This is a genomic window from Moraxella nasicaprae, assembly GCF_025643275.1.
GTDB classification, from domain to species: Bacteria; Pseudomonadota; Gammaproteobacteria; order Pseudomonadales; family Moraxellaceae; genus Moraxella; species Moraxella nasicaprae.
Map to the genome: position 1 here is coordinate 173,015 of NZ_CP089977.1, position 57,671 is coordinate 230,685.

A 57,671-nucleotide genomic window follows, 5' to 3' on the forward strand; every position below is an offset into this window, starting at 1 on the left:
CAAACCTACCGTGCCTGTCGTGCTTGGCACGCCATTACGCACATTGATATTTTGGGTATTAACATTGATTTGCACATCGCCAGCGGCTGACACAGTAGCGGTGGTGTGCGTACCGTTATTGAAATTTAGGCTGTCGTCTTTGTTGATCTCTTTGACTTGCGTGTTGTTATTTTTTAGATTAAAACCGCTATTATTGATACTTTGGTTGATATTTTGGACATGATTATTGATGATGGTCTGCACGCCTTTGGTGATGTCGTACAGCTGAGCACCATTGATAGCATCTGTCGAAGTAGCAGTGATTTGACCGGGTGCGACATTTTGGATTTGGCGTTTGACTGTTTCATTACCGACCGAAACGACATTACTGACATCAAAGTTGCTCTTTGTGGTTGAGTCATAGGTTTGTCCATTAATATTATACTGCTGACCTGCCGCCGTTACCTCCACACCTTGACTGGTAACGGAACCTGCACCCAACGCCACCGAACCTGCCAGTTCTGCCCTTGCACCAGAACCGACCGCCAGCGTATTTGAACCTGCCGAACGAGCCGCCAGACCGAATGCAGTTGAGCCAGAACCAGTTGCAAAAGATAGCGTCCCAACCGCAGTCGAACCTTCCACGCTGGCGGTTGAGCCTAGACCGACAGCTGTCGCTCCCTTACCATTAGATATCGCAAAAGTACCAATACCAACCGCCCCTTGACCATAGACCGTCAATGATCGATAACCAGCACTATTAAAATTGCCAGACTCAGTAGCGGCGTCTTGAAAGTTAATGCCTGCAATCATACCCAGTCCACGAGCACTGCCTGCATCATCACCACCGATGGCAACAGCACCTCGTCCTTGCACATTGATGTTATTACCAATCGCCACCAGTTGATGCTGGTTGGCATCACCAGATTCAGCAACAATACCACCTGTCTTAATCTCAGAGCCAATCAATACTCGCTGCGAGCTTGTCCCATTATCCGAAATCTCAATCGCCCCAGGGTTGGTGCTAGGTCGGCTTAGCGTGCCATTATTGAGAACCGTTGCCCCATAGACCGTATGACTCATGGATAATGACGCAAGAATGCTTAGCGATAGCACGGTTCTTTGTATAGAAGTACGCCCTGTTCTTTCTGATTTAATTTTGGTGCGTCCTTTTGCCAGTTCCGATACTGCTGTCCAAGTTTGCGTGGCGTGGTTGTAGATAACACGGTAGATTTTGTTCATCTTAGACTGACCTTTGGTGGTTGGATTGCTGGTTTAACTTTGTTACAAAAATATTGTTATTGTAGTATATCATCATTTGCAATACAAGCATATCAAATATGTTTAATATATAAGCAAAAGTTTCCAATCTTATACAAATCTAGAAATTCAAGAAAATCATGGCAAAGCTCACCCCTCTACACCGTCTATTCTAATCTAACATGGGTAGTGATTTTGATGTAAACTTGTGATGATGTCTTTTTTCTTGCTGATTTTTTGGCTTTGTTTTCTTTAAAAATAACCCAACCTGATGGGCAATCTGTAAGATTGATACCCTTGCTGTATCGTCTATGATGCCATTTGTGTTAGGGGTGTACAAGACGGAGGTGATGCCATCGAAGAGTCTTGGTTTTTGTTCAATCTTTTGGGCTTTGCCCTCAAACGCTTTGGCAATAGCATTAGCAAGCTAAACCTTAAATAAAAAATAAAAAATACTGCCTAGATATACTATAACCATTAGAAAAAACCAATAAAATCTTGATAGCTTGCTATCATTTGATTTTAGCTTATTTCCAAATGACCAAAAATCCCTACCATTAACATAGTCATAAACATCCACAAAAACCATCAAAGAAATAAATAAAAACATAAAAAATTCATAAATATCAAAATAATATTTTCTATCTAACTCAATTGATACAGCCATGCTTATCAAAAAAGGTGCGATAACAAGCATTTTATTTTTGACACTCATGTTTCTCTTTTCCTCTAAGATTGTGAGATGAACAGCTATTTGTGAACTTATTTTTAATTTTTTTTGAAAGTAATTTAAAAATATAACATTGCACCATATACATGAAAAGCCAAACAAATCATGATTGCACCATACCAAAGTAGAGAAAATTTTATATAAATTTGCTATTGATTATATCATTTCTTAGCAATAAAAAATTGCTGGTATAAACCAAAGCATAATAAATGACACTCCATAAAAAGCATCTTGTATATTTCTAAATCTGGTTGCATAAGCAAAGAAAGAGACTTTATCATCAAATAAACAAAAAATAAAAAAAATACTAGAAAATATACCGATATATGAAAGTAGATTAAGTTATATTTAATTGCCTGACTTTATCTATTTTTTCAAAAAATAATTTTAAATATACAAAAAAAATCCAACGATGCCAAAACTTATCATATAGTAAAAATTAATAATTAGCAAAAGTAGAGCAATTGCATTTATCATTTTTGACATTTTTTGTACTTTTATTCTCGGCGATTTCTTGTAAATATATTAAAATTCCAACCAACCATTTTCATCACACCCCTCCCAATCTTCCTTTGGCATAGACATCTTGTCATCTGATACCATTTCTTGATTGACTGCTTCATCTTTGGCATCTGACATCATATTGCCACCACAAACCAATCAGAAACAATAAACCCCAATTTGACAGTATTCAAATTGGGGTTTTTTGTTGATTATACTCGCTCTACCGCCATCGCAAGTCCCATTCCACCACCAACGCAAAGCGTGGCAATGCCTTTTTGTTTACCACTTGCGATAAGCTCATGGATTAGCGTTACCAAAATGCGGCAGCCAGAGGCACCAATGGGGTGTCCTAAGGCAATCGCACCGCCATTGACATTGACCTTGTTGTCATCAAGTCCAAGCTCTTTGGCAACACCCAATGCCTGTGCAGCAAAGGCTTCATTCGCCTCAATCAAATCCACCTCATCTAGCGACCAGCCTGCCTTATCCAGCACCTTCTCTACCGCCCCCACAGGTCCAAGCCCCATCACAGCAGGGTCAATGCCAAAGACGCTATACGCCACCACCTTGACAAGTGGGGTCAGTCCAAGCTCTTTGGCAGTCTCACCACTCATTAGCATCACCGCCGCCGCTCCGTCATTTAGCCCCGAGGCATTGCCAGCGGTTACCGTGCCATCTTTTTTAAAGGCAGGTTTAAGTTTGGCAAGTGCCTCGCTTGTGGTATTTGGCTTAATATATTCATCTTTGTCCACCAAAACAGGCTCGCCCTTTCGCTGCGGCACGGCAACTGGTGTGATTTGGCTGGTAAATTTACCGCCATTTTGGGCATTGGTTGCCTTGATTTGTGAATTTAGGGCAAATTCATCTTGACTGGTGCGGTCAATCCCCAATTTTTCAGCGACATTTTCGGCAGTAATACCCATATGATAGCCATTATAAACATCGGTCAAGCCGTCTGCCACCATTGAATCGGTCAAAGCGGTATTGCCCATTTTTTGACCATCTCGGATATGGATAAAATGAGGGCTTTGCGACATTGATTCTTGACCGCCTGCAATGACAATCTTGGCGTCCCCTGCTTTGATGGCTTGCACGCCCATTTGCACCGCTTTTAATCCAGAACCACACACGACATTGACGGTGGTGGCAGGGGTTTTGTGGGGTAATCCTGCAAAGATGGCGGCTTGACGAGCGGGGTTTTGCCCCACGCCTGTGGTTAGCACATTACCCATAATCACTTCACTGATCGCATCGGCAGCAATGCCTGTATCGCTCAATAATCGCTCAATCACTGCCGCCCCAAGTTTGGGGGCGGATACGCTTGCCAATGACCCCAAAAACGAGCCAATAGGCGTGCGAGTGGCAGATACAATCACAATATCATTCATCATCAATCTTCCTTAGTTAAGTCTATCCAATCATATTATCAATTACTAAACACCGCTCAGGCTTGCTAAACGGTGTTTTTATCATCATTACTGCCCAAGCGTTTGCCACAAAAACTCATAGGCAAGTGCCGACATATAGGCTCTTTGTTCGTTGTTGGCAGCCCCACCGTGTCCGCCTTCAATATTTTCATAATAGTAGGCGACTTTGCCAGCTTCGCTTAGTTTTGCCATCATCTTTCTGGCGTGGGCAGGGTGCACCCTGTCATCTCTGGTGGAGGTGGTCAAAAGCACGGGCGGATAGGCTTTTTTATCATCAAACAAATGATAAGGCGAAAAGCTCTTAATATACGCCCACTCGTCCGCCTTATCAGGGTCGCCATATTCTGCCACCCACGATGCCCCAGCCAAAAGCTTGTGATAACGGCTCATATCAAGCAGTGGCACTTGAATGACCACCGCCCCAAACAAATCAGGGTACTGGGTCAGCATATTGCCCGTCAAAAGCCCACCATTAGAACCACCTTGCACGCCCAAGCGTTTTGGGCTGGTGATGTTTTTGGCAATCAAATCTTTGGCGACAGCAGAAAAATCTTCATAAGCCTTATGGCGTTTATCCTTTAAGGCGGCTTGATGCCAAGCTGGACCGTACTCGCCGCCACCACGAATATTGGCAAGCACATAAACGCCGTGTTTACCGTTTTTGGTCGTCTTAGACAGCCACGCATTGCCCACACCGCCTGAATAACTGGGCGTTAAAGATACTTCAAAACCACCATAGCCATACAGCAGTGTTGGATTGTCGCCATCTTTTTTCATATCCTTATGGTGTACCAAAAAGTAAGGCACTTTGGTGCCATCAAGGCTTGTGGCAAAGTGCTGTTCCACCACAAAATCCTCTTCTTTAAAGAAACTGGGTGTGGATTTTAATTTGGTTAAGGTGCTGTTTTTAACATCAAACAAATGTAAACTCACAGGTGTGGTAAAACCACTCACCGTCAGCCAAAGCTCATCGGAAGTCTTATCGTCCACCGCCGACACATCAAGTTTGCCATTTTGGGGTAAGCCCTTGACAGCCACAGACGAAAAATCCTTGATGGATAAGACTTTGAGTACACTTTTGACATCGTCCAAAACATTAAGCACCACATAGTTTTTTGTCCAAGACACATTCTCCAAAGAAGTGCTATCGGTTGGCTCAAACAGCACGGTGATGTTTTGTTTGCCATTTTGCCAATCGTTTAGGTTTGCTACCAAATAAGAGCCTGCCTTATAAGTTTTGCCCCCTATTGTCCAATCTTCTTTTGGCGATAGGGTCAAAAATTCTTTGTAAACGCCCTTATCCATCAAAAGTGGCAAGTCTTTGACTTCGTCCAAGGTGTTTGTTTTTGGATTGTGGATAAATAGTTTGGTATTATAAAAATCAATGGCATCAACGACATAGCCAAGCCCTGTTGTCTCATCAAAACCTGCACTGACCGCAGTATGGCTTTTGTTGGCGGTGTAGATGGTCTTAGCAGACTCAATGGGCGTGCCTCGCTTCCAAAGTTTGACGGTATTGGCATAGCCTGAGTTGGTTTGTTCGTGTTCGCTGGCATTGGTCAAATACAGCAAATTCTCATCAATCCAGCTGGTACCACCTTTGGCTTCTGGACGATAAAAGCCTTCTTTGACAAAGGATTTTGTGGTTAAGTCAAATTCACGGCTGACATCAGCGTCCGCACCGCCACGAGACAAGGAAATGATACATTTGTTATAATCGCTTTCTAGGCAGTCGGCACCGTGCCAAACCCAGTTTTCGCCTTCTTTAGCGTTTAATTCATCAAGGTCAAGCAAAACCTCCCATTTTGGATTGGGCTTTTTAAATTCTGCCAAAGTCGTTCTACGCCAAATGCCGTGTTTGTGCTTATCATCTGTCCAAAAGTTGTAATAAAACTCGCCTCGTTTGCCAACATAAGGGATTTTTTCGTTGGAGTTTAGGATTTTTAAAATGCTTTGTTCAATATCCCTAAATCTTGGTGTTGTGGCAAGGGCTTGGTCGGCTTTATCATTGTGAGCTTTAACCCACGCCAGCTGTTTTTCGCCTGTTACTTCTTCAAGCCAAAGATGAGGGTCTGTTTGGTTGGCAATGGTGGCAGTCTGAGTTTTTGGTGTTGTCATTATGTTTTCCTGTGCCGTTTTTTGGTTGGGTTTTGTTGTATTTAGCGGCTGCGTGCTGTGGCAAGCAGTCAATACCGAAAGCGTCAAAACACTCAATGCAATCTTTTTCATCGTCATTCCAAGAAAAAACCAAAAGAAGTAACCGCCTAAAAATATTTAAGCGGTAAAATATCATTTATTGAATAATGCTCACGCCAGTCTTGCCCTGCACTTCCTCAAAACTTACCCCATCGGCAAGTTCTACAAGTTTTAGCCCATCTTTGGTAACATCTAGCACACACAAGTCTGTGATAATCCGATGTACCACTTTTTTGCCTGTTAAAGGCAAATCGCATTCTGGCTTGATTTTAAAGCTACCATCTTTGGCGGTGTGTTCCATCAGCACAATGACCCTTTGCACGCCTGCCACCAAATCCATCGCACCGCCCATTCCTTTGACCATTTTGTTTGGAATCATCCAGTTGGCAAGGTCGCCAAATTCAGACACTTCCATCGCCCCCAAAATCGCCAAATTCACCTTACCACCACGAATCATCGCAAACGACTGCGATGAGCTAAAAAAGCTTGCTCCCTTTTGGGCGGTTACGGTCTGCTTGCCTGCGTTAATCAAGTCTGGGTCAATGGTCTCTTCTGTGGGAAACTCGCCAATGCCAAGTAGCCCATTTTCGGATTGGAGCATGACGCTCACCCCATCAGGAATATAATTGGCAACCAAAGTCGGCAAGCCAATGCCCAAATTGACATAATAACCATCTTGTAGTTCTTTGGCGGCTCTTTGTGCCATTTGTTCTCTTGTCCACGCCATTTTATGCCCCCTTAATCGTTCTTTGTTCAATGCGTTTTTGTGGGTTTTTATTGACCACAATACGGTGTACATAAATCCCTGACAAATGAATGTTATCAGGGTCAAGCTCGCCAATCTCCACAAGCTCTTCTACTTCCACCACGCAAATTTTGCCAGCCGTTGCCACATCTGGGTTAAAGTTTCTGGCGGTTTTGTTAAAAATCAAATTGCCTGCCTTATCCGCCTTGTACGCCTTAACCAGCGAGACATCAGCCGTCAAAGACCGCTCCATCAAATATTCTACGCCGTCAAATTCACGCACTTCTTTGCCTTCGGCAACCTTTGTGCCAACGCCTGTTTTGGTAAAAAAGGCAGGAATACCAGCACCGCCAGCACGAAGTTTTTCCGCCAGCGTGCCTTGTGGGGTCAGCTCCACTTCCAGCTCGCCTGATAAAAACTGGCGTTCAAATTCTTTGTTTTCGCCCACATAAGAGGCAATCATTTTTTTGACTTGGCGAGTTTGTAATAGCAGTCCAAGCCCAAAATCGTCCACGCCTGCATTGTTACTAATACAAGTCAAACCCTTCACGCCACTATCACGCAAGGCATCAATCAAGGCTTCTGGAATACCGCACAAGCCAAAACCGCCCACCGCAATGGTTTGATTGTCCGCCACAATGTCCGCTAGGGCAACTGTCGCATTTTCATAAACTTTTGACATTAACAATTCCTTTTTTGTGAGAAAATACAGTCCTTTATACTAATCCGATACGCCCGACTTTGCAAGCAGGATTTTTGTACAATTTATCGGAAAATTGGATAACTTGTTTCCAAAAACCATCAAACTAACGCCCTCAAACACCGCCATCAAATGATAAAAGCCGAACCGCTTATCTTAGAAACGGTTCGGCTTTACCAATCAATCAACACCTATGCCAGCTGAAAACTCGCCCAAATCGGTGCATGGTCAGATGGTTTTTCCATCGCACGAATCTGATAGCTAATGCCTGCTGACTGGCATAAATCCGCCAACTTTGGGCTGCATAAAATGTGGTCGATACGAAGACCTCGTTTTGGTTCATCTTCAAAACCACGAGAACGGTAGTCAAACCAGCTAAATTCATCATCACGCTGCCCGTGCAGATGACGATAAGTATCAACCAGCCCTGTTGCCAACAATGCTTGATACCACTCTCGCTCTTCTGGCAAGAATGAACACACACCTTTGGATAGCCAGCGTTTGGCATTGACCTCGCCAATCCCCACATCGCAATCCTCTGGCGAAATATTCATGTCGCCCATCACAATCAGCGTGCGATTTTCCTGATGAAGTGTCGTAATATAACGATTTAGGTCAGCATAAAATGCCTGCTTCATCGGAAATTTAGTCTCATGACTTCTGTTTTCGCCCTGCGGAAAATAGCCATTGATGACATCAATCTCCTGCCCATCAATCACATATCGAGCATGAATTAAGCGTCTTTGGGCATCTTCATCGCCAAAAGGAAAGCCCTTTTGCACAAAAATTGGTGCCATCTTAGAAACCAACGCCACCCCGTAATGGGATTTTTGCCCAAAAAACTCCACATGATAGCCCAAATCTTGCACCATCTGCACAGGAAAAGCCTCGTCATGCACTTTGGTTTCTTGCAGACCAATGACATCAGCATCTAATATTTGTTTGACCGCTTCTAGCTGATGCGGTCTGGCACGCAGCCCATTGATATTAAAACTAACAAAAGTCGCCATAAATATTCATTCCAAAATAAACCAACTATAACAAGATTACCAGCGATAATCAAGATACGCCAAAAGCGTCTTTGTGGCATTTTGTGCATAAAATGATTGAAAAATCAGGTTGTGCCAATTAGAATGAGTATCATCTGACCATCTTTTGGAAAAAATCATGGCAATCTTTGAAAAAATTTACAAAGTCTATATCAATCACACCGACGCTGGCGGTATTGTTTATCACGCCAATCATCTGACTTTTTTTGAAAATTGCCGAAGAGATTGGCTAACCACGCTAGGATTTGATGGTTATTTTTTTAACCTTGATGACACATCGCAAGCCAAACACGGTTTATCGGGTGCGGTTCATTTTGTCGTCAGTGAAGCCAATCTAAAATATCGAACACCCTTATTGGTTGATGACGAACTGTCTGTTCGCATTGATGAGGTCATCATCAAGCCCGCCAGTTTAATTTTACACCAAAGCATTCATCGCCCCAATCAGGACAAAGCAGCCACCACAGGCATCATCACACTAGCCTGCGTGCGTAATGACGGCAAACAAATCACGCCGTGCCGTTTGCCCAGCTCCTTTATCGCCAAAATGCTAGCTTAGGATTGTGATTGATGGTACTGGTGTCATTCGATGGTTTAAGCATGGTCAGTCATGGCAAAACCCTCATTAAGCACGCCACCGCTCAGATTATGGCTGGCGATAAGATTCTTTTGACAGGGCAGTCAGGTGCGGGCAAATCGCTATTATTACAATTGCTTGGCGGACAGATTGGTCAGCATACTGGCACGCTATATCATCAAGGGAAAACACCAGAACAACTAACGCCTAGTGTGTGGCGACACCGTCTGGCTTATTTGACCCAAAATCCTCAGATGGTTGATGGTACTGTTTTGGATAATTTACAACTGCCATTTAGATTTTCTTATCACAGTCAACGCCAATTTGACCAAAAATTTCATACAGATATTTTATCAAAATTAAATAAATCGGCAGATTTTTTGACCGCTCCCATTGCACAGCTTTCAGGGGGCGAGCGACAGCTGGTGCATTTGCTACGCACTTTACAGCTTAACCCGTGTGTCTTATTGCTAGATGAACCCACCGCTGCCTTAGATGTCAATACTGCCGCCCACATCACCGCTCTGCTTAATACATGGGTTGATGCCAGTACCATTGATTGCCCTCGTGCTTATGTGTGGATTGACCATCATCAAACTCATGATGCCTACAACAAAAAATGGCAAATGCTCAATCAGATGCTACACACGGAGATGTTGTGATGATGCTTGATGGTTTGGATATTATTTTTGCCAGCTTGCTGGTTGGCGTTGCCCTGCTGATTTCTTGGAAATTACACCTCAATCTGGGCAAATCCATCGTCATCGCCAGCATTCGTACCATTGTCCAGCTGAGTTTTGTTGGCTTGATTTTGGCGTGGGTATTTGCCCAAGAATCATCAATACAAGTGCTGAGTATTTTGAGTGTGATGACACTCATTGCCTCGCACGCTGTCAGTAAACGCATCAAAAAGCCCTATCGTGGGCTATTTTTGGACACCGTGCTATCTTTGGCGATGGCGACCATGCTGGTGGTCTTTGCCGCCATGTTATTGATTTTAAATATCAAGCCTTGGTATTCGCCACAATACATCATTCCCATTGCAGGTCTGATTTTGGGAAATTCTTTGACCGCAGTTTCCTTGACCAGCAGCCAGATGATTGATGATTTATACCAACAATCAACCAGCATTCGCATGATGCTCGCTCTATCTGCCACGCCCTTTGAGGCTTGCCACCACATCATTGTCAAAGCCATCAATCACGGCATGATGCCCACCATCAATTCGATGATGGTGGTCGGCTTGGTTAGCTTACCCGGTATGATGACAGGGCAGATTTTGGCAGGAGCAGACCCCTCTCAGGCGGTACGCTATCAAATCATTACGATGTTTTTTATTTGCACAGGCAGTGCCTTATCCTGCACCATCATCAGCTTGCTTATTCTAAAAAGATTTTTTAATAAAAACAATCAGCTCATCTTATAAATGAGCTGACACCACCAAACACCATCAACAAAATCAGACTTTAAAAAACTCATCTTATCAATAGCAATCTAGCCAGTATTCAAATAAATCGCTTACCCAATGAATAAAAAAAGACCTGTCCAAACAAGTCTTTTTGTATCAAAAAAAGTTTAGATAAACTTCGTGATTAGTCTTAATGGTAAATATTTCATGCCAAGACCAATGGGCAACCAAGGCCATGCTGGAACATAAGCCTCATCAACTTTTGCCTCAATCGCCTTGATGATGACTTCCGCCCCCTCTTCTTCCTCAACCTCAAACGGCAAATATTTTGCCCCGATATTAAGGTCGGTACGCACATAACCTGGATAGATGGTGGATACCGTGATGGGTAGTTTTTCTTTAATCATGTCAGCTCGAATGCCCTCAGCCAGACTTGCCAATCCTGCCTTAGCAGCCGCATAAGTCGTCAAATGTCGTGGCAAACCACGCACCGCTGACATGCTAGAAATCACCACCAGATGACCGCTATTTTGCGAACGAAAAATCTGCATTGCCGCCTCGCATTGAGCCATTGCAGCAATAAAATTCGTCTCAGCGGTTGCACGATTGATGTTAAAGCGACCATGCCCAATCACTCTACTATCGCCCACGCCTGCATTCACGATGATTTTATCAATCGTGCCAATTTCTTTGGTAAATTCGCCAAACACATCAAAAATCTGGTCATAATCGGTCACATCTAGGCGTTTTGCATGCACCTTAATGCCATACTGGCTTTCAAGCTCCTCTTTTAGGGCGTCCAATCGCTCTAAGCGTCTGGCACAGATTGCCAAATCATAACCCAAAAAAGCAAATTTGCGTGCCATCATCGCACCCAAGCCACTACTTGCTCCTGTGATGAGGACGGTTTTATTTGCACCAATGCCTCGAATGTCATTTAAGTCTTTGATTTTACTAAATTGATTGGCAATGACACGACCCAATTTATCGGCTCGACCAAACAACTCTTCCAGCTTTTTCATATTTATCAATCTTCTAAAAAATTCGCTATTCTACATCAAATCATCAAAAGTTACAAACCACTCCTTATGGGCGAGTGAATTTGCTGGCTGCCTGACCCAATGCCTGTATCGTATGCTCAACCACACCCTGCACACTCAGCCCAGAGTCGGACAAACCCAACTTTTCCATCAAAGTCGGTTTACTGCGTGTATGCAGTGCATAGACATGATGATGATTTAATAAAGACAAAATATAACTGTCCGAAGTGCCAACTTCATCAATCAGTCCCATCTGCATGGCATCTGCACCAAGCCAAATCTCGCCTGTGGCAATCGCCTCGATATTTAAGTTTGGGCGGTGTGTTTTGACAAATTGCTTGAACAATTCATGAATGCGATTGATGTCTTCTTGATGTTTTTGACGGTCTTCATCGGTATTTTCGCCAAACATGGTTACCGTGCGTTTGTATTCACCTGCGGTAAACTGCTCAAAACCAATGTCATATTTTTTCATCAGTTCATGGAAATTCGGCAGCTGGCTGATGACACCCACCGAACCAATCACACCAAAATCACTGGCGATGATTTTATCAGCAACACACGCCATCATATAGCCGCCACTGGCGGCAATCTTATCCACACACACCGTCAAAGACAGTCCTGCTTGCTTAATACGCATCAATTGAGCGGCCGCCAAGCCATAGGCATTCACTTGACCGCCGCCACTTTCTAGACGAAGTACAATCTCATCGCCTGCCTTAGCACTACTGATGATGGTGCTGATTTCCTCTCGCAGATGCTCAACTGCTGATGCTTTGATGTCGCCATCAAAATCAAGCACATATACATTCTTTTTCTCAGAATGCAGCGCCTCTTTATCGTCAGATTTCTTATCTTCTTTGGATTTTTTGATGGCTTGGCAAATCTTAGCAAAAGGTGTACAGCCTGATTTTTCCTCTTTTTGAGCATCAGCAAGCTGCTTTTTGGCGGTTTCTTGAGCCTTGTTTAGATGAATGATTTGTAATTCAACAGGTTTTTTTGATGAATAAAACAACATATTAACTTCCTTTATATCACATGATTGACTTGGTTTAATGGCTTATAATGGGTGCATCAATGCTGATTTTAAAGACAAAGAACACCAATATTACACAAAACACACAAAAAAACAGAACAAAACCCGTTCAGACTTTGTTCTGTTTTTTGGCTTGGCAAGGCGGCTTAATCCTTATGGTAATTTTTTAGCCCCACCCCACGCAATCTGCCTTGACCATCAATATCACGCACAATCAATGACCAATGCTCATTAAGACGAATCTCATCGCCTTTGACAGGCTCAGTGGCAAATTCATTTAGCATAAATTCTTCCACCGTCATATTTTGCGATTTGGTCAAAGTATCAATCAGCTCATCATCAATCCCCGTCAAGCTGGTTGCTGAGGGTGCTAGCGTGAATATCTCCCATGCTGCCGAAGTCTGCAAACGGCTCAAACGATTGCCATTGGTATTGAGCGTTTTGGTTGCCAAATTATAAAAAGGCAAATCAGCAATTTTGGCGTGTGGCGACAGTAGCCAATCGCCATAAAACTGGCTATTCTTTTGGTATTGAGCGGTTGAATTATTAAAAATTTTGGCAATACTTGCCGCATGGTCACCGCTCATCGCATACCACACCAAATCGCCCGTTTTAAGCGTTGTGTCATCATTGATGGTCAGCAGTTTTTGGTGACGCACCAATGCAAATACCGAGATGGCATTAGGGCTTACCTTGCTAGAAATGCTCTGAGGGTGGCGATTGATGGCAAACGCACCTGGCTTGACTTCAAATTCATACAGCGTGATGTTGGCTTGGTCACCCACCCAAATCTCATGCTCCGCCTTAGGCTCATTATCAGTTGGTACCCATACACGAAATAATCTGGACATAAAAGGAATGGTTGTGCCTTGTGCCAATAAGGATAAAATCACCACACCAAAAGTGATGTTAAACGCCAAATCCGCACCTGGCACTTTCATCATCACAGGAATAATCGCCAGCGTAATCGGTACTGCACCACGCAAGCCAACCCAAGAAATGAAACCAATCTCACGCAAGCTAAAATGAAATGGCAATAAAGAGGACGCCACCGCCCAAGGTCTTGCCACAAACAACAAAAACAAGAAAATCAGCAAAGAATAATGCCACACTTCAAGAATGTTTGATGGCATGACCAAAAGTCCCAAAATCACAAACAACGCCGCTTGTGACAACCAAGCAAAGCTGTCCATCACACGCAGTACATGCTCTGTGGCTCGCACTTTGGTATTACCAATCACCACGCCTGCCAAATACACCGCCAAAAATCCTGAACCGCCCAGCAAGTTGGTCGCCCCAAAAACAATCATGCCTGCCGACATGATTAAAATGGCATACATACCATCTGCCAGATAAACTTTTGGCAAAAGACGAGATAACGCCCAACCAGAAAGCAATCCTACAATCAAACCTGTACCAATCTGCTGCACCAACATCACAAGCAGACTACTGATGCTTTGACTGTCTGGGTCAAGATTGAGGGCAATCATCGCTGTAACCAGCAAAATCGCCAACGGGTCGTTCGCTCCTGACTCAATTTCTAGGGTTGCTTGCACACGGTCATTGAGCTTGACACCACCATTTCGCAATAGAGAAAAAACCGCCGCCGCATCAGTTGAGCCAACAATCGCTGCCATCAATAAACCCAATCGCCAGTCCACATCTAGCAGCCAAGTGGCAAAGATGCCCAATGCGGTTACTGTTGCCAACACACCCCAGCTTGCCAGTGTGATGGCAGGTTTTAGACCCACACGAAACGAATTGAGCGAAGTGCGAAGTCCGCCATCAAGCAAAATGCACGCCAATGCCGCCTGACCGATAAAGTTGGCAAGCTGATAATCAGCAAAAGGAATGCCAAGCACACCCTCTTCGCCTGCTAGCATGCCCACGCCCAAGAAAAACAACAATAATGGCACACCAAGCCTTGCTGATAGCGTGCTGGTCATGATGCTAATAAAAATCAGCAATGATGCAACCACATATAAGGTATTTAAATAATCCATAACCGCACACCCTCATCAACCAGCAAAATAGGCACAACTAAGCCATCAAAGCACATCAAAACAGGATTTAACCCCATAAAAAATAAAGAAAATTTCTACAAAATATCAACCCACCAATCCTATCACAACTCACCCCATTGTGCCATAAAAAATACAAAAAATTTTAATCAGTAAAGTATCAGCAAATCTTGTGTTTACATCTTGCTCACTCATCGCCAAGCACCATCTGACACAAACAAGCTATCACAATCCTCCTAAGCGGTATCCATGGTATTAGTCACCAGTAAATACCCCTTTCATGCCTGGTGAATTTTGATGATGTTTGCTAAAAATGATTTTTAATCCATCATTGCTCAATTTTAAATCAAGATAAAAATACAAAAACCTAATAAAAAAATCACTCGCACCCCTTGAACCCAAAACAATTACAAGGCATAATGTATGGTTTAAAGACTTAATTTGGCGACAATCTCGCCCAAAGATATTGATTGTTTTCGTTTAGATTTATAAATAAGGCAAATTCTATGATGCGTACTGCATACTGCGGTTTAGTAACCGAAGAACTGATTGACCAAACCATCACCATTGCAGGTTGGGTGCATCGTCGCCGTGACCACGGTGGTGTGATTTTCTTGGACATGAGAGACCGTGAAGGCTTACTACAAGTAGTCATCGACCCTGATACACCAGAAGCCTTTGCTACTGCTGATGCTGCTCGCTCTGAATACTTGCTAAAAATCACAGGTCGTGTGCGTCGTCGCTATGCAGGCACCGAAAACGCCAACATGACCAGCGGTCAAGTGGAGCTTTTGGGCAAAGAGATTGAACTGCTTGCTAAGGCTGACACACCACCATTCCCATTGAATGACGAAAATATCTCTGTTTCAGAAGAGTTACGCCTAAAATATCGCTTCTTGGACATGCGTCGTCCAGAGATGCAAGAACGCATGAAGTTCCGTGCCAAAGCCACTTCTACCATTCGTCGTTATCTAGATGATCATGGCTTTCTTGATGTTGAAACCCCGATTTTGACTCGTGCCACCCCAGAGGGAGCAAGGGACTATCTAGTACCATCTCGCACTCGTCCAGGTAACTTTTTTGCCCTACCTCAATCGCCACAGTTATTTAAGCAACTACTGATGGTGGCAGGCTTTGACCGCTATTACCAAATCGCTAAATGCTTCCGTGATGAAGATTTGCGTGCTGACCGTCAGCCAGAATTTACCCAAGTCGATATCGAAACCTCTTTCCTATCTGACGAAGAGATTATGGACATTGCCGAAGGCTTGACCAAAGATTTGTTCAAAACGATGCTTAATGTTGAATTTGACAAATTCCCACGCATGACCTATGCCACTGCAATGCGTGATTATGCTTCTGATAAGCCAGATTTGCGTATCCCATTAAAATTGGTTGATGTGGCTGACATCATGCAATCGGTTGAATTTAAAGTATTCTCAGGTCCAGCTGCCGACCCCAAAGGTCGTGTTGCCGCTCTACGCATTCCAAACGGTGCTGAAATGAGCCGTAAGCAAATTGACGATTACACCAAATTTGTCGGCATCTACGGTGCAAAAGGTCTTGCCTACATCAAAGTCAATGATGATACCAAAATCAACAATGGCGTGGACCAAGAATCAGGTCTACAATCACCAATCATCAAAAACATGACCGATGAAGTGTTGGTGGAACTCATCAAACGCACCGAAGCCAAGACAGGCGACATCATTTTCTTTGGTGCTGATAAAGCCAAAGTTGTCAATGACGCCATGGGTGCGTTGCGTGTCAAAATTGGTACTGACCTAAATCTATTCACTTGTGAATGGGCACCGCTATGGGTGGTTGATTTCCCAATGTTTGAAGAAACTGACGATGGTAAATGGACATCGGTTCACCACCCATTCACTCGTCCAAAAGGCTCGGTAGAAGAACTAAAACAAAGTCCAGAAACCGCCCTATCTATCGCCTATGATATGGTGCTTAATGGCACAGAAATCGGCGGTGGTTCATTACGTATCAACACTGTTGAAATGCAAGAAGCAGTTTTTGATGCACTTGGCATCTCAAAAGAAGAAGCTGAGCTAAAATTCAAGTTCTTGCTAGATGCACTGCGTTTTGGTGCACCGCCGCACGGTGGCTTGGCATTTGGTCTAGACCGTCTGATTATGCTAATGGTAGGAGCAAGCTCAATCCGTGATGTGATTGCCTTCCCGAAAACCAAAACAGCAGAATGTCCATTGACCGAAGCTCCTGCTGGTGTTGATGCTAAGCAACTTCGTGAACTTGGCATTCGAGTTCGTGAAAAAGAAAAAGCCGAATAATTCACATTGACCGTATGGCTTTACATTTAATTAAATATGTGCCGTTGTCAGTCCTGCGTGGATTGGCAACGGTTTGTGCTTGCATCGCAAATACATTTCATCTGGGTATCTATCGGAGCATTTGGGCAAACTTAACCCTCATCAATCCTGAGATGTCTGATGAACAAAAAACCAAACTTTCCAAAAAAATTCTAAAAAATCAGCTACTTAGCATAGTTGATACCCTAAAAAGCTGGGCAATGCCCCCAGCATGGTCTGTCAAAAAAATCAGCAAAGTTCATCAGCTCTCCATCTTGGAGGCAGGCTTTGCACATCCCAATGGCATGCTCTTGGTTGTGCCGCATTTAGGCACTTGGGAGATGATGAATCCTTGGATTAATAGCTGGGGTTCGCCAACCATCATGTACAAGCCCATCAAACAACCAATACTCAACAACTTCGTGCTTGCCAGTCGAGAACGCACCAAGTCCACACTTGTCCCCACTGATGCCACAGGGGTAAAAGCAGTATTTAAAGCCTTAAAAAATGGCGAGTTTAGCGTGATTCTGCCTGACCATGTGCCAGATTTATCAGGTGGTGTGGTTGTGCCTTTTTTTGGCATTGAGACTTTAAGCAGCACCTTGACCAGTAAACTTGCTCAAAAAACCCATTGTGCCTTAGTGGGCTTATCATGCATTCGCACGCAGACGGGCGATTATGAGGTCTTCTGTTATGAATTAGACGACCCACAGTTATACGATAAAGACATTCATGTTGCCACTGCTGCACTCAATCGTGCCGTCCAATCCATCATTGAACCGCATTTTGAGCATTATATGTGGGGATATCGCCGATTCAGAGAGACCCCTTTGATAGACAACCCCTATCCACTTTCCATCGATGAGCTTACCTTGCTGGCAAAACAATTACACGCCCGCACACAATCTAAGGATAATGAAGGATAATACATGAATACAGAAACCAACTACATCATCTGCATGAAATGGGGGAAAAAATACGGTGCTGAATATGTCAATCGTCTGTACAATATGGTACAAAGAAACATCACCCTGCCCTTTACGATGGTATGCTTAACCGATGATAGCACAGGTATTCGTCCAGAAGTAGTCTGCTACCCAATTCCCCAACTTAATCTACCTGACAACTTGCCAGAACGGGGCTGGAAAAAGCTCACCACCTTCAAACCCGACCTTTATGGGCTGAAAGGCACGGCATTATTTTTGGATATTGACATCGTCATCGTGGGTAATATTGATTGCTTTTTTACCCATCAGGCATCACACGATGATAGTGTCATGATTATCCGTGACTGGAAAAAGCCTTGGCGAATGGTTGGTAATAGCTCCGTCTATCGCTTCAAAGTTGGTCAAAACACCTATCCTGATTTATTAAGATATTTTGAACAAAATTTTGAAAAAATTCGTCAGGAAGTTCGCCATGAACAAGCCTTTTTATCCAATTATCTACGAAAACACCATCATTTAGAATATTGGGATTCTAGCTGGTGTGTCAGCTTTAAATATCATTGTTTGCACAAAATTCCTTTTGCTTATTTTCTACCCCCCAAAAAACCCTCCGATGCCAAAATTGTCATTTTTCACGGAGAAATCAATCCACCAGATGCCATCAAAGGTGGTGGTGGAAAGTGGTATCGCTATGTACTACCAAGCGACTGGATTAAAAAGGCTTGGCAATAAACCAACAAATCAATTAACCTCGGACGAACATCAAAAAAGCGGATTATCAAATCCGCTTTTTTGGCACATCAGTCTATCAGCAAGTCACACATTAACGATTTTGCAACTGCTCTAACTGACGAAGCAATTCTTCTACTTGGGCTTGATTGGCTGGCGGATTGTTTTGACGAGTGCCTTGTAGTTGCTCCAAATTCGGTCTTTCGACTGGCACAACCAGTACCGTCAATGCCTGACCTTGACGCTCAATCTCCACATTTAACTGACTGCCTGGTGCTTTATTTGCCACCAAATTAACCAACGCATTGGCACTGCTAAGCGGTGTGCCATCAATGGACAGCAATACATCGCCACGCTGAATACCGGCTTGTGCAGCTGGTGAATTAGGCATGACATTGGCGACCAGTAAGCCCTTTTCATCATTTGGAATGGCAGAATCTTGATGAATGGCAAGCTCCACGCCAATCCAACCACGACTAACTTTGCCATCTTTAATCAAAGCATTCATGACCTGCTCAACCATCGTATTTGGAATGGCAAAACCAATACCCATTGAACCACCAGAACGAGAATAAATGGCAGTATTAACACCGATTAACGCTCCATTGGCATCAACCAATGCACCGCCAGAGTTGCCTGGATTGATGGCGGCATCTGTCTGGATAAAATCCTCAAAACGACTCACGCCAATGCCCATACGACCTGTTGCAGAAACAATACCCTGCGTGACCGTTTGCCCCACACCAAAAGGATTGCCGATTGCTAACGCCACATCACCCACCTTGATGGGCTTGCTGCGAAACTCCATGGGGATTAACCCATTCATTTGTACTTTGATGACCGCCAAGTCACTGTCTTCATCACTGCCAATGATGCTTGCCTTAGCTTTGCGTCCATCATTTAAAATTACCGTGATTTCATCTGCTTTGGCAATCACATGGGCATTGGTTACGATATAACCATCTTTTGAGACGATGACCCCAGAACCAAGATTATGACCGCCCTCTTTGGGTAGTTGTTCAAAAAATTGACTAAAAAATGGGTCATTGGCATACGGGTGCTGAGCAATTTGCTGCGTGGTGTAGATATTGACCACCGATTGAGCTGCTTTATTGACCGCCTGATGGTAGGAGCTGATTGGTTCGGGCGTGTCTGGATTGGTGTTGTTATCCTGATTGGCAATTTTTGGTTGCCATGCTTGCTCGCTTGATGTGTCTGCCTGTGGTGCGTTTGAAGTTTGTAATTGCTTGACCTGTGGATAGACGAACCACATGATTGCCACCAAAGCAATACAAATCAGCCATGGCAACAAAATCCACGCTGACAGACCCATTTGTTGATTTGGATTGGTGTGTTTCATGTTATTTTCCCCAAAAAATAAACTTATCTCATTGTAGCACGACTTTTTTACACCTTGATGAATTTTACCGCCCAGATTGTGTCAAATTATTATCAAAATTTACGCTGATTTTGCTCGCCAAAAAGCACATCAGTCCAATATATTATCCAATTTTTCAAGAGTCAATCAATAAAAACAAATTGTCAATCATGCCTTCTTTGCGGTAAAATGTTAAAAACATTGGAAGATTATCATGACTAATATCACTGCTCATCAATTAGTTCAATTCTGTGACGATTATTTATCCACGCACGAATTTCAAGATTATTGCCCCAACGGCTTACAAGTGGACGCAGACAGACCTATTGGTCGTATTATCACAGGCGTGACCGCCAATCAAAAACTGATTGAGGCTGCCATCGCCAAACAGGCTGACGCCATCTTGGTGCATCATGGCTATTTTTGGAAAGGTGAAGCTGAGCCGCTGACTGGCATGAAAGGCAAACGCATTCGCCTATTGATGCAACACGGCATTTCGCTCATTGCCTACCATTTGCCCTTAGATGCCCACCCTGTGCTAGGCAACAATGCCATGTTGGCAAAAGAGCTTGATTTGACCATCACAGGGGCATTATATCCACACCAAAAGCACCCTATTGGCAACATTGCTAATTGTCCACCCATTCGCTCATCAGATTTGGCAACCAAAATCGGTCAGGTGCTAGGTCGTACACCCTTACACATCGCCAATAATCCAGACCGCCTTGTGACCAAAATTGGTCTTTGCACAGGCGGAGCTCAGGATATGATTGAGCAAGCTGCCAAGATGGGCTGCGATGCTTTTATTTCAGGAGAAATCTCCGAACGCACCACGCACGCTGCCCACGAATTAAATATTGACTATTTTGCCTCAGGTCATCACGCCACCGAACGCAGTGGTGTTCGTGAGCTGGGCAATTTGATTGCTAAGCAATTTGGCATCTTAGTAGAATTTGTTGATATTGACAATCCTGCCTGATGAGCATCAACCCTAACGACAAAATACACCCAGACAAGCCATGAATGGCACTGATTCTGCCTAAAAAATCAACACATTTGTAATGATTTGTAATCATCCATTTGGTCTTATTTTGTAGGAAAAACAAGGAGTTGGCATTAGTGATGGGTTTTTTCTTTACTTTTTTCCAACGGAATTTTGTCAATATTTGGGGCATAATGAGCAATCTTGTAAATTTCATGCCGCTGTCATACTTTGATTTTTGCTCAAAGATGGTGCGACAGGAGAAATAATGCAAATTAAGCAAAATCGACCCAATACCCGCAAAAAATCGCTGTATCGCCCTACACCTGTACGAGCAAAATTTCGCAAAAAACCCTACGCCAAACTGCTGTGGGCAGGTTTTTTGACCCATGTGGCTCGTCCTTTGCTGCAAGGTGGGCGATTTGTTGTGCGTCATCTGATACAGTTACATCGGACGCACCCAAAACATGCTCAACGATTTTGGCAGGTGCTGGTTTTGGCATTGCTCATCATTATTCCTGCTCGTATCTTGCTGACAGACAAACCACAAGTGCCACCGCCAACCAATCTTAGCACAATTATTGAAAACAAAATCCTAACTGTCGCCTCCACCAATCAAGATGATGGCATCATCTACGACCACGATGGCTTGATGCATGGTTTTGGCTACGATGTCGCTCGTCTGTATGCCAGCCATCTAGGAGCTCAGCTTGCGTTTGTTAATTATGCCAATGCGGATGAAGCCTTGCGTGCAGTACAGTCTGGCGTGGCTGATGTCGCTTTATTGCACGAGTTGGATAAATTTAGCCAAGATGATGAAGCGGTTGATGTACATTTTTTGGCGTGTGATGATGCTCAAAAAGCTCGGGTAAAAAAAGCAGGTTTGAACGAAAAATTGGCATTCATCACAGCAGACAGCAAGTCAGATATTGCTGACAATGTCAAAGAATTTTTATGCACCGAGGATACCAAACAAGACATTTCCTACTTGGTGCAGTTTCACGACCAAAATTTACTAAAAAACGCCTACAACGCTCAGCATTTTGCCAGCTCCATCAAGCGATTGCCCCTGTATGAATATGGTTTTAAAATCGCAGCCGAAGAGTTTGAACAAGACTGGGAAGTATTGGCAATGGTTGCCTATCAAGAATCTCATCTAAATACCAAGACTCGTTCGCCGACTGGCGTACAAGGTATGATGATGCTGACCCAAGACACCGCCAAAGCAATGGGCATCAAAGACCGTAACGATGTCGTGCAAAGTATTCGTGGCGGGGCAAAATACCTTAATCAGCTCCAACAGCAGTTTGCCCACATTCCAAAGGCTGATCGACTGTGGTTCGTGCTGGCTTCATACAACATGGGGCCAAATGCCGTCAAGCAGATTCAGGCTATCCTAAAAACACAAGGCAAAGACCCCAATCTATGGGTGAATGTCTATACCTATCTGAATCAAAATGCTGAACAAAATAGCCGATATGCCCAATGTGTGCATTATGTTACCAATATCCGCAATTATCTTGAAGCCATCAAAAAACCCGAGCAGTCTTCATCAAAATAGTCGTTTGCACCACAGAATATGACCACACAATCACGACTGACTTTGAATTAAACACCATAAAAAACGCACCAAATCACTGGTGCGTTTTTTGATTTTTTTGTCGATGAAATCATCGATTTGGCACAGTCAAAACCTGTCCGATGCGTAGATTGGCAGATGGTTCAAGATGGTTCATCTTAGCCAATTCTTCGACAGAAATGCCATAACGGCGAGCCAAAGAAATCAAACCATCGCCAGCTTTGACGGTGTAGCTTGTGGTCAGTTTTGGTAGCTTAATCCCCTGTCCCACACGCAAAGAAGCATTGGCTGGCAAACCATTTAAACTTGCCAATTCCGTCAGTGAAACACCAGCACGATTTGCCAGTGCTGTCAAACTATCGCCCGCCTTAACGGTATAATTTTCAGTAGCGATGTTGCGAGTATTACCTTTGGTAGGTTTGGCAGCCTCCACCCTCTCCACTTTCGCTGTCGAAACGGCTGGTTTTGCCTGAGCTGATTGTCCTGCTTGTGATGGTAGTTTTAGAGTTTGTCCAATTTGTACGCCATCGGTGGTAGAAAGATTATTTTCACTTGCCAATGCAGGTAGACTGACATTATATTTGCGAGCGATGACAGTTAGGTTTTCGCCTGCTTGTACCGTATGAGTATTTGGATTGGTGGTGGTTTTGGTTGGTGCTGGGGTATTAGCTGGTTTGGCTGGTTGAGCAGTTGGTTTTACTTTACCAGCAACAAGCCATAGACGCTGACCAATCAAAATATGGGCATCGCTGGCTAAGTTGTTATAACTTGCCAATTGTCCAACAGTCAGACCATTGGCAGCAGCAACAGAAGTTAGGCTATCGCCAGCTTTGACGGTGTAGCTTTCGGGTTTTGGTACATTTTTTGCCACTTCCACTTTCTCCACTTTTGCTGTCGAAACGGCTGGTTTTGCCTGAGCTGATTGTCCTGCTTGTGATGGTAGTTTTAGAGTTTGTCCAATTTGTACGCCATCGGTGGTAGAAAGATTATTTTCACTTGCCAATGCAGGTAGACTGACATTATATTTGCGAGCGATGACAGTTAGGTTTTCGCCTGCTTGTACCGTATGAGTATTTGGATTGGTGGTGGTTTTGGTTGGTGCTGGGGTATTAGCTGGTTTGGCTGGTTGAGCAGTTGGTTTTACTTTACCAGCAACAAGCCATAGACGCTGACCAATCAAAATATGGGCATCGCTGGCTAAGTTGTTATAACTTGCCAATTGTCCAACAGTCAGACCATTGGCAGCAGCAACAGAAGTTAGGCTATCGCCAGCTTTGACGGTGTAGCTTTCAGGTTTTGGTGCAGGCTTGGTTGTTTTTGGCGTACTTGCCTTGACAGGTGTAGCTTGCTCCGCTGGCTTGGTATGATTTTGAGCAGGTGGTAGCTGTGGCTTAACAGGTGCTTGTGGTGCAGAATTAGCAAAACTAATGCTCTTATTCTCGCCACGAGCGTCCAATACCGACTGACCGGTTTGTACTGCTTCTAGCTGAATATTGCCATCTTGTGGATTGACCGCCTGTACTCGTTCAGCACTTTGTGCTTGGATTTGAGCAGCGATAAAATCTCGCTCCTCTGTCGATAAAGCAGGCTCCTGAATGATGGTGTTATTTGGCGTTACCTGTGCAATGGTGGTTGGCAAGGTATTTGACCGAATCAATTCTTGCTGAGAATTTTGGTTGCTGCCTGCACCTGATTTTGGCAAGACATAATCCACACTTTGTGCTGGTGCTGTCGCCACATAATCACCACCATAGCCATAGCCTGCCAGTGCAGACAAGTTGGCGTCAAGCGAATTTGGGACGCTGTCTGGAATGACAATTCGGTTTGGTCCTGCGGCATCGACCGTGTGATTTAATAAAGCTGGGTTTAATAGGCGTAACTCATCAAATGACACGCCCGTGACTGATGATACTTCGCTTAGGCTCACACCATAATTGACAGGCACAGTTCTAAAATGACTGTGATTGGCAATGGCTGGCAAGTACACCCCGTAAGTCTCTGGCGAACTGACAATCTGAGATACCGCCAAAAATCTAGGCACATAGTTCATCGTCTCGGTTGGCAATCTTAGCGACCAATAGTCGGTTGGCAATCCTTCGGCTTGGTTTGCTTTGATTGCCTTAGAAATGCGTCCAGGACCTGCATTATAAGCCGCCAATGCCAATTCCCATGAGCCAAATTGATTATACAAACTGGTCAAAAAGTCATAAGCGGCACGAGTGGATTCAATCACATCTCGGCGACCATCGTAGCTATCACTTTGGTTTAGGCCATAGATACGCCCTGTGCTAGGGATAAACTGCCAAAGTCCAGCGGCTGCTGCATTACTGGTGGCTGATGGGTCGTAGGAACTCTCAATGATGGGTAGCAGTGCCAATTCTGATGGAATGCCTCGTCTTTCTGCCTCAGCAACCGTGTGATGCAAATAGCGAGAGGCTCTGGCAGTCAAACGATCCAAATAACTTTGGCGAGTATAAAACCAAGATTTTTGGGCTTCGATTCTGGCGTTGGTTGTCTCAGGAATACGATAGCCACGACGGATACGCTCCCATAAGTTGCCATAGCGTTGTACAGCAAGCTCGTCGCCCTCCACCATCGTCACATCAGAGGCTTCAAGCAAATCCTCCAACAAAGACAAAGTAGCTGGATCTAATTGACTATCTGCTGTGGTGGTTGATGTGGTAGGTGGGCTTGCTGGCTTGCTTGTCACAACCGTCTTGGCAGGTGCGGATTTTGCTGGGGTTGTACCAGTGCTGCTACACGCCACCAAAATACAAGACGAAATCGCCACAGTCAGTGGTTTTAGAAGAGGGAAATTGGCGGTAGTCTTTGGGCTAATCATTTTAGCTACTGTCCTATCAAAACATCAATCACACAAATATGACAACAAAAGCGGTGTCATAAATGGTGCATAATGCCTGATTTTCAGGATTTTATCAACCAAGAAACCAGTAAAACCTGCCAATTTACATAAAGAGTTACAAATTATGCCTGATTGATACCAATACAAAGCATCGCATCAACATGCTAAACCACAAAATCCTTGCCCAAATACACCTTTCTAACCAGTTCATTATTAAGGATTTCGTCACTATCGCCCCAAGCAATAATAGTGCCCTCTGAAACAATGTATGCCTTTTCGCAAATTGACAAAGTTTCTCGCACATTATGGTCGGTAATCAGCACGCCAATTCCACGATGTTTTAATGCGGTAATCACTTCCATAATATCACCCACCGAAATGGGGTCCACGCCAGCAAATGGCTCATCTAATAAGATAAACTTAGGATTAGATGCCAAGCAGCGTGCAATCTCACAGCGACGACGCTCACCGCCTGACACGCTCATGCCCAAAGAGTGTCGTACATGCTCCAAGCTAAACTCTGCCATCAGCTTTTCAAGCTCGGCAAGCTGGGCTTGCTTATCCAAATCTTTGCGAGTTTGCAACACCGCCAAAATATTTTGTTCGATGGTTAATTTACGAAAAATTGATGCTTCCTGAGGCAGATAACCAATCCCACAAGCCGCTCGTTCATGCATGGCTTTTTTGGAAATGTCTTGATTGCCCAGCATGACCTGACCACGATCCATCGGCACAAGCCCAATCACCATATAAAAACTGGTGGTCTTACCTGCACCATTTGGACCCAAAATACCCACGACTTGACCCTGTTCAATCTCAAAAGACACATCTTTGACCACCCAACGCTGTCCATAGCGTTTGCCCAGATGTCGCATACTTAGCGTTGTCATCACGACTCCAAATTAGCGTACGCCACGCTGATTGATTTCGGTATTTGGTGGGAATACCAGCTCAACACGCTGACCGCCACCTGCATTAGCTTCCACATCGCCTAATTTTAGGCTATAACGAATGGTATTACCTGCAAAACTTGAACCCGCTTGCGTCAGCTTGGCATTGCCTGTTAAGGTAACAATGCCTGTCACTGCGTTATAATCGATGCGATTTGCCTGACCCTTTGCCAAACCCTTTTCTTGGCTGACTACTTGTTGCAAAGTGGCAGGACGACCTGTTGCCACGACCGAGTTAATGCTGCGGTTGCTTGGGTTGAGATTGACAGTTAGGTTATCGGCAGCGATTTTTAGCGTGCCTTGCTCAATAGTAACATTGCCAGAATAAGTAGTAACACCTGTTTTTTCAACATAGGTGGCACGGTCAGCCAATAAGCGAATTGGCTGATTAGCATCAGACGGTAATGCTGAGGCAATCAATGGCATGCCAGCCAAGCAAATTAGGCAAAATAATTTATTAAAATTTTTCATTTCAATATCCAGTATTACTTATCAAAATAAAGATTTATCTTCTCGTTTTGGGGCATTAAACAGCACTTCGATGCGTTCAAAAGTATATTCGCCAGTCGCCAAATTTGCCGAAAAACCAGCCGCCTTAAATCTATCTTTGCCTTGCACCACTGTTAAGGGCTCTTGACTGCTGACGGTGCGTTGTTTGGTGTTGGCAGTTAATTGACGACCCTGAATGGTCAAGGCTGCTTTTTGGGAAGTGGCTTCACGCTGCATCGTAAAACCATTGGATAGATATAGCTCGCCAGTTTCTTGATTCATTTGAGCTTTGTCGGCAGTCAAGATAAAACTTTCGCCCTGAGGTGGTTGCCAACGCACCGTTGCTCCACGCATTTCATCTTCGCCAGCATCATTTTTGACCAAAGAATCAGCCGTGACCGTGTATTCAGTTTGACCAGTTTCAGGATTGGTTTGCACCGCTTGAATCTGAGTAACCTCATAACTGGCTGTGGGTTTTTCGGGCAAGGCAGGCTTGATTGGCTCTTCTTGTTTGGAATAAAACCAAGCCGCCAATGCCAGTGCTGTTACGGCAAGAACCGCCAAAATACGAACATTCATCTTAGTCACTCAGCCAAAGGTTGCAACCAAGTCGTCAAATTTACCCTGAGCCTGCAAAATCAGCTCGCAAATTTCACGCACCGCACCACGACCGCCTGTCTTAGTGGTCACAAAATCCGCCACCGCTTGCGTCTGCACACAGCCATTTGGCACACTCACGCCAAGTCCAGCCTCACGCACCGCTTTTAGGTCGGGCAAGTCATCTCCCATATAGGCACACTCTGACAACGATAGACCAAGTTTGTCTGCCAAAGTTTGCAAGGCAACAAACTTATCATCACGCCCTTGAATCAGATGAGCAACACCCAATTCTTTGGCACGGCGTTCCACCATGGGCGAGGTGCGACCTGTAATGATAGCAAGTGTCACGCCTGCTTGTCGCAATAGCTGTAAACCCAATCCATCTTGCACAAAAAATGCCTTAGTCTCAACACCGTTCGCATCATAGATGATTTGCCCATCGGATAAAATACCGTCCACATCCATGGCAAATAGCTTAATCTTGGCTGCTTTTTGATAAATCGCTTCGCTATGTTGTATGCTCATACTCGTTTCTGTCATTGGTTGATTGGCGGTCAAATCGCTTTTATCATCGGTTTGGCGTCATATCATAGCACATTTACCATCAAAATAAGATGAAAAATCCACCATGATAACCAAATTTTACATTTTAGGTAAGATTGACCAAAATGATTCATACAACAAACACGCCAAATAATAAAAAAACCTGTCCAATCGGCAGGTTTTTTATGAATCAGGCTGATATCAGACTTCGTAATCATCATCGCCAAATTTGACATCGGTTTTTTGTTCAAATTTGTTATCAAAACCCGAACGATTAAATCCACGAGTGTCATTAGATTCAAACGATTTGCCATCAAAGCCACGCTCTTCGTAGCCTGCACGGTCAAAGCCTTGACGCTCAAAACCTGTATTGATGGCTGATGGATAGCCAGTTGGGCGGTCAAAACCTTGACGCTCAAAACCGCCAGAATGTTGTGGCGTGCGAGTAAATCCACCCGCTGGACGAGTATTTGGAAAACCGCCTGCACGGTCAAATCCTGCATTGCGGTCAAAGCCACCGCCTTGATAAGTACCACTGCTCATCACACCAACATTTGGCGACTGATAACCTGACTGACCTGCACTTGGAGAATCGGTTCTTGGGTTACGAGTTGGGACTACGGTTGAAATGGCGTGCTTATACACCATTTGGCTAACAGTATTTTTTAGCAAAACGACATATTGGTCAAAAGACTCAATTTGACCTTGTAGCTTAATGCCATTGACCAAAAAAATAGAAACAGGGATACGGTCTTTACGCAAAGCGTTCAAAAATGGATCTTGTAGGGATTGTCCTTTTGACATGAGATTCTCCAAATATCATTCGATATGCAACACCAACAAGTCTGGCTAGACTTGTAATAATTGCTTTTCTACTTCTTTTATGCTATCAAATAAATCTATCGTCAGATTATTTATTGTTGGCTTGTTTATATCGGCAAGCTGTCTTAGCCAAGTATATTGGCGTTTTGCCAGTTGCCTTGTTGCATATAATGCCCTATTTTTCATGTCTTGGCAAGCCAAATCAACCGATTGAGGGCTGATTTTGGTGATTTTTTTTGCAAAAATCTCAGTATGATTATCGTGATTTGTTAAAATATGATGTTTGTCAAATGATGATTGATTTTGTAAATTATCTTGGATAAAGTGTTGCACGCTTTCATGATGAATCGCCAACAAATAATCCAACACTTGACGATAACCAACGCAACGCATCGATGGCAAATCTGGGGTCAATGTTGGGTATTTTTTTAGCAGTTCAATGACTTCTTCAACAAAACCACCCTTCCACATCATTTGCAATCGTTGGGCGATGCGTTCATGCAACCACACTCTGTCAGGCAATACACACAATCCATACCATTGCCATTTTGCATCATGGCTGATGGCAGTTTTGGGTGTCTGCTGCCAACTGCTCAAAGAACGACCTGTTTGTAGATGCACCTCCACCGCACGAGTAATACGCTGAGTGTCATTCACGCCAAATTTTTGGCAAAAAATCGGGTCATGCTGCTGCAAATACTCGTACAACGCAGCATTGCCTGCATCATCACGCCACGCACGCACCTGTTCACGCACCTGTTCATTGGTTTGCGGTACAGCAGAAATCCCATCAAGTAACGCCATGTAGTACATCATCGTACCACCAACCAGCAAAGGAATTTTGCCATTTTGATGAGTTTTTTCAATCAACTGCTTGGTATCGTGGACAAAATTGGCGACACTGTATGTCTGTGTGGGCAGAATAATATCCACCAAATGATGCGGATAAGAAATCAGCTCATCACTGGTGGGTTTGGCAGTACCAATATTCATGTCTTGATAAATCAAGGCAGAATCCACCGAAATCAGCTCAAAACGACCTGTATCATACAACCGAAATGCCAAATCTGTCTTGCCACTGGCGGTTGGCGACATTAGACAAACAACAGCATTATCTGGCAGGTTTTTATAAAATAGCGACATTAGGGCTACCCTTTTGTCAGGCGAATCTGACGACTGTCGTCATCAAGTCTATCGATGTGTATCAGCCAATCAGGCTTTGGCAAAATACCATCAGCACGGCTTGCCCACTCAATGATGACCAGTGCATTTGGCTCATCAAAATACTCAAAAAAACCAATAAAATCAAGCTCTTCTGGGTCATTTAGACGATAAAGGTCAGCATGATACACAGACTTGCCATCAATACAATATGGCTCAACCAGCGTATAAGTGGGGCTTTTTACCGCACCTGTATGCCCAAGTGCCAACAATAAATAGCGTGTAAAAGTTGTCTTACCCGCCCCCAAGTCGCCAGACAGCCAAATGCTACCCGTTGGATTTTGATGAGCAAAATGCTGAGCAAATCGCTTGGTGTCTTCTTCGTTGCGTAATATCTGCTGCATCATTTGACCTGCAAATCCACCACAGGATTATAAAATTTCTCGCCATTTTTTAGTTTGTCAAACAACAATGGGTCGCCCCATTCTGCCTTAACCTGCTCACTAAATTCAAAGTCATTCAAATCAAGCAAGCCCATTTTGGGGTTATCAATATCATGTGCAAAACATTGTGCGTAACCTGTGGCAGTCTCATGTACGATGACCGAATACACACTGATGTCTTGTTCGCCATTTTGCATCACAGTTTGTTTTAGGATATGACTTACCCAAAAAAATATCACACGGCTAAACTGCTCTGCTGATGGCGACACGGGTAAACTGACCCATCTGGCACTAAAATCTTTGCAAGCCTGAATGTAGTCTGGATTGTCTTTATCCCAAAAGGTGATGGCATGGTCAAAACTATCAATGATGTCCTTGATATGCCCTTTTAGCAATCCAAAATCATAGACCATCTGCCCATGATCAAGGGCATCAGCAGCCAAAATTAGCTCAACCTGATAACTATGCCCATGAATTGAGCGTTTGCATCGGTCAGAACTGCAATTTCGCACGACATGAGCATTTTCAAATTTAAATAACTTACGGATATGCATAGCATTGCCTTGATTGTTTTATTATTTAAAAGGCATTATAGCAAAAATTGTGAATTTTTAAAATGCACCATCATACACTGATTGACAAATCATCAGTTTTGGCAGGATTTTTGAACAATGACATCAATCCAAGTGTTTGGCACCACAGGTCTGTACTTAACCAACATACCAGTATTAACTGCCAACATACGACCACTGCTATCATATTGAGTCATGCTCTTGATACCAACTGTTCTAGAATCGCAGTCAATATGCCAATTATCCAATCGATACCCACCCTGCCCCATGTCGCTTGCGGCTAAGTTTTCAACCACTTCATTTTTTACCCAAACAGATTTTACATAGCGTCCACTATCATAAACCCCCTTGGTTTGTTCATCAAGTATGCTCATGGAATAGCCGCTTAGACCGTCATAGCCAAGCTTGATTTCAGCAACCACCTGCTGACTTAGCCCAGCAAATAACAAACCTAGTAGTAATTTTTTCATAGGACAATCCTTAATTTTCACAATAAACTGTGGGTGTATTCTACATGATATACTGCCCATTTGTCATCGCTTGATAGCACGCCTTTACGCTTAGTTTTGTATGTGTTTTTCAACAAATGTTTAGTTATTGTAACAATATAGCAACTCTTGTTTGACTAACTCATAAAAAACACGCCCAATATTGAGCGTGCTTTTTTATGAATTTTGATGGTTTATAGGCTAAATTCAAGCAGTCTATCGCCCTCTTTGTCTTGAATGCGAGTAGGCAGACCCATTTGATTAAGCAGGTTAATAAATGGTCTGGCATCAAGCTCTTCGACATTGACCATTGTGCCAGCATTCCATTCGCCTGTGGCAATCAAAATCGCTGCGGCAACTGGTGGCACGCCTGCGGTATAAGAAATGCCCTGCGACCCAACTTCTTCATAAGCCTCTTTGTGGTCAGCAATGTTATAGATAAAAATCTCTTCATCATTGCCATCTTTTTTGCCTTTGACTTTATTGCCAATGCAAGTCTTGCCTGTATAATTAGGAGCAAGGCTTGATGGGTCTGGCAATACCGCTTTAACCACTTTGAGGGGCACTACTTCCAAACCCTCGGCGGTCTTGATGGGCTGTTCTGATAATAAGCCTAAGTTTTTTAGCACCCCAAACACATTCATGTAATGCTCGCCAAAACCCATCCAAAAACGAATGTTTGGCACATTTAGATTTTTATGAAGTGAATGCAGTTCGTCATGACCTGATAAATAGCTATTTTGTACACCAACCACTGGCAAATCATCGGTGCGTTTGACCTCAAACATCTGATTGGTCTGCCAAGCGTTGTTTTGCCAAGAATACACCACGCCTGTAAATTCCCTAAAATTAATTTCTGGGTCAAAATTTGTGGCAAAATACTTGCCGTGACTACCTGCATTGATGTCAATGATGTCAATATCAGTGACGGTATCTTGGTCAAAATACGCCACACCCAAACGAGCATACGCATTCACCACACCAGGGTCAAAACCCACACCCAAAATGGCGGTCACACCAGCTTTGGCAAAGGCCTCTTTTTTCTTCCATTCATAGTTGGCATACCAAGGTGGTGCTTCACAAATCTTGGCAGGATCCTCATAGATGGCGGTATCTAGATAGTGCGTTTTGGTTTCAAGACAGGCGTCCATCACGCTCATATTCACAAATGGCGAACCAACATTGATGACAATATGAGCATCAATCTGACGAATCAATGCCACCACCGCCTGAGTGTCTAGGGCATCTAGGGCGTGAGTATGTAGTACCGCCTCGTGTTTAAAACTACCCTTGTCAGCAACACTTTGGGCAATGGCATCGCATTTGGCTTTGGTGCGTGATGCCAAGTGAATCTGACCAAAGACATCGTTTGCCATCGCACATTTATGTGCCACGACTTGTGCCACACCACCTGCACCAATAATCAATACATTTTTTGCTTGTTTTGTCATACAAATCCTCCTTTGTGCTTGTTTGCCAAGCATCATTACTCAGTCAAACAGCAAACCACCAAAAAAACACCTGCGTAAGCTAAAAGGAAGACTTGCAGCAGCAAAGCCTACGCACCCAAAATCTTGACCGCACTGGTCATCATCGGTCAAGCACAAACCAACCATGATAGAATTTATTGTGATTTTTTTCAACCAAAATTTATCAAAAACAATGATTTATCCATTAAGATAAACTGTTTTTGTAGTCTTCATAGCCAAATTGTTTTTGTACCACAATCTCGCCATTTTCACGAATAATCACAATGGCAGGCATATCCACCCCATTAAACCAGTTTTTCTTGACCATCGTATAAGGTGCAGCATTGGCAAAAGCCACTTTATCGCCAATATTTAGAGGTTTGTCCAGTAAATAATCGCCAAAGATGTCGCCTGCCAAGCACGATTTGCCATAGATTCGCACCGCCACATCATCGGCAGTTTCTCCATCAAAATCCCCACCAGCAAGCTCATAAGCCGTCTCATTGACAAAAGATAATGGTGCAGATTGACGATAAATCAGCAAATCAAGCATGTGTGCCTCAATGGACGCATCGACCACCGCCAAAGGCTTGCCGTTATGCAAAGTATCCAAAACACTGGTAACCAAGACTGCCGTATGATGCACGCTCACTTCGCCTGGTTCAAGATATACCTGTACATCATACTCGTTGGCAAATTGTTTTAGCCTATCAGCAAATGCCTTGACAGGATAATTGGGGTCAATAAAATGGATACCCCCACCAAAACTAATCCAATCCAGCTGATGGAACAGCTTACCAAAACGCTCTTCAATGTCATCAAGACTTTGGCAAAATGCATCAAAATCTGTATTTTCGCAATTATTATGAATCATCACACCAGTGATTTTATCCGCCACTGCCATGATGGCATCAACATCATGCTCGCCCAGTCGGCTAAATGGTCTGGCTGGGTCGGCAATGATGAATGATGAATTGCTGGTTTGTGGATTTAGGCGTAATCCTACTGGGATATTCTTGGCAATCGCTTTATCGGCAAACTGTGCCAACTGATTAAAAGAATTAAAAATAATTTTATCGCTATACTGCAAAACTTCATCAATCTCATCACGACTGTATGCCACGCTGTATGCGTGCGTTTCTCCGCCAAAACACTCTTTGCCCAGTCGCACTTCTTTTAGTGATGATGAGGTCGTGCCATGCAGATAAGGCTTCATCGCCCCAAAGACACCCCAAGTGGCAAAACATTTGAGTGCCAATAATGCTTTTGCACCTGATTGCTGGCAGACTTGATCGATGAGCTGCATATTTTGAACAATCGCTCTTTCATCAATCAAATAAAATGGTGTCGGTAAAGCATTGACCTTCTGTCTTTGCTCATCAGTTAGGTTTGCCAAAAAATCTCTATGAAAATTCATCACAATATCCCATCGTTGTATCATGTCATTGACATGATGATTTTAACAAAAAGTTCAAATTGTTGCACGCCCATCACTCAATCTCAAAAGCCTTACTAATGGCATTGTCCAATCGCTCTACGGCATAAATCTGTATGCCTTTAAATTGTTCGTTATCGTCCTTTGGAGCATTGGCAACAGGAATGATGGCGTGGGTAAAGCCATGTTTCATCGCCTCTTTTAGGCGTTCTTGACCGTTTGGTACAGGGCGTATTTCGCCAGACAAACCCACTTCGCCAAACACACAAAGCCTTGATGGGAGCGGTTTTTCTTTGATACTAGACGCACACGCCAAAAGCACCGCTAAATCAGAGCCTGTCTCCATCACCTTGACCCCGCCCACGACATTGACATAGACATCTTGTCCGCTAGTGTGAATACCCCCGTGGCGGTGCATTACCGCAAGGAGCATTGATAGGCGTTGATAATCAAGCCCCAAAGCCATTCGCCTTGGCTGACCTTGCGAGTCGTCCACAAGGGCTTGCACCTCCACCAAAAGCGGACGAGTCCCCTCACGGCTAACCATCACCACCGAGCCTGCAATCGGCTTATCATAACGGCTTAAAAAAATGGCGGACGGATTGGCAACTTCCTTTAAGCCTGTATCAGTCATTCCAAAAATCCCAAGCTCATTGACCGCCCCAAAACGGTTTTTGACCGCCCGAATCATTCTAAAACGGCTATCTGACTCGCCCTCAAAATACAGCACCGTATCCACCATATGTTCAAGCACCCTAGGACCTGCCAAAGCCCCTTCTTTGGTTACATGTCCGACCAAAAATAGAGCCGTGCCTGTTTGTTTGGCATAACGGGTCAAAATCGCCGCCGTTTCACGAATTTGAGCCACGCCCCCAGGAGCGGATTGTATCATTTCGGTAAACAAAGTTTGAATAGAGTCAATAACCGCCACCGCAGGTTGTTCAGCGGTGAGTGCCTGACAGATGGTTTCTACATTGGTTTCCGCCAAAACACGCAAACGGTCGGTCGGCAGTCCCAAACGCACCGCACGCATTGCCACTTGCGACAAGCTCTCTTCGCCTGTGATATAAAGGGCAGAACCTGAGAGTGACTGCCTGCCTGCCATAAAAATAGCGGTTTGGAGCAAAATGGTGGATTTGCCAATGCCAGGGTCGCCACCAATCAAGACCACCGAACCTGCCACAAGCCCCCCGCCAAGCACACGGTCAAACTCGCCAATGCCTGTGGGCATACGGGTTTCTAGCGAAAAACCGACATTGTTTAGGGTCATTACGCCACTGGTCGCCCCTGCATAGTTACCTGTACGGGGGGTGGGCTTAGTGCTTTTGACTTTGCTGTGGTGGGGCAAGGCGACATTGACACTTTCTACCAAAGTGTTCCACTCGCCACAATCGGCACATTGCCCTGCCCATTTGCCATAATTGGCACCGCAAGATTGGCAGACATAGGAGGATTTCTTGGACATAATAATTCATCGTTTGATTGATATTAACCACCAAATTGTAACACTTTTGGCAAAAAATAACGATGATAAATTCATCATCGCAGTCATTAACTTGCCCAAAGAGAAAATTTTAACACCAGTTGTCGGCACACCACCAAAAAAATCAGGGCAAAAGCCCTGATTTTGTGATGCTTATAATGAACAGCTGATTAGCAGCGATAGTACAAATCAAACTCCAATGGATGCACCGCCTCGTTCATTTTTTGTACTTCTTGCATTTTTAGCTCGATGTAAGCATCAATCATCTCTTTACTAAATACATCGCCTTTTAGCAAGAAAGCATGGTCTTCTTTTAGTGCGTTTAGTGCCACTTCCAGATTTTCAGCAACGGTTGGAATTAGTGCCTCTTCTTCTGGTGGCAGGTCGTACAGGTTCTTATCTGCCGCCTCGCCTGGATTGATTTTATTTTCAATACCATCAATGCCAGCCATTAACAAGGCTGCAAAACACAGATAAGGGTTTGCCGCAGGGTCAGGGAAACGCACTTCGATACGCACCGCCTTAGGGCTAGACACATGCGGAATGCGAATTGATGCCGAGCGGTTGGACGCAGAATACGCAAGTTTAATCGGTGCTTCAAAATGCGGTACCAAACGCTTGTAGCTGTTGGTTGTCGGATTGGTGATGGCGTTCAACGCTCTGGCATGCTTAATCACACCACCAATGAAATACAGTGCTGTGGTTGAAAGTCCTGCATACTCATCGCCAGAAAAAGTATTCACACCATCTTTTGAAATGGAAATATGCACATGCATACCAGAACCATTATCGCCCACCATTGGCTTAGGCATAAAGGTGGCTGTCTTACCAAATTGGTTGGCAACATTTTGCACCACATATTTAAACTGTTGAACTTCGTCCGCTTTTTTAACCAAAGTATTAAACGATACGCCAATCTCCAACTGACCTGACGCCACCTCGTGATGATGCACTTCTACTCTGCCCTCGCCCATCACATCTTCGATGCGTTCACACATGACTGCACGCATGTCGTGATAATGGTCAATCGGTGCGGTTACCGCATAAGCACCCTTGACATGCGGACGCTGAGCATTGTTGCCCCACGCATAATCCTTATCGGTCGACCAAGCAGCCGCTTCTGAAATAATGGTGCTTCTAGCACCTGATTGGTCAATCGACCATTTTACTTCATCAAAGACAAAAAATTCAGGCTCTGGCCCAAAAAAAGCCGTGTCGCCAATGCCTGTTGATTTTAGATAGGTTTCGGCACGACGAGCGATTGAACGAGGGTCTTTGCCATAGCCTTGCAAAGTTTCTGGCTCAATGATGTCGCACGCCACCACCACAGTTGGTGCTTCATAAAATGGGTCAAGATATGCCGTCTGTGGGTCTGGACGCAAAATCATGTCAGACGCCTCCACACCTTTCCAGCCAGCCACGCTTGAAGCGTCAAACATTTTGCCGTCTTCTAGCGTATCCTCATCAACACTACTCGCTGGAAAAGTTAGGTGCATTTCTTTGCCGTGCGTGTCCGTAAAACGAAAATCCACCCATTTTGCACCTGATGATTCAATCAAATCAAACAACTTATTTGACATATCTATTCTCCATTAAAAGCCACAACCACCCCATAGGCGGTTAGATTATTCTTTGGCTTATATCATACGCTAATTTTGTGCATTCGTAAAGTCTTATCATAATAAAAACTTATTAAATCATAGGAATTATTTATAAATAAAATTTTAGGCGTTATGTTCACAAGCCATCAATGGTACAATGACATAAATATCATAATATATTGATTTTATTATAAAAATTCTTATTTTATCAATATCATATTAATAATATTATAAAATAAAATGTTAATAAAAATATCAATAGGTTATTTTTATCATATAAAATTATTATATCATAAAAAAATATGATAAAAATCTGCCAATTTCTTAAAGCCTGATAGCAGCTTATTTGACATACACCCCCTTGTTAAACCATCAGAATAAATACGACTACTCATACTACCTATGGTTGCAAATACATCACGCCTCCAGATTTGTTATTTTGCGACGGCAAGGCCTTGCCATAAAGTCACTGGTAATCATACAGTAAATTGGTAAAGTCTGTTTTTTTATTATATAATTTGTATCTCATTTCTATGTTTTTATCAATCAAAGGATTGTCTATGCTATTTGCAAACTTCACTAAGCAATACCCACTTTCCAAAACCTTGCGTTTTGAGTTAAAACCAATTGGCAAAACCTTAGGGCACATTCAAGCCAAAAACTTTTTGGAGAAAGATGCAACCCTTGCCGAAAATTATCAAAAAATCAAACCGATTCTTGATGATTATCATCGTGATTTTATAGAGCAGGCATTAAATGATGTGGCGTTGTTGGCGTTGGCAGATTTTCAAAGCCACTATTTAGCACTCAAACAAAATAAAAATGATGATAAGCTGCGTAAAGCCTTAGAAAAATCACAAGAGCAATTACGCAAAGCCATTGTCAAACAATTTAAAAAAGATGAACAAACCAAAGCCTTATTTGAAAGTTTATTCGCCAAAGAATTGTTTGGTAATCACAAAGAATACGGAAATTTGGTTAAATGGATTATCCAAAAAGAAGGTGAAAACTCGCCAAACATCGCCCTTGTGCAACAGTTTATTGGTTTTACGACTTATTTTACAGGTTTTTATGAAAACCGTAAAAATCTTTATAGTGATGAAGCCAAGCATACTGCCATCGTTTATCGCTTAATTCACGAGAATTTACCAAGATTTGTGGATAATATTCAGATTTTAAGTCAAATTAAAGATAAATATGATGATTTATATCAACAACTTAAGCAATTAGATAGTCAAATCACTACTTATTTCGATGATTTTAAGATTGATGATTTGTTGGATATTGATTTTTATAGTCGGCTTTTAACCCAATCTAGTATTACCGCTTATAATGCCTTATTGGGTGGAAAGGTTTTGGATAATGGTACAAAGTTGCAAGGTATCAATGAACTGATTAACCTATTCAACCAAAAGCATAAAACCAAAATCGCCAAATTAAAATCATTACATAAACAAATATTAAGTGACAAACAAAGTCTATCGTTTTTACCGCCAAAATTTAATGATGACAATGCAGTTTGTGTTGCGATTAAAGATTTTTATTATGGTTATCATGACAGTTTTGCCAAGGTTGCCACTTTATTAAATGACATTCAAAAATATGATTTAAACGGTATCTATATTCATCACGGACAATTAACCCATATTTCTCATACTTTATATGGAAATTTCAATTTTATTAATAATGCTTTGGTGGAATATTATGCCAATGTTATGAATACTGAATTTAATAGCAAACTTGCCAAAGCCAAAAAAGACAGTGCCAAAGAAAAATTACTCAAAGAGCGAGATAAATTCATCAAATCCGAGCATAGTATTGCCGTTTTGGAGCAAGCATTAACCCAATATTGTCAAAATAAAGATGATATTGCATTTATTTCTATTGCCGATTATTTTGCAGAATGTGCCACTTGGCTTGACGATAAAAAATTATCAATCATCAAAGACATTGATAATAAATTTAGCACTATTAAAGGCTTTGTAGAAAAAGACTATCCAAAAGGCGAATGTAGTTTTTATAAACATAAAAAATCCCAAGACATCATCAATCTAAAATTATTTTTAGATAGCGTAATGACATTGGTGCATTTTATTAAACCATTGGCGGTTACTGCTGATGGATTAAATGAAGACAAATCTTTTTATGGTGAATTTACACCTTTGTATGATGATTTAAAACAGTTTACTTCACTTTACAATAAAGTGCGTGATTATATTTCGCAAAAAGCCTTTAATACTGAGAAATATAAGCTCAATTTTGATAATGCCACTTTATTAAATGGCTGGGATTTAAATAAAGAAAAAGATAATTTTGGCATTATCTTACAGAAAAATGGCAATTATTATTTGGCAATTTTGGATAAAGACCATAAAAAAGTCTTTGAACAAGCACCTGTTGCAACCAGCCAAGATGTTTATCAAAAAATGCTGTATAAACTGTTACCCGGTCCAAACAAAATGCTTCCAAAAGTATTTTTTGCCGATAGCAATATTGACTATTATGCACCGCCAAAAGAGCTTTTGGAAAAATATAAATTAGGTACACATAAAAAAGGTGATTTGTTTAATTTGGCAGATTGTCATCGCTTGATTGATTTCTTTAAAGCCAGTATTAACAAGCACCCTGAATGGAAGGAATTTGGCTTTGTGTTTTCTGATACCAGTACTTATCAGGATTTGAGTGATTTTTATAGAGAAGTTGAACCACAAGGTTATAAAGTGCGTTTTGTGGATATTGACAGCAGTTATATTGATGACTTGGTGGAGCAAGGCAAATTATATCTGTTCCAAATTTACAATAAAGATTTTTCTACAAAATCTTATGGCAAGAAAAACCTGCATACTTTGTATTTTCAAGCGTTATTTAGCCCTGAAAACTTGCAAAATGTCGTTTATAAATTAAATGGCGAAGCGGAAATTTTTTATCGCAGGGCGTCATTAAATCTTGATGATGTGGCAAAACACCCTGCTGGCGAAGTGTTAAAGATGAAAAATCCAAACAATCGCAATCAAAATAAAATCGCCACGCATACCATTATTAAAGATAAACGCTACACTGAAGATAAGTTTTTATTACATATTCCAATTACGATGAATTTTGGCGTAAATGCAACTGGTTTTAAAGAATTTAATAAAAATGTCAATCAAACATTAAAATCAAGCAAAGATGACATTCATATCATCGGAATTGACCGTGGCGAACGCCATTTGTTATATGTTAGTGTAATTAACCAAAAAGGCGAAATTATTGAACAAAAATCCCTAAATGAAATCATCAATATTGGGCATAATGGCGATGAGCTTAGCGTTAATTATCACACCATTTTGGATAATAAAGAAAAAGCACGTGCCGATGCCCGTGTAAACTGGGGTGAAATTGAAAATATCAAAGAAATCAAGCAAGGCTATTTAAGCCAAGTGGTGCATTATATTAGCCAGTTGATGCTAAAATATAATGCCATCATCGTGCTTGAAGATTTGAATTTTGGCTTTAAGCGTGGACGATTTAAGGTTGAAAAACAAGTTTATCAAAACTTTGAAAATGCCTTGATTAAAAAACTTAATTATTTGGTATTAAAAGGCAAAAATGCCGATGAATTGGGCGGTGTGCGAAATGCATTGCAATTAACCAATAGTTTTGGCGATATTAAAGAAATTGGCAAACAAACAGGCTTTTTATTTTATGTACCTGCGTGGAATACCAGTAAAATTGACCCAACGACTGGCTTTGTGGATTTATTAAAACCGCGTTATGAGAGTGTGGAAAAGTCCATTGAATTTTTCAAAAAGTTTAGTGCCATTCGTTATAATGCCAAAGCGGATTATTTTGAATTTGAGATTGATTATAATCAGTTTGGTAATAAACAGGTTGGCACACAAACGCATTGGACGATTTGCTCTTATGGCGATGTGCGTTATGCTTATAATCCAAGTGATAAATCCACCCAGACAATCAATGTTAATCAAGCATTAAAAGATTTATTTAAAGCGTGCGATATTGATTATCAATCTGGCAATGATTTAATTAATGCTATTTGTCAAAATAATAGCAAAAAATTACACAGCGGATTATGTTATCTTTTAAAAGTATTATTAGCATTACGATATAGCAATGCTCAAACTGGCGATGATTTTATTTTATCACCTGTAATGAATGAAAATGGCGAGTTTTTTGACAGTCGTAAAGCAGATAAAACCCTACCAAATGATGCCGATGCCAATGGGGCATATCATATCGCCTTAAAAGGATTATGGGTATTGCATCAGATTAAAGCAAGTGATGATTTGGATAAATTAAAACTGGCGATTAGCAATCAAGAATGGCTAGAATTTACGCAAAGTCGTAATAAATAAGTAGTCAGGCTCAATTTGTTATCAGATTGAGCCTGATTTTTTTGGAGTACATTATGGAACACAATGTTTTAAATATCAGTCAATTAAATGACTTTATATTTTGTCCTTATTCTATTTATTTAAAAAATGTTTATCAGGCATTAGATGATGAACAATTTCACGACACGCCACAAGTCGCAGGAAAACAGGCACACGAGACAGTAGATAATGGGAGTTATAGTACCAAAAAGAATGTTTTAACAAGTATGTTTGTGTATTCTGAAAAATATGGGCTGATTGGCAAGATTGACCAATATTTTATACAAAGCAAAAAGTTAATTGAACGCAAGAAAAAGATTAAAACCATTTATGATGGTTATAAGTTACAACTTTATGCCCAATATTTTTGCTTGATTGAAATGGGATTTGAAATTGAATATCTGGGCTTTCATTCTATGGACGATAATAAAAATTATCAAATTGATATACCAAATGATGAGATTACTTCATGGTTTGAAAATCATTTAAATAAAATCCGTCATTATAATCCCAGTTTTGGTATTAAAAATGTGAATTTGAATAAATGCCAATATTGTATTTATTCTGCTTTGTGCGACCAAACAACTTTGTATGACAATTAGGGGGTATTTATGCTAAATCAAAGTGATTTAAAACATCGTCAAGTGGTATTATTAACTAATCAAGAACTCCGTCATTTATGTATAGTACAAGGCAATATTGTGATTAAAGATGAAAATGATGAAGTCTTAACACGCTTATCCAAAAACAAAGTATTGGCAATAATGAGCATTGGGCATATTACTTTAACCAGTGTATTATTGGATTATTGCCAAAAACATAATATTGCGTTAATCTTAATGAATGAAAGATTAAGACCTATTTTATTTTTAAGTCATTCTGCTGATGCCAATTTTTTATTAAGACAAAAGCAATATTTAATGGCTGATGATTTAAAACTGTATTTTGCAAGTCTTATTGTGAAAAGTAAAATAGATGGTCATATTACTTTATTAAAAAGCATTAGAAATAAAAATGATGATATTAAACAAGCGATTGCTAATTTGATTCAATATCAAGAACAATGTTTAACCGCTAGTGATTTAAATTATCTTATGGGTATTGAAGGTAACTGTGCAAAATTGTTTTTTAAAATCCATTTTGGGCAATTAAAACATTGCCAGTGGCAAGGTAGAAAACCCAGATTAAAACTTGACCCTATCAATGTGGTACTGGATATTGGCTATACGCTACTGTTTAATTATATTGAATGTAATTTAAAATTGTTTGGTTTTGATGTTTATCAAGGCGTGTTACATCAACTTTGGTTTAAACGAAAATCATTGGTGTGTGATTTTGTTGAGCCGTTTCGCTGTATTATTGACAAACAGGTGCTAAATTCATTTAATTTAGGTCAATTTAAAAGCGAGCATTTTACGCAAAATAAAATGCAATATGTTTTAAAATCAGAATACAATCGTGCGTACAATACCATTTTAATGCAGGCGATTATTGAACATAAACAGGCGATTTTTATTTATTTGAAAGATTATTATCGCTTATTTATGAAATTAAATTGGGTGAATACAGAAATTGATTTTCCAGAATTTGATTTATTTACCAAAGAAACAGAACAGGAGGCAGAATGATTATCGTCAGTTATGATATTAGCGATAATAAAGTACGAGCTAAATTTGCCAAATTTTTAATGGAATATGGCGACCGTTTGCAGTATTCGGTATATGAAATCCAAAATAGCGAAAGGGTGCTAAATATCGTTACACAAAGAATCAAACACGAGTTTGAACCCTTGTTTTGTGGGGCGGATAGTGTTATAATATTTAGGTTTACAGAGCGAGAAGTATTGCGTTTTGGTAATGCTGTTCATCGCACACAGGATCTGTTGGTATTGTGAGATTATTTAATAACTTGCAAACCTTAGTCTTTCTGTTGTAAATGTTGAGTTTTTGGGGTGAAAATGAGTGAAATTTGCATAAATTTTAATCAAAATATGGCTGTTTTTAGCCAATTTACCCCAAAACGGGTCTAACGACCTTATTTAATTTCTACTATTGTAGATAGTCAAGCTCGTATAGTTCGAATACTGTCTAACGACCTTATTTAATTTCTACTATTGTAGATCATTACTTTGGCTCGCCAACGCTGATACGTCTAACGACCTTATTTAATTTCTACTATTGTAGATGCTTATGTAAGCCCCAAAAATTGCATAGTCTAACGACCTTATTTAATTTCTACTATTGTAGATTTGGCTGTTGCTGTTGATGGAGTGAAGTCTAACGACCTTATTTAATTTCTACTATTGTAGATAAATTTGTTAACACCAGCTGTGCCAAGGTCTAACGACCTTATTTAATTTCTACTATTGTAGATCCATTACTTTCAAATACGCCTGTACAGTCTAACGACCTTATTTAATTTCTACTATTGTAGATAAAGCATTGAATTAGGTGCTATTCAAGTCTAACGACCTTATTTAATTTCTACTATTGTAGATTCGCAAAAGTACACCGCCCTTAAAACGGGTCTAACGACCTTATTTAATTTCTACTATTGTAGATGACATACCGTCCAGTCTATTGTGGAGTTTGTCTAACGACCTTATTTAATTTCTACTATTGTAGATTGGTCTAAAACTTGTCGAAGAACAGCAGTCTAACGACCTTATTTAATTTCTACTATTGTAGATCTTAGCTGCTTTGCGTGCTTGTTTAAGTGTCTAACGACCTTATTTAATTTCTACTATTGTAGATCAAAGCATTGCAGTTGATGATGAGTACGTCTAACGACCTTATTTAATTTCTACTATTGTAGATAAAAAAAATATTGACAACAAAAAAGCTGTCTAACGACCTTATTTAATTTCTACTATTGTAGATAAAAATGAAAAATAATACTTGACAAGTGGTCTAACGACCTTATTTAATTTCTACTATTGTAGATTAAGCTAGTCTAATTATATAGTATTTATGTCTAACGACCTTATTTAATTTCTACTATTGTAGATCTTTTGAGAAATTGACGGCAAGGTCAGGCGGTCTAACGACCTTATTTAATTTCTACTATTGTAGATCAGGGCAAACAACAGATGATAGACAGAGTCTAACGACCTTATTTAATTTCTACTATTGTAGATATGATAATGTTGCCATGTTCATCCGCTGTCTAACGACCTTATTTAATTTCTACTATTGTAGATTTGAAGGACTTGATAAAGATTTACAAGTCTAACGACCTTATTTAATTTCTACTATTGTAGATTTTCAATCCATCTTCATCAATGCTATGTCTAACGACCTTATTTAATTTCTACTATTGTAGATCGGGCTGTTTCTTGTCTCAGTCCGTAAGTCTAACGACCTTATTTAATTTCTACTATTGTAGATAAAGTTTGGGATTGTGTATCTTGTAACAAGTCTAACGACCTTATTTAATTTCTACTATTGTAGATAGCCTTTGGGCGAGCACCACCAGAGCTGTCTAACGACCTTATTTAATTTCTACTATTGTAGATGCTGTTTGTCGTATTCGCTTGTGGTGTGTCTAACGACCTTATTTAATTTCTACTATTGTAGATCCGTGAATTTGACTTTTTCGATTTTGAGTCTAACGACCTTATTTAATTTCTACTATTGTAGATCAGGGCAAACAACAGATGATAGACAGAGTCTAACGACCTTATTTAATTTCTACTATTGTAGATATGATAATGTTGCCATGTTCATCCGCTGTCTAACGACCTTATTTAATTTCTACTATTGTAGATTTGAAGGACTTGATAAAGATTTACAAGTCTAACGACCTTATTTAATTTCTACTATTGTAGATTTTCAATCCATCTTCATCAATGCTATGTCTAACGACCTTATTTAATTTCTACTATTGTAGATCGGGCTGTTTCTTGTCTCAGTCCGTAAGTCTAACGACCTTATTTAATTTCTACTATTGTAGATAAAGTTTGGGATTGTGTATCTTGTAACAAGTCTAACGACCTTATTTAATTTCTACTATTGTAGATAGCCTTTGGGCGAGCACCACCAGAGCTGTCTAACGACCTTATTTAATTTCTACTATTGTAGATGCTGTTTGTCGTATTCGCTTGTGGTGTGTCTAACGACCTTATTTAATTTCTACTATTGTAGATCCGTGAATTTGACTTTTTCGATTTTGAGTCTAACGACCTTATTTAATTTCTACTATTGTAGATAAATCGCTTGATTGTTGATAGTACTAGGTCTAACGACCTTATTTAATTTCTACTATTGTAGATATAGTACTAGCAGACGGCTTCATTAAGGTCTAACGACCTTATTTAATTTCTACTATTGTAGATACGCCCACAGTCCTGCTCGTTGGGCTTGTCTAACGACCTTATTTAATTTCTACTATTGTAGATCAGGGTGTCAATCTGTGCCACGCCGATTGTCTAACGACCTTATTTAATTTCTACTATTGTAGATCGAAATTTTTTCCAGCAAAAACACAAGGTCTAACGACCTTATTTAATTTCTACTATTGTAGATATCGCTACATTTATTGGTAGCCAGTAGGTCTAACGACCTTATTTAATTTCTACTATTGTAGATACATGAAAAAACTCACACCTCTACTGTCTAACGACCTTATTTAATTTCTACTATTGTAGATTGGTGCAGACGGTGTTGTTGTGAACGGTCTAACGACCTTATTTAATTTCTACTATTGTAGATGTCAATACTTGATTTCATCAGACAAAAGTCTAACGACCTTATTTAATTTCTACTATTGTAGATGTCGATGATATTATGAACCAAAATAGCGTCTAACGACCTTATTTAATTTCTACTATTGTAGATTATGACGCTAATGTACTATATATTATTGTCTAACGACCTTATTTAATTTCTACTATTGTAGATTTGTCAATATAATATCTTATAAAATCAGTCTAACGACCTTATTTAATTTCTACTATTGTAGATATAAGCTACAAAAACTTGCATACTTATGTCTAACGACCTTATTTAATTTCTACTATTGTAGATTGTAGAGTCATCGTTTTCTGGCTTGCGTCTAACGACCTTATTTAATTTCTACTATTGTAGATATTTTCGCCTGTGGCGGCTGCCATTTTTGTCTAACGACCTTATTTAATTTCTACTATTGTAGATAGCATTGGCAAGTTTAGCATTTGTGGCGGTCTAACGACCTTATTTAATTTCTACTATTGTAGATCATCTGTTAGCATAAGTTGTACCATGTGTCTAACGACCTTATTTAATTTCTACTATTGTAGATAATGCGTCCACCACCCACAAGCTCACTTGTCTAACGACCTTATTTAATTTCTACTATTGTAGATGTAACCCTGATTTGGGGTTACGAAACAGTCTAACGACCTTATTTAATTTCTACTATTGTAGATAACAAGGCGTTGCCCCAGAACAGGCACGTCTAACGACCTTATTTAATTTCTACTATTGTAGATTATGACACGACAAATTATTCAATGACGAGTCTAACGACCTTATTTAATTTCTACTATTGTAGATACGGTTGGCTCATCATCGCTGAGGAAGGTCTAACGACCTTATTTAATTTCTACTATTGTAGATTTAGAACTCCTATGAAAGTTCCAGTAGTCTAACGACCTTATTTAATTTCTACTATTGTAGATCCATCAGACATTATGCAAGCCCAGTTTGTCTAACGACCTTATTTAATTTCTACTATTGTAGATATAAAATATCACTCCTTAATGATAATCTGTCTAACGACCTTATTTAATTTCTACTATTGTAGATATAAATTATTACAGCGTAACATTAACATAGTCTAACGACCTTATTTAATTTCTACTATTGTAGATGAAACGGAACGCTAGACCAAACGCACATGTCTAACGACCTTATTTAATTTCTACTATTGTAGATATATCGCCGCTGGCAATTTTGCGTTCAGTCTAACGACCTTATTTAATTTCTACTATTGTAGATCTAAACCAAGCCACGACATTGTTCACGTCTAACGACCTTATTTAATTTCTACTATTGTAGATCATGACAACGACAAGCAGACAAAAATAAGTCTAACGACCTTATTTAATTTCTACTATTGTAGATTTATTTATTATAATTATATGTCTAACGACCTTATTTAATTGCTACTATTGTAGATAATAATCGCATGGCGTATCATCTACTCGTCTAACGACCTTATTTAATTTCTACTATTGTAGATTTGTAACGCTACATTGTAGCAGGGATTAGTCTAACGACCTTATTTAATTTCTACTCCTGTAGATAAATTAGCTTGGAATTGTGGTAAACCTTGTCTAACGACCTTATTTAATTTCTACTCCTGTAGATTAAAATGGTCGCTACCCACACCGCCACGTCTAACGACCTTATTTAATTTCTACTCCTGTAGATAAAGGTAGCGACGGGTGTGTCTTTTGTCGTCTAACGACCTTATTTAATTTCTACTCCTGTAGATCTAAATATAATGGTGTTGGTCTATGAGGTCTAACGACCTTATTTAATTTCTACTCCTGTAGATTCGATTAAGAGAATCAGGAGTGAGCTTGTCTAACGACCTTATTTAATTTCTACTCCTGTAGATAAAGTAAGTATCGGTTGCTTTTTTGCGGGGTCTAACGACCTTATTTAATTTCTACTCCTGTAGATTTTAGCCAATCGTAATATTCTTGTGAGTGTCTAACGACCTTATTTAATTTCTACTCCTGTAGATCAAACTGTGCCAAGATGTCACGATTATCTGTCTAACGACCTTATTTAATTTCTACTCCTGTAGATCAGAGCTTGACCGTGATACATATCCCGGTCTAACGACCTTATTTAATTTCTACTCCTGTAGATTTGTCAATAGAAATTTTTTAAAAAATAAGTCTAACGACCTTATTTAATTTCTACTCCTGTAGATACAATCAGATAAAATATTGTCTAGTAAGTCTAACGACCTTATTTAATTTCTACTCCTGTAGATTTGTCAATAGAAATTTTTTAAAAAATAAGTCTAACGACCTTATTTAATTTCTACTCCTGTAGATACAATCAGATAAAATATTGTCTAGTAAGTCTAACGACCTTATTTAATTTCTACTCCTGTAGATTTGTCAATAGAAATTTTTTAAAAAATAAGTCTAACGACCTTATTTAATTTCTACTCCTGTAGATCAATAAACCCATTTTCATCTACTTTATGTCTAACGACCTTATTTAATTTCTACTCCTGTAGATCAGGTACTTATGCCATTGATGTCAAAGTCTAACGACCTTATTTAATTTCTACTCCTGTAGATGAACGGTTCGCCATTTCTATCAAGTTGTCTAACGACCTTATTTAATTTCTACTCATGTAGATAACGAATGACTTATCTTCTTTACATTCAATGTCTAACGACCTTATTTAATTTCTACTATTGTAGATACGGTTGGCTCATCATCGCTTAGAAAGTCTAACGACCTTATTTAATTTCCAGTATTGTAGATCTAGAACAATATTCATAGCAGCAAACCAGTCCCTGTCATCGTACGAATGACACTCATTGCTCCACCAATCATCGCAGACGCACTAATAACAATTGATAATTCGGTTACAATATTCCTAAGTTATTTCAACCAGACAAGAGGGTGCGATATGGCTTGGCTAATGATACCTTTTATAATCTTGATGTTTTTCTTGGTGGTATTTATTGCCTTATTGCCTTTTGTTGTTGCGACTTGTATCTATGACCAATACCAAATTTCAAAACGCAATAAGCAGGCTGTCAAAAAAGACTGGGACAGGCTGATAGCAAGACTTGAAAACAAGCAACCAATTTCCTAACCCCCACCCCTTCCATATCCCGCCTTGACTTGGCGGGATAGTTGTTTTAGCCAGACATCAAAGTCATCAAGACTAAGCTCATCAATGACTTGACTGTTCCACCCATACCACCACGCAAGGTCAGCAATGGCATCATAGAGCTTATCAAGCCAGTTGGGGTCAGGTTTTTTGCCTGTGTTATTCGCTAAATTTGCGAAAAGTGTCTTGGATTTGGTTTGACATAACAAACTCCGTAAATAAAAGGTTAAAAAAATACGCTCATCAAACGATGAGCGAATTTTGGGCGAAAATGGCTTTGGCGGTAGTCCTGTTGCCAGTCATTTGTTTGATAAACTTTGGTATGACAAAGCCCGCCAAGCCCTAGGACAAAAACAGGCTCTGCAAGAGATTGCCAAAGATATGGTATCTGATGTGCGAGTAGCAGGGTTTTTGGCGTGGGTTCGCCAAAGTCAAAGAATGGTAATTCTCAAAGACGAACCTATGGTATTGGCGTGGTGTCCGAACCTGTACTTACCAAAATTGCCGAGCAAGGAGTGGATGAATTAAGTCCTGTGGTGGGCTTTCGTGATACAATTATTGTAGGACACAAGGCTACTCGTCATACCATCAATAATGATGTACTGGACCTTCAAGCCTTAGAAAAAATCATCAAAGATTTTAACAAGCCCGACTTTGAACTGTGGGACACTCAAAATAAAACGGTATTATTAGCGTATCAAGTGGCAGATAAAATCGCTAAACTGACTTTAAAAACCAATAAGGGTAATATTGAAGTGATTTCTGGCTTTTATGTAGATATGCAGACAATCAACGCAGGAATTGCAGGTGGCGAGTATATTAAGATTGGACAATAAAAATCCGCCACTTCGTCTGAATCGAACAGATTAAAAACACAATTGCTTGCGTCCAGACCCCGTGCCTGACCCCGTAGCGGAATGACTTCATTATACCAAACTTAGGAAACTTTGCCAATGCTCATCATCAACCTAGACGACAGCCAAGCTCAACGCACTTTGGCTCAATTATTAAGAAATGCCAGCAATAGCCGTGTCATTATGCAAGGACTTGCCACAGAATTAGAGACAATGACAGCCGATAACTTTGAAAATGAAGCCTTTGGTGGACAGGCGTGGGTGCGTAAAGCCTTTGGTGATGGAAAAACCCTAACCAATACAAGCGAGCTAAGAGATAGCATTACAAGCTCGGCAAGCAGTACAACCGCCACCGTCGGCACCAATATGATTTATGCCCGCATTCATCATTTTGGTGGTACAATCACCCCAAAGCAAAAATCCCATCTTGTCTTTGCCACCCCAAATGGTTTTGCCAAGGTCAAATCGGTAACACTACCCGCTCGCCCATTTTTACCCGTTTCCTCTGATGGGCAATTACAAAGCGATGGCGATAGACGATTGATAGAAGTTGCCCTATCCGCCCTAACATCTGGCACCTAAAAACCACCCGCCAGTTTATGTGTTCAAATAAGGCAATAAAAAAACAGGTATTTTTACCTGTCTTTTCCCAAAAACTCAAAATTTACACCCTGACCAACTTGTTGCACCCAGTGTAACGCCCTTGCAAAATGGTCTGTCTTAACTTGTCCCACATCGTTTTACATTATCCCATTTATTGCAGAGTGTGTGGTTGGTTTATTGTGGTGGGGATTACCCCACCTTGTAAAGTGGGGGTTTGTTGTATATTATATTAATTGCAAGCACCAGCACCTTTTGCACCATATTCTGCCTGTTCTTTAGTAAACTTATCGCCATGTTTTGATGATAGTTGATCAACCAGGCCTTTGCAAGAAAAGCCTTTAAACTCCAAGTAGTTTTTAGCAGCTATAACAGCTTGCTCATTCCAATCAACATCAAGGCTATCCACAGCAACAGTAGCGTCTTTCTTACTATATCCATCGCCATACTCCGATGATAGTTGTGCAATCAGACCATCACGAGAAAAACCCTTAAAGTCTAAATAATTTTCAGCCGAACGCACCGCATTTTTTTGTGATGCAGTTAATGTAAGCTCTTCAGGTTTTGTTACTTCGGTTGCATCAGCCTTAGCTTCAGCTACAGGCTCTGACTTAGCAGTATCAGTCTTGGGCTTATTATCGCCAAGCATCGCCGTAACAAAACCAAATGCAATCAACGCTATGATTGCATAAAAAACAAACTTAAAAAACTTTTTCATTTATGTACTCCTCTATTAAATCTGAGCTTACATAATACACAAACTGTTACATTAAAGCAATAGACTGCTACAATTTATCTACCGTGTTATAAGACCATCTACGAAAATTATCGCCATCATTTTTTACACCAAAAAGGTTTAAATTAAAAAACCCAAGTTTTGGCAAACTTGGGTTTTTGCTTATTTAGATTTTTTCACTTTTTCTTATTCATCTCAGCAAGTTCAAGCCCATCAATCTTAAAAACAATCTCATCAATCAGCCATCTAGGCAGATGGCATGGATAGACCGCCAAGACGCTTGAAATATCCGCCACCGTCAAAGGCAAGCCCACCCCATCAATATAACGCCTAGCACGACTTGCCAGCACAAAGATTTTAATCATTTGGTCTGCGATGGGGTTAGATGGCTCAGCCTTTGGCGGTGTTTTGCCTAGCTTTCTGTGAGCTAATCCCCCATTTTTCAGGATATTTTACCGAACATCTATCATTTGGGTCATTAAGCCAGCTTTTGGCTCTCAAAGATAACTTACTTAGCTTTTGATAGATTTTCTGATGTTCTGCCAAGTTAAGGGTTTCAACTTGGTTATTGCTAAGATTGATGCGTTTAAGCTGTAAATTAGGGTCGAAGTAGCAATCAGCTTCTGGCCATATACCATCAATGGCCGTGTAATAAACAAAGCCATTAGTATATTTAAAGTCATTGACATAATATTCGGCAAAATTCCTGTCATTTTCTTTAAATAAAAAATAGTCCATCGGTGAATTCTCTGATGCTTCAAAATAATAACTGCCAAAATGCGTTCTTGAAATCATAAAAACCCAGAAAATTAGGAATATTGTGCATAAAGCAATCATATAGAGAAATAATTTTTTCATTTTTTAAATCTAAGCCTATTCTGATTTTTAATAACTATCTTGTAACCAACCCCAGGTCCTGGATCTCCAAAACGAGTTTCGAAATTTCTTGGGATATGTTTAATACCTGATTTTATATCAAAGTTGTATATATCATGAATCAATCTGTAATCTGCAATGTTTTGGCTATTTTTCTTTCTACTTACCACAACATTACCCAATACTGCCCATTCTGAATAATTGGTAAATGCGATTCGAGCATCATTTATTTCTTCACCAGGTGCAGATTGATTACCCCTCCAATTATTCTCCTTTCCAGTAATAATAACATCCACATCTCTTTGTAAGGTCATATAAACGACAAGATTCTCATTTGTGTTTATTTGATAAATATAGTCCGCAAGAGTTTTATCCAAGACCAATTCGCCTGAATCTAACTTTTTTTGAATGTTATTTATATCATCTCCATAGATCTTGATAAGGTCTTTATATCGATTGGAATATGGTGTAAACTTATCATACACAGCATTCCACCTCACCACCTCCTCAGCCATTTGCACCGCCATATTCACATCTTCTTCTGCTAGGGCGGCTACTGTCCCTGCGATGAGTTTGGCTTGGTTGATGATAGAACATGATGATAAATAAAAACACCCCCTATCATAATACAAAACTCATGCCATCGGTGGATTTTTACCACCCTAAAAAAGACTTTTTACTCATGCAGAAAAGCCTTTTGGCGTATGATGAAATCAAGTCAAAAAAACAACCCCCAAGTCATATCATAACTTGGGGGTCATCATCACATTAACAGTGATTAAGCATCATCTTCATCAGCAGCAGGGGCATCTTCTGACAAGATGGTCACCAAAATGTCTGCTGAAATGTCGTGATGCAATTGGATAGTAACTTTGTACTCGCCAACTTGACGGAATGCACCTTCTGGCATTTTCACTTCTGAACGATCCACTGCTAAACCTGATTTGGTTAGGGCTTCTGCGATATCACGAGCACCGATAGAACCAAATAGTTTGCCTTCATCGCCAGACTTAGCACGCATGATGACATTCACATCAGCTAGGCTGTCAGCACGGTTGCGAGCTGCTTCTAGTTCTTTGGCTTCTAGTGCTTCTAGTTCAGCACGACGAGCTTCAAACTTAGCAATATTCGCTTCGGTGGCTGGCAACGCTTTGCCTTGTGGGATTAGGTAGTTACGACCATAACCAGCTTTTACATCAACCGTTTCACCAAGTTTACCAAGATTAACGACACGCTGTAATAGAATAACTTGCATGATTTTTCTCCGTTAATTACTTGTGGTTGTCGGTATATGGCAATAGTGCCAAGTAACGAGCTTGTTTAATCGCTACTGCCAATTGGCGTTGATACTTGTTAGAAGTACCAGTAATACGGCTAGGAACGATTTTGCCATTTTCGCTGATGTATTGCTTTAATAGTTCTACATCTTTATAATCGATGTGTGTAATGCCTTCAGCGGTAAAACGGCAGAATTTACGACGACGATAGAAACGTGCCATGAGTTATCTCCTTAAAATTATTCGCTGTCAGCGTCGCTTTCACTTTCAGTGCTGCGAACATCATTACGACGGTTGGCTTTACGATTGCGTTTGTCTTCCGCTTCTTTTGCCAATGGTGACTGCTCAGTGATAGCACCATCACGACGGATAACTAGGCTACGAATGATTGCATCGTTGTATTTGAACAACTCTTCTAGCTGAGCTAGGGTTGCTTCGTTACACTCGATGTTTAATAGCACATAATGTGCTTTGTGGATTTTGTTGATTGGGTAAGCCAATTGGCGACGACCCCAATCTTCCAAACGATGGTTTGCACCGCCATTTTCTTCTACGATAGAACGGTACTTAGTTACCATGTCGGCAACTTGGTTGCTTTGATCTGGATGAACCAGTAGCACCACTTCATAATGTCTCATAAGGACTCCCTACGGATTAAAACAGCCACCCTTAGCATCAATCTAAGAATAGCAAGGAGATTGCAAAGCAGATTGGCAAGCCAATCCATTTAACAAAGTCATCATTATAAATGAAAAATCGCCACAAAGCAAGCATTTTTTGCGATGTGGCGTGTAATATGAATAAGGCGTATTTGATGGTTAGCTTAACTGTCCAGCCTTTTCTTCGGCAAGTCGGCGTTTTTCTTCCTGAATGCGTGCTGTTTCCGCTTCTTTGGCAGCAGTATTGGCAATCACACCACGAGCCAACTGCCAAATCGCACCCACGATAAGCAAGGCTGCAAATACCGCCAAGATTGGCACAAAAGCAGCAATTGCCCCAGCCCAATTTTTCATCAATAAACCATGAAATACTCCCAACATCGCAGGAGCAATTTCACCACTCTCGCCTGCTGCATGACCTGGTGCAAACATCACCGCAGCCAAAGCAACCCAGCTGATACCCTTGAACGGTCTGGGAATCAGACGCATGACCACCAGCCATAGCAGCAATACCAAGACGCAACAAACCACATACACAATCAATGGCAACTGCCCTGCTGGTACACCATCGGTCAAATTCGCCCACCAGATAAAAAATCCAGCTAAATTCTCACTAATGCTATCTAGGGGCAGGTTGCTCAATATACTCATAAGTCTTCAATCGGCTAAAAATTATCGCCATTATAGCATATTTTTTCAAAAGACATCAAAAAATAAATCATCAGACCATCATCTTTGCCATGTCTAGTCGTATTTTTTATCCTGAGCCTCTTTGGCTTTGGCAAGAGCTTGGGCTGCCAAAATATCCGCAGGTGGTGCTTGTACATAATAGCCCTGCTCGGTTAATTTGGCACGCACCTCATTGATGTCCGCCCTTGCCAATTTGTCACGGCTTGCCAAATCCAAATGCATGACAAACTGCCCAAGTCCCAATTTTGCACGCAGTGGCGACGGCAAAACGCCAAGCCAGTCTGTCAAAGTATCAGTGTCATCAGGATAATTTGGACGAGCGATATAGACATACCAATCTTCATTTTTTGGAAATTTATAAACATCACAATGCATTAAAGTCACCTACTGTATTTACTTAAAAATGTTCATTTGTCTGGATAAAATTTTACCATCACAAATATTTTTGTAAAATTGTAAAATTTTACTTGTAAATTGTAGCATTATTTTTCATAATACGGTTGTTGATTTTTTCAGGAGAGTGTGCGAGTTGATGTTATTTTTTATCATCGCACCACCGAAGGCGTAAACGCACGATTTGTGCATTCCCCATAATCGCTCAGGTAAAAGGACTGAAAAACATTCGATAATTCAATGAATTATCACAAAAATCTGGAGAATGGCGGATTGGATTACGCCTACCGAAGGGAAGAAAATCATTATTTTAGTCGGTTAATGATTGAAAATCTCAGGTAACAGGACAGATGGGGTGCTTAAAAATACTCGATTGATTAACATTTAAGTTTTTCGTTTGCCCTAAGTCTAGTCAAAGGGTGGCAAAAAACCGTTCCATACTGCGACAAGCTTGGTACGAACAGCTTTTAAACGAATTATTGTTTTTATGCACTTTTTAAGGAAAATCCAATGTCTGAACTAAAACGCACCCCCCTATTTGATGCTCATACCGCTCACAATGGCAAACTTGTGGATTTTGGCGGCTGGGAATTACCTGTCAATTATGGCTCACAAATCGCCGAACACGAAGCCGTGCGTACAGACGCAGGCATGTTTGATGTTTCGCATATGCTTGTTACCGATGTGACAGGCGATAACGCCAAAGCCTTTTTTCAAAAACTCATCGCCAACGATGTCGCCAAACTTAGCTTTATTGGCAAAGCGTTGTATTCGGCAATGCTCAACGACAATGGCGGTGTGATTGATGATTTGATCGTCTATCGTATGAACGAAGACGAGACCGCTTATCGTATTGTCTCAAACGGAGCAACCCGTGAAAAAGACACGGCTCATTTTGCCAAAGTCGGAGCAGAATTTGGCGTAACCTTAACCCCCCGTTATGAACTTGCGATGCTTGCCGTACAAGGCCCAAAGGCGGTTGAAAAATTATTGACCGTCAAACCTGACTGGGCGGAAAAAGTAAACGCCCTAAAACCCTTTGTTGGTGTGGATTTGGAGGGCGATTGGTTTGTCGCTCGTACAGGCTACACAGGCGAAGATGGTGTGGAAGTGATTTTGCCTGCCGATAAGGCTTGTGCGTTTTTTGATGAATTGGTAGGGGCAGGTGTTGCACCTTGCGGTCTTGGGGCAAGGGATACTTTGCGTATGGAAGCAGGTATGAATCTTTATGGCAACGATATGACCGATGAAGTTAGCCCACTTGAAGCAGGTATGGCGTGGACGGTGGATTTAAAAGACGAGAGCCGTGAATTTGTCGGTAAATCTGCCCTACTCGCCCTAAAATCAGCAGGGGTCAAAGCCAAACAAGTGGGGCTTTTATTAGAAAGCAAAGGCGTCATGCGTGCAGGCATGGAAGTGGTAACAGACAATGGCAACGGCATTACCACCAGCGGCGTATTCTCCCCAAGTCTTAATCAATCCATCGCCATTGCTCGTGTTCCTGCTGACTTTACAGGCGAGAGAGCCAAAGTGATTATGCGTGGCAAAGAAGTGGAAGTACGTGTGCTAAAATTGCCATTTGTGAGAAATGGGAAAAAGCAGTTTGATTAAATGAATAACATTAAAGGCAATCTTATGAAATATAAATGGTGGATAATAGCGTTTACTGCTATTCTCGTCAGCGTGTCAGCAAGTGTTGTTGCAATGACACCAAGTCACAAAAATTTAAAAAGCGAAAGTGAAACACTTGAACTTTGCCAAAATATAGCAGTTGCCTTTAATAATGATAAAATGGATTTTAAACCTATTGCTCCCATTGTAGAACCTTATTGGCGATTTGG

At 41.1% G+C, this 57,671-nt stretch carries 52 protein-coding genes, 1 CRISPR repeat array and 2 riboswitches (2 of these 55 running past the window's edge); of the genes, 17 read left to right on the top strand and 35 right to left on the bottom strand.

Annotation, left to right across the window (positions count from 1 at the left end; translation table 11 throughout):
- The 7 genes from LU297_RS00725 to xthA all read right to left on the bottom strand — a co-directional run.
- Nucleotides 1-1,221, bottom strand: partial view of an ESPR-type extended signal peptide-containing protein gene (locus LU297_RS00725; RefSeq protein ID WP_263076513.1) — the beginning only. It extends 8,565 nt beyond the left edge of the window; 1,221 of the gene's 9,786 nt are visible here — the first part of the coding sequence; it begins with the start codon at nt 1,219-1,221; its stop codon lies beyond the left edge, outside the window.
- A 445-nt stretch (nt 1,222-1,666) separates the two neighbouring features.
- Nucleotides 1,667-1,954 carry a hypothetical protein gene (locus LU297_RS00730; RefSeq protein ID WP_263076514.1) on the bottom strand — a complete coding sequence of 96 codons (288 nt, stop codon included), beginning with the start codon at nt 1,952-1,954 and terminating at the stop codon, nt 1,667-1,669.
- Nucleotides 1,955-2,682: 728 nt separating this feature from the next.
- A complete protein-coding gene (locus tag LU297_RS00735; RefSeq protein WP_263077296.1) occupies nt 2,683-3,861 on the bottom strand; it encodes an acetyl-CoA C-acetyltransferase in 1,179 nt (392 codons plus the stop codon).
- Nucleotides 3,862-3,948: 87 nt separating this feature from the next.
- Nucleotides 3,949-6,129, bottom strand: coding sequence for a prolyl oligopeptidase family serine peptidase (locus LU297_RS00740; protein WP_263076515.1), 2,181 nt, complete (start codon nt 6,127-6,129; stop codon nt 3,949-3,951).
- Nucleotides 6,130-6,193: 64 nt separating this feature from the next.
- The gene (locus tag LU297_RS00745; RefSeq protein ID WP_263076516.1) at nt 6,194-6,823 is read right to left on the bottom strand and encodes a 3-oxoacid CoA-transferase subunit B; all 630 of its coding nucleotides are present in this window, start codon (nt 6,821-6,823) and stop codon (nt 6,194-6,196) included.
- A 1-nt stretch (nt 6,824) separates the two neighbouring features.
- Entirely contained in the window at nt 6,825-7,523 is a 699-nt protein-coding gene (locus LU297_RS00750) for a CoA transferase subunit A (protein WP_263076517.1), read from the bottom strand.
- Between the two features lie 209 nt (nt 7,524-7,732).
- Nucleotides 7,733-8,551 carry an exodeoxyribonuclease III gene (xthA, locus tag LU297_RS00755; protein ID WP_263076518.1) on the bottom strand — a complete coding sequence of 273 codons (819 nt, stop codon included), beginning with the start codon at nt 8,549-8,551 and terminating at the stop codon, nt 7,733-7,735.
- 157 nt (nt 8,552-8,708) lie between these two features.
- Between xthA and LU297_RS00760 the strand changes: the two genes are divergently transcribed.
- From LU297_RS00760 to LU297_RS00770, 3 genes are read left to right on the top strand one after another with little or no spacing between them, the layout of a single operon-like run.
- Nucleotides 8,709-9,149 carry a thioesterase family protein gene (locus LU297_RS00760; RefSeq protein WP_263076519.1) on the top strand — a complete coding sequence of 147 codons (441 nt, stop codon included), beginning with the start codon at nt 8,709-8,711 and terminating at the stop codon, nt 9,147-9,149.
- Nucleotides 9,150-9,160: 11 nt separating this feature from the next.
- On the top strand, nt 9,161-9,829 hold the full coding sequence (locus tag LU297_RS00765) for an ABC transporter ATP-binding protein (protein ID WP_263076520.1): 669 nt from the start codon (nt 9,161-9,163) through the stop codon (nt 9,827-9,829).
- A complete protein-coding gene (locus LU297_RS00770; protein WP_263076521.1) occupies nt 9,787-10,593 on the top strand; it encodes an ABC transporter permease in 807 nt (268 codons plus the stop codon). The genes LU297_RS00765 and LU297_RS00770 overlap by 43 nt, the downstream gene beginning before the upstream one ends.
- Before the next feature lie 149 nt (nt 10,594-10,742).
- Here the strand turns inward: LU297_RS00770 and LU297_RS00775 are convergent, their stop codons facing one another.
- The 3 genes from LU297_RS00775 to LU297_RS00785 form a co-directional block, all read right to left on the bottom strand.
- Nucleotides 10,743-11,597, bottom strand: a complete 855-nt coding sequence (locus tag LU297_RS00775; RefSeq protein WP_263076522.1) for an SDR family oxidoreductase — start codon at nt 11,595-11,597, stop codon at nt 10,743-10,745.
- Nucleotides 11,598-11,661: 64 nt separating this feature from the next.
- Entirely contained in the window at nt 11,662-12,633 is a 972-nt protein-coding gene (gene sohB / locus LU297_RS00780; protein WP_263076523.1) for a protease SohB, read from the bottom strand.
- Between the two features lie 164 nt (nt 12,634-12,797).
- The gene (locus tag LU297_RS00785) at nt 12,798-14,654 is read right to left on the bottom strand and encodes a potassium/proton antiporter (RefSeq protein WP_263076524.1); all 1,857 of its coding nucleotides are present in this window, start codon (nt 14,652-14,654) and stop codon (nt 12,798-12,800) included.
- Between the two features lie 524 nt (nt 14,655-15,178).
- On the opposite strand from LU297_RS00785, the gene aspS reads away from it, so the two are divergent.
- The 3 genes from aspS to LU297_RS00800 are packed head-to-tail and all read left to right on the top strand — an operon-like array spanning nt 15,179 to nt 18,672.
- Complete coding sequence (aspS, locus tag LU297_RS00790; RefSeq protein WP_263076525.1) at nt 15,179-16,975, top strand: aspartate--tRNA ligase; 1,797 nt, start codon at nt 15,179-15,181, stop codon at nt 16,973-16,975.
- Between the two features lie 14 nt (nt 16,976-16,989).
- Complete coding sequence (locus LU297_RS00795; RefSeq protein ID WP_263076526.1) at nt 16,990-17,919, top strand: lysophospholipid acyltransferase family protein; 930 nt, start codon at nt 16,990-16,992, stop codon at nt 17,917-17,919.
- Nucleotides 17,920-17,922: 3 nt separating this feature from the next.
- Complete coding sequence (locus LU297_RS00800) at nt 17,923-18,672, top strand: glycosyltransferase (RefSeq protein ID WP_263076527.1); 750 nt, start codon at nt 17,923-17,925, stop codon at nt 18,670-18,672.
- A 91-nt stretch (nt 18,673-18,763) separates the two neighbouring features.
- On the opposite strand, the gene LU297_RS00805 is transcribed toward LU297_RS00800, so the two are convergent.
- Nucleotides 18,764-20,029 (bottom strand): S1C family serine protease, encoded by a 1,266-nt coding sequence (locus LU297_RS00805; protein ID WP_263076528.1) that lies wholly within the window; start codon nt 20,027-20,029, stop codon nt 18,764-18,766.
- Nucleotides 20,030-20,261: 232 nt separating this feature from the next.
- On the opposite strand from LU297_RS00805, the gene LU297_RS00810 reads away from it, so the two are divergent.
- Together LU297_RS00810 and LU297_RS00815 are read left to right on the top strand one after the other, a co-directional pair.
- Nucleotides 20,262-21,026, top strand: coding sequence for a Nif3-like dinuclear metal center hexameric protein (locus LU297_RS00810; protein ID WP_263076529.1), 765 nt, complete (start codon nt 20,262-20,264; stop codon nt 21,024-21,026).
- Between the two features lie 271 nt (nt 21,027-21,297).
- Nucleotides 21,298-22,590 (top strand): transglycosylase SLT domain-containing protein, encoded by a 1,293-nt coding sequence (locus LU297_RS00815; protein WP_263076530.1) that lies wholly within the window; start codon nt 21,298-21,300, stop codon nt 22,588-22,590.
- Between the two features lie 109 nt (nt 22,591-22,699).
- Here LU297_RS00815 and LU297_RS00820 read toward each other — a convergent pair whose 3' ends face one another.
- The 14 genes from LU297_RS00820 to glnA all read right to left on the bottom strand — a co-directional run bounded on the left by LU297_RS00820 (nt 22,700) and on the right by glnA (nt 37,512).
- Nucleotides 22,700-25,450, bottom strand: a complete 2,751-nt coding sequence (locus LU297_RS00820; RefSeq protein ID WP_263076531.1) for a LysM peptidoglycan-binding domain-containing protein — start codon at nt 25,448-25,450, stop codon at nt 22,700-22,702.
- A 185-nt stretch (nt 25,451-25,635) separates the two neighbouring features.
- Nucleotides 25,636-26,361: an LPS export ABC transporter ATP-binding protein gene (gene lptB / locus LU297_RS00825; protein ID WP_263076532.1), complete on the bottom strand. Its 726-nt coding sequence runs from the start codon at nt 26,359-26,361 to the stop codon at nt 25,636-25,638.
- 12 nt (nt 26,362-26,373) lie between these two features.
- Nucleotides 26,374-26,892 carry a lipopolysaccharide transport periplasmic protein LptA gene (lptA, locus tag LU297_RS00830; RefSeq protein WP_263076533.1) on the bottom strand — a complete coding sequence of 173 codons (519 nt, stop codon included), beginning with the start codon at nt 26,890-26,892 and terminating at the stop codon, nt 26,374-26,376.
- A gap of 21 nt (nt 26,893-26,913) precedes the next feature.
- Entirely contained in the window at nt 26,914-27,489 is a 576-nt protein-coding gene (gene lptC / locus LU297_RS00835; protein WP_263076534.1) for an LPS export ABC transporter periplasmic protein LptC, read from the bottom strand.
- Nucleotides 27,490-27,498: 9 nt separating this feature from the next.
- Nucleotides 27,499-28,035 carry a KdsC family phosphatase gene (locus tag LU297_RS00840; RefSeq protein WP_263076535.1) on the bottom strand — a complete coding sequence of 179 codons (537 nt, stop codon included), beginning with the start codon at nt 28,033-28,035 and terminating at the stop codon, nt 27,499-27,501.
- Between the two features lie 219 nt (nt 28,036-28,254).
- Nucleotides 28,255-28,857: an RNA chaperone Hfq gene (gene hfq, locus LU297_RS00845; protein ID WP_263076536.1), complete on the bottom strand. Its 603-nt coding sequence runs from the start codon at nt 28,855-28,857 to the stop codon at nt 28,255-28,257.
- A 45-nt stretch (nt 28,858-28,902) separates the two neighbouring features.
- On the bottom strand, nt 28,903-30,018 hold the full coding sequence (gene miaA / locus LU297_RS00850; RefSeq protein WP_263076537.1) for a tRNA (adenosine(37)-N6)-dimethylallyltransferase MiaA: 1,116 nt from the start codon (nt 30,016-30,018) through the stop codon (nt 28,903-28,905).
- Nucleotides 30,019-30,023: 5 nt separating this feature from the next.
- Entirely contained in the window at nt 30,024-30,443 is a 420-nt protein-coding gene (gene tsaE, locus LU297_RS00855) for a tRNA (adenosine(37)-N6)-threonylcarbamoyltransferase complex ATPase subunit type 1 TsaE (protein ID WP_263076538.1), read from the bottom strand.
- Nucleotides 30,440-31,033 carry a 6-pyruvoyl trahydropterin synthase family protein gene (locus tag LU297_RS00860; protein ID WP_263076539.1) on the bottom strand — a complete coding sequence of 198 codons (594 nt, stop codon included), beginning with the start codon at nt 31,031-31,033 and terminating at the stop codon, nt 30,440-30,442. The genes tsaE and LU297_RS00860 overlap by 4 nt, the downstream gene beginning before the upstream one ends.
- A 92-nt stretch (nt 31,034-31,125) precedes the next feature.
- Nucleotides 31,126-31,521, bottom strand: a complete 396-nt coding sequence (locus LU297_RS00865; RefSeq protein ID WP_263076540.1) for a hypothetical protein — start codon at nt 31,519-31,521, stop codon at nt 31,126-31,128.
- Between the two features lie 212 nt (nt 31,522-31,733).
- On the bottom strand, nt 31,734-32,990 hold the full coding sequence (locus tag LU297_RS00870; protein WP_263076541.1) for a saccharopine dehydrogenase family protein: 1,257 nt from the start codon (nt 32,988-32,990) through the stop codon (nt 31,734-31,736).
- Between the two features lie 223 nt (nt 32,991-33,213).
- On the bottom strand, nt 33,214-34,425 hold the full coding sequence (locus LU297_RS00875) for a carboxynorspermidine decarboxylase (RefSeq protein WP_263076542.1): 1,212 nt from the start codon (nt 34,423-34,425) through the stop codon (nt 33,214-33,216).
- Nucleotides 34,426-34,498: 73 nt separating this feature from the next.
- Nucleotides 34,499-35,908, bottom strand: a complete 1,410-nt coding sequence (gene radA / locus LU297_RS00880; protein ID WP_263076543.1) for a DNA repair protein RadA — start codon at nt 35,906-35,908, stop codon at nt 34,499-34,501.
- A 188-nt stretch (nt 35,909-36,096) separates the two neighbouring features.
- Nucleotides 36,097-37,512 carry a type I glutamate--ammonia ligase gene (gene glnA / locus LU297_RS00885; RefSeq protein ID WP_285894532.1) on the bottom strand — a complete coding sequence of 472 codons (1,416 nt, stop codon included), beginning with the start codon at nt 37,510-37,512 and terminating at the stop codon, nt 36,097-36,099.
- 575 nt (nt 37,513-38,087) lie between these two features.
- Between glnA and cas12a the strand changes: the two genes are divergently transcribed.
- The 4 genes from cas12a to cas2 are packed head-to-tail and all read left to right on the top strand — an operon-like array spanning nt 38,088 to nt 43,794.
- Nucleotides 38,088-41,882, top strand: a complete 3,795-nt coding sequence (gene cas12a / locus LU297_RS00890; RefSeq protein WP_263076545.1) for a type V CRISPR-associated protein Cas12a/Cpf1 — start codon at nt 38,088-38,090, stop codon at nt 41,880-41,882.
- 53 nt (nt 41,883-41,935) lie between these two features.
- Nucleotides 41,936-42,502 (top strand): type V CRISPR-associated protein Cas4, encoded by a 567-nt coding sequence (gene cas4 / locus LU297_RS00895; protein ID WP_263076546.1) that lies wholly within the window; start codon nt 41,936-41,938, stop codon nt 42,500-42,502.
- A gap of 9 nt (nt 42,503-42,511) precedes the next feature.
- Nucleotides 42,512-43,528 (top strand): type V CRISPR-associated endonuclease Cas1, encoded by a 1,017-nt coding sequence (cas1, locus tag LU297_RS00900; RefSeq protein WP_263076547.1) that lies wholly within the window; start codon nt 42,512-42,514, stop codon nt 43,526-43,528.
- Entirely contained in the window at nt 43,525-43,794 is a 270-nt protein-coding gene (gene cas2 / locus LU297_RS00905; RefSeq protein WP_263076548.1) for a CRISPR-associated endonuclease Cas2, read from the top strand. The genes cas1 and cas2 overlap by 4 nt, the downstream gene beginning before the upstream one ends.
- Before the next feature lie 129 nt (nt 43,795-43,923).
- Nucleotides 43,924-49,390: direct repeats of the CRISPR family, unit length 36 nt; unit sequence GTCTAACGACCTTATTTAATTTCTACTATTGTAGAT.
- Between the two features lie 333 nt (nt 49,391-49,723).
- Here cas2 and LU297_RS10090 read toward each other — a convergent pair.
- Nucleotides 49,724-49,813: a hypothetical protein gene (locus LU297_RS10090; RefSeq protein WP_432806272.1), complete on the bottom strand. Its 90-nt coding sequence runs from the start codon at nt 49,811-49,813 to the stop codon at nt 49,724-49,726.
- Nucleotides 49,814-50,006: 193 nt separating this feature from the next.
- On the opposite strand from LU297_RS10090, the gene LU297_RS00910 reads away from it, so the two are divergent.
- The 3 genes from LU297_RS00910 to LU297_RS00920 all read left to right on the top strand — a co-directional run bounded on the left by LU297_RS00910 (nt 50,007) and on the right by LU297_RS00920 (nt 51,181).
- Nucleotides 50,007-50,273 carry a hypothetical protein gene (locus tag LU297_RS00910; RefSeq protein WP_263076549.1) on the top strand — a complete coding sequence of 89 codons (267 nt, stop codon included), beginning with the start codon at nt 50,007-50,009 and terminating at the stop codon, nt 50,271-50,273.
- Nucleotides 50,222-50,581: a hypothetical protein gene (locus LU297_RS00915; protein WP_263076550.1), complete on the top strand. Its 360-nt coding sequence runs from the start codon at nt 50,222-50,224 to the stop codon at nt 50,579-50,581. The genes LU297_RS00910 and LU297_RS00915 overlap by 52 nt, the downstream gene beginning before the upstream one ends.
- 117 nt (nt 50,582-50,698) lie before the next feature.
- Nucleotides 50,699-51,181 (top strand): phage virion morphogenesis protein, encoded by a 483-nt coding sequence (locus LU297_RS00920; protein WP_263076551.1) that lies wholly within the window; start codon nt 50,699-50,701, stop codon nt 51,179-51,181.
- 250 nt (nt 51,182-51,431) lie between these two features.
- Here LU297_RS00920 and LU297_RS00925 read toward each other — a convergent pair whose 3' ends face one another.
- The 9 genes from LU297_RS00925 to LU297_RS00965 all read right to left on the bottom strand — a co-directional run bounded on the left by LU297_RS00925 (nt 51,432) and on the right by LU297_RS00965 (nt 55,812).
- On the bottom strand, nt 51,432-51,917 hold the full coding sequence (locus LU297_RS00925; protein WP_263076552.1) for an Ltp family lipoprotein: 486 nt from the start codon (nt 51,915-51,917) through the stop codon (nt 51,432-51,434).
- Nucleotides 51,918-52,111: 194 nt separating this feature from the next.
- Entirely contained in the window at nt 52,112-52,300 is a 189-nt protein-coding gene (locus tag LU297_RS00930) for a hypothetical protein (protein ID WP_263076553.1), read from the bottom strand.
- 25 nt (nt 52,301-52,325) lie between these two features.
- Nucleotides 52,326-52,793 (bottom strand): hypothetical protein, encoded by a 468-nt coding sequence (locus tag LU297_RS00935; protein WP_263076554.1) that lies wholly within the window; start codon nt 52,791-52,793, stop codon nt 52,326-52,328.
- Complete coding sequence (locus tag LU297_RS00940; protein ID WP_263077406.1) at nt 52,790-53,443, bottom strand: hypothetical protein; 654 nt, start codon at nt 53,441-53,443, stop codon at nt 52,790-52,792. The genes LU297_RS00935 and LU297_RS00940 overlap by 4 nt, the downstream gene beginning before the upstream one ends.
- Nucleotides 53,444-53,589: 146 nt before the next feature.
- A complete protein-coding gene (gene rplI, locus LU297_RS00945; RefSeq protein ID WP_263076555.1) occupies nt 53,590-54,066 on the bottom strand; it encodes a 50S ribosomal protein L9 in 477 nt (158 codons plus the stop codon).
- Between the two features lie 16 nt (nt 54,067-54,082).
- Nucleotides 54,083-54,310 (bottom strand): 30S ribosomal protein S18, encoded by a 228-nt coding sequence (gene rpsR, locus LU297_RS00950; protein ID WP_049235696.1) that lies wholly within the window; start codon nt 54,308-54,310, stop codon nt 54,083-54,085.
- A 17-nt stretch (nt 54,311-54,327) separates the two neighbouring features.
- A complete protein-coding gene (rpsF, locus tag LU297_RS00955; protein WP_263076556.1) occupies nt 54,328-54,726 on the bottom strand; it encodes a 30S ribosomal protein S6 in 399 nt (132 codons plus the stop codon).
- Between the two features lie 180 nt (nt 54,727-54,906).
- Nucleotides 54,907-55,398 (bottom strand): hypothetical protein, encoded by a 492-nt coding sequence (locus LU297_RS00960; RefSeq protein WP_263076557.1) that lies wholly within the window; start codon nt 55,396-55,398, stop codon nt 54,907-54,909.
- A gap of 93 nt (nt 55,399-55,491) precedes the next feature.
- Entirely contained in the window at nt 55,492-55,812 is a 321-nt protein-coding gene (locus LU297_RS00965) for a YcgL domain-containing protein (RefSeq protein ID WP_263076558.1), read from the bottom strand.
- Nucleotides 55,813-55,940: 128 nt separating this feature from the next.
- Nucleotides 55,941-56,061: riboswitch (glycine riboswitch) on the top strand.
- A 17-nt stretch (nt 56,062-56,078) separates the two neighbouring features.
- Nucleotides 56,079-56,190: riboswitch (glycine riboswitch) on the top strand.
- 150 nt (nt 56,191-56,340) lie between these two features.
- Between LU297_RS00965 and gcvT the strand changes: the two genes are divergently transcribed.
- A complete protein-coding gene (gcvT, locus tag LU297_RS00970) occupies nt 56,341-57,441 on the top strand; it encodes a glycine cleavage system aminomethyltransferase GcvT (RefSeq protein WP_263076559.1) in 1,101 nt (366 codons plus the stop codon).
- On the top strand, nt 57,442-57,671 hold the 5' portion of the coding sequence (locus LU297_RS00975) for a hypothetical protein (protein ID WP_263076560.1). The gene runs 274 nt beyond the window's last position; only the first 230 of its 504 coding nucleotides appear in the window; it begins with the start codon at nt 57,442-57,444; the stop codon falls past the right edge of the window. It begins immediately after the preceding gene.

Bases quoted from the DNA above. Each gene is read 5' to 3' on its own strand.
- LU297_RS00730 (WP_263076514.1), bottom strand. From the start codon at position 1,954: ATGAGTGTCAAAAATAAAATGCTTGTTATCGCACCTTTTTTGATAAGC.
- LU297_RS00735 (WP_263077296.1), bottom strand. From the start codon at position 3,861: ATGAATGATATTGTGATTGTATCTGCCACTCGCACGCCTATTGGCTCG.
- LU297_RS00740 (WP_263076515.1), bottom strand. From the start codon at position 6,129: ATGAAAAAGATTGCATTGAGTGTTTTGACGCTTTCGGTATTGACTGCT.
- LU297_RS00745 (WP_263076516.1), bottom strand. From the start codon at position 6,823: ATGGCGTGGACAAGAGAACAAATGGCACAAAGAGCCGCCAAAGAACTA.
- LU297_RS00750 (WP_263076517.1), bottom strand. From the start codon at position 7,523: ATGTCAAAAGTTTATGAAAATGCGACAGTTGCCCTAGCGGACATTGTG.
- xthA (WP_263076518.1), bottom strand. From the start codon at position 8,551: ATGGCGACTTTTGTTAGTTTTAATATCAATGGGCTGCGTGCCAGACCG.
- LU297_RS00760 (WP_263076519.1), top strand. From the start codon at position 8,709: ATGGCAATCTTTGAAAAAATTTACAAAGTCTATATCAATCACACCGAC.
- LU297_RS00765 (WP_263076520.1), top strand. From the start codon at position 9,161: ATGGTACTGGTGTCATTCGATGGTTTAAGCATGGTCAGTCATGGCAAA.
- LU297_RS00770 (WP_263076521.1), top strand. From the start codon at position 9,787: ATGGCAAATGCTCAATCAGATGCTACACACGGAGATGTTGTGATGATG.
- LU297_RS00775 (WP_263076522.1), bottom strand. From the start codon at position 11,597: ATGAAAAAGCTGGAAGAGTTGTTTGGTCGAGCCGATAAATTGGGTCGT.
- sohB (WP_263076523.1), bottom strand. From the start codon at position 12,633: ATGTTGTTTTATTCATCAAAAAAACCTGTTGAATTACAAATCATTCAT.
- LU297_RS00785 (WP_263076524.1), bottom strand. From the start codon at position 14,654: ATGGATTATTTAAATACCTTATATGTGGTTGCATCATTGCTGATTTTT.
- aspS (WP_263076525.1), top strand. From the start codon at position 15,179: ATGATGCGTACTGCATACTGCGGTTTAGTAACCGAAGAACTGATTGAC.
- LU297_RS00795 (WP_263076526.1), top strand. From the start codon at position 16,990: ATGGCTTTACATTTAATTAAATATGTGCCGTTGTCAGTCCTGCGTGGA.
- LU297_RS00800 (WP_263076527.1), top strand. From the start codon at position 17,923: ATGAATACAGAAACCAACTACATCATCTGCATGAAATGGGGGAAAAAA.
- LU297_RS00805 (WP_263076528.1), bottom strand. From the start codon at position 20,029: ATGAAACACACCAATCCAAATCAACAAATGGGTCTGTCAGCGTGGATT.
- LU297_RS00810 (WP_263076529.1), top strand. From the start codon at position 20,262: ATGACTAATATCACTGCTCATCAATTAGTTCAATTCTGTGACGATTAT.
- LU297_RS00815 (WP_263076530.1), top strand. From the start codon at position 21,298: ATGCAAATTAAGCAAAATCGACCCAATACCCGCAAAAAATCGCTGTAT.
- LU297_RS00820 (WP_263076531.1), bottom strand. From the start codon at position 25,450: ATGATTAGCCCAAAGACTACCGCCAATTTCCCTCTTCTAAAACCACTG.
- lptB (WP_263076532.1), bottom strand. From the start codon at position 26,361: ATGACAACGCTAAGTATGCGACATCTGGGCAAACGCTATGGACAGCGT.
- lptA (WP_263076533.1), bottom strand. From the start codon at position 26,892: ATGAAAAATTTTAATAAATTATTTTGCCTAATTTGCTTGGCTGGCATG.
- lptC (WP_263076534.1), bottom strand. From the start codon at position 27,489: ATGAATGTTCGTATTTTGGCGGTTCTTGCCGTAACAGCACTGGCATTG.
- LU297_RS00840 (WP_263076535.1), bottom strand. From the start codon at position 28,035: ATGAGCATACAACATAGCGAAGCGATTTATCAAAAAGCAGCCAAGATT.
- hfq (WP_263076536.1), bottom strand. From the start codon at position 28,857: ATGTCAAAAGGACAATCCCTACAAGATCCATTTTTGAACGCTTTGCGT.
- miaA (WP_263076537.1), bottom strand. From the start codon at position 30,018: ATGTCGCTATTTTATAAAAACCTGCCAGATAATGCTGTTGTTTGTCTA.
- tsaE (WP_263076538.1), bottom strand. From the start codon at position 30,443: ATGATGCAGCAGATATTACGCAACGAAGAAGACACCAAGCGATTTGCT.
- LU297_RS00860 (WP_263076539.1), bottom strand. From the start codon at position 31,033: ATGCATATCCGTAAGTTATTTAAATTTGAAAATGCTCATGTCGTGCGA.
- LU297_RS00865 (WP_263076540.1), bottom strand. From the start codon at position 31,521: ATGAAAAAATTACTACTAGGTTTGTTATTTGCTGGGCTAAGTCAGCAG.
- LU297_RS00870 (WP_263076541.1), bottom strand. From the start codon at position 32,990: ATGACAAAACAAGCAAAAAATGTATTGATTATTGGTGCAGGTGGTGTG.
- LU297_RS00875 (WP_263076542.1), bottom strand. From the start codon at position 34,425: ATGAATTTTCATAGAGATTTTTTGGCAAACCTAACTGATGAGCAAAGA.
- radA (WP_263076543.1), bottom strand. From the start codon at position 35,908: ATGTCCAAGAAATCCTCCTATGTCTGCCAATCTTGCGGTGCCAATTAT.
- cas12a (WP_263076545.1), top strand. From the start codon at position 38,088: ATGCTATTTGCAAACTTCACTAAGCAATACCCACTTTCCAAAACCTTG.
- cas4 (WP_263076546.1), top strand. From the start codon at position 41,936: ATGGAACACAATGTTTTAAATATCAGTCAATTAAATGACTTTATATTT.
- cas1 (WP_263076547.1), top strand. From the start codon at position 42,512: ATGCTAAATCAAAGTGATTTAAAACATCGTCAAGTGGTATTATTAACT.
- cas2 (WP_263076548.1), top strand. From the start codon at position 43,525: ATGATTATCGTCAGTTATGATATTAGCGATAATAAAGTACGAGCTAAA.
- LU297_RS00920 (WP_263076551.1), top strand. From the start codon at position 50,699: ATGCTCATCATCAACCTAGACGACAGCCAAGCTCAACGCACTTTGGCT.
- LU297_RS00925 (WP_263076552.1), bottom strand. From the start codon at position 51,917: ATGAAAAAGTTTTTTAAGTTTGTTTTTTATGCAATCATAGCGTTGATT.
- LU297_RS00930 (WP_263076553.1), bottom strand. From the start codon at position 52,300: ATGATTAAAATCTTTGTGCTGGCAAGTCGTGCTAGGCGTTATATTGAT.
- LU297_RS00935 (WP_263076554.1), bottom strand. From the start codon at position 52,793: ATGAAAAAATTATTTCTCTATATGATTGCTTTATGCACAATATTCCTA.
- rplI (WP_263076555.1), bottom strand. From the start codon at position 54,066: ATGCAAGTTATTCTATTACAGCGTGTCGTTAATCTTGGTAAACTTGGT.
- rpsR (WP_049235696.1), bottom strand. From the start codon at position 54,310: ATGGCACGTTTCTATCGTCGTCGTAAATTCTGCCGTTTTACCGCTGAA.
- rpsF (WP_263076556.1), bottom strand. From the start codon at position 54,726: ATGAGACATTATGAAGTGGTGCTACTGGTTCATCCAGATCAAAGCAAC.
- LU297_RS00960 (WP_263076557.1), bottom strand. From the start codon at position 55,398: ATGAGTATATTGAGCAACCTGCCCCTAGATAGCATTAGTGAGAATTTA.
- LU297_RS00965 (WP_263076558.1), bottom strand. From the start codon at position 55,812: ATGCATTGTGATGTTTATAAATTTCCAAAAAATGAAGATTGGTATGTC.
- gcvT (WP_263076559.1), top strand. From the start codon at position 56,341: ATGTCTGAACTAAAACGCACCCCCCTATTTGATGCTCATACCGCTCAC.